This window comes from Thermostichus sp. MS-CIW-26 (assembly GCF_054059115.1).
In genome coordinates this window covers 57,080-113,421 of record NZ_JBSSBV010000004.1, presented here as the reverse complement: position 1 = coordinate 113,421, position 56,342 = coordinate 57,080, and the positions used below count along the sequence as shown (strand labels likewise).

Genomic DNA, 56,342 nt, shown 5'->3' with positions numbered 1-56,342 from the left:
GGCCCAAAGATGCTTCAGACGGGGATCCCGACCGGGCGAGATATCGGAGAAGGTTCGGCCCTCAGGAGTGGCCGTCCGCGTGCCGACAGCAGTGCCATCCAGAGGGACTGTAGAAACCGGGTCGCCAGCACATCCCCCCAAAAAACCAACCGACAAAATCAGCAGCAGCGCCCAGCCGTAAGTGCTCCGCACCGCTACCGCGACCCAGGGGTCGAGTTTGCAGTTGGATGGCTGGATCATGATCTCACCTCAATACACCACTCCTGCCCGGCTACCGAAGGGAGTCGATGCCGCTCTCGTCTTGTGGACGGTGCGGTTCCCGACGGGGCACCAACGCAAACGGCCAGCAAGATCCCTTTCCCTCCGGTTGCTAGAGGGATCCTCACCCAGAGGCACACCCTTTGAGATTGATCCCGATCACACCCGTTGCTGAACGGGAAAGGTCTCCGTCCTGCCCAGGCGAACTATCCCTGCGGCACGGTTGCGACTTCTGGGTAAATGGTCAGGATCCCCTCGTAGAGGATTTGGCCGGGCTGCAACTCCAAGCGGTCGATGCGCACGCCGGGATCCAACTGAATGGGGAAATCGGCCAGGCCGGGGATGGGGATCTCTTGGCCTTCGCTCACCCAAAGGGGATTGACCAGCCGCAACCGGTTGGGGCCTTGGGCTTCTAGGCCGGTCAGCACCGTCACCGGCGCTTCCACCCCTTCCGGAGTGGTCAGGTTAGCCTGGATGCGCAGCCGACCCTGTTCCAGCGTGACCTGAGGCTGGCGGATGAGAAAGGGCACCACTTGGCCCCCAACGGGCAACTGCACCTGGGCCTGGGCCAGTTGGGCTTGGATGAGGGGAGCCTGAAGGGTGCGGTTCAGGTCTTCCTCGGTGAGGCGTAAACTCACCTGCACCGGCACAGGGGCCAATAGCCGCAGCGGGCTCCGTCCTTGGATGGCTTCGCCCACATTGAGGCGAATATCCTGGCCCTGCAGCCGCAGATGACTGATCTGAAAGCCTTGATAGCTGAGGTTGTCTCCCGACACCTGGGCCTGAGGGATCTGCCCGTTCAAAATCTGGGCGTCGGAGCCGACAATTTGCACTTGCAGGTTATCGACCCTCTGCACCTCAGAACGGATCCAAGCCGCCACCAAAGGGCTGAGAAGGGATCCGGCAATTTGGGCAAATCCGGGGGGCCAAGGCCAAAACATGGTGGGTAGGCTGAGCAGCAGAGCAAACCCCAGCCGCTGCCCTGCTTGCGAGAGCCGTTGGCGGCGACAGGCTGCCGATTGGGTTTGGAGAGGAGACGGATCTGGACTGGGCCGATGGCAAGACGTGAGCAGCACTGGATACCTCGGGAGCAACAACAAGCGATGGTTTCCACCCAACTACGACCAGACTAGGGCAGGACTTCTCTGCCGAACAGAGGGATCCCCCGCACACTTGGAGAGGCTATCCATCCGTCAACTGCCACCAAAGATACCCCAGCCGCAGGTAGTGAAGCCGTAGCCAGGGCAAAGGGAAAGAGCGGGGCGGCTGGCGAAACAGAGCGCTCATCTGAGAAGGGATCCCGGCGATCTCCTGGGCCAGCATTTTGCCCGCCCACACCGCCGTGGCTACACCGCTGCCGTGATAGGCCAAGCCGTACCACAGGCTGGGATCCGCCGGCGAAGGGCCAATATGGGGGTGAAACTGTCGAGAAAGGCAGACCAGTCCATTCCAGGCATACTCGATCTCCACCCCTTCCCAGGCGGGGAAAAGACGATAGAGCTGTCGGGTCATCCAAGCGCGCAACTGCCGTCGCTCCGTCGGGGTATCGCGGGTGCCGCCCCGCCCCCCAAACAGCAAACGCCCATCCGGCAGTAGGCGGTAATAAAACAGCAGCCGCCGCATGTCGTAGAGTGGCGTCGGATTCCACCACCCTTGCGCTTTCTGCTCCTGAGGCGTCAGAGGTCGGGTGACCAGGATGTTGGACAGTGCCGGCAGCAGGGATCCCGCCAGTTGGGGATACAGGGCCTCTGGGGTGTAGCCATTGGTGGCAATGACCAAGTGCCGAGCGCGCACCGTTCCTCCCGGCGTGTGACAGATGTGTTGGGATCCCACCTTTTCCCAGGCCGTGACCGGACTGCCGCTGTACAGCTTCGCCCCCCACCGGTGGGCCGCTTGGGCCAGTCCTTGGGTGAGCTTGAGGGGGTTGAGGCCAAACCCCACCCCGATGTGCAAAGCGCCGTGGTTCTCTTGGCTGTTGAAGCCGCGTTCCCGCAGCTCTTTGGGGTTGAGGAGCTGGGCCGGGTAGCCCGCCACCTGAGTATAGATCAGGTACTCGGCCTCTAACTCCGACCATGCCTGTGGACGATGGGCCACTGCATAGCAGCCCTGTCCCTGAGCCTCTAGGGAGAAGCCCTCGCTGGCCGCCAGCTCCCGAACGGTTTCCACCGCCTGCCATTGATCCCGGTAGTAGCGCTCCGTCTCTGCCAGGCCCACCCGCCGCACCATCTGGGTGTGGGTAAGGTGGCTCGCCCCCACCCCGCAAAAGCCGCCATTGCGTCCCGAGGCCCCCCAACCCAGGGATCCCGCCTCCAGCAGACAAGCATGGATGCCGTGGTCGCGGGCCAGGTGCAAGGCCGTCGATAGCCCCGTCAATCCTCCCCCCACAATGACCACCTCCGCGCCCACCTGCGCTTGCAAAGGTGCCGGATGCCGCCAACCGGGATCTGCTATCGTGCTCTCCCAGTAGCTGCCGACCGGGCAGGCAGGATCGTAGGTGCTGGCAGGATAAAGGCCCTTTCTCATACGAGCAATGGGAAGAACATCTTGCTGGGCAACGCCGAAGTGCTCGGTACCGCTGAGGCGACCGGTCGCAGGACAAGTGCTGAAGGGGATCCCCTCACTCCTGGGCAACGCTGTCGCAACCGGCAGCAGCGGCCTCCATATCGGCAGGGGTATTGCAGTCCAGGAAGATCTCAGGAGTGTAGAGCTCCACCTCCTGTACCCGCCTGCCCAGATCCTGCAACAACCGGCGCAGGCCCAGGGTTTCTTCTCGGAGATCCAACAGCTTTTCCCGCAAGCGCCTGTCGATCAGGGTAGGGTGCCCCCGTCGCCCTCGATGCACCGGCACAGTAACCCAAGCGCGATGGCGCAGATGGTACTCCAGCAAGCTGTGGTAGATCCACGCCGGACGGGGCTGATCCACCGCCGAAATGGCCAGCACCTGAAAATCGACAGGGATCCCTTCCACCCCCACCCGAATGGAATGGGTCTTGCCCAGCTCAGGAGCCGGATTGACCAGCACCTCTGCCCCTGCCAAGTGGGGTTGGGCTGCCGCCAGATGCTGGGATCCCAGCACCACCCAGGGTTGAAACCCCGCCTGTCGCCACTGAAAAATCTGGTAAGAGAGCAGGGTTTGCCCGTCTTTCCAGGGCAGAAAGGCTTTCGGCTCTCCCATCCGCGTGGAAAACCCAGCCGCCAAGATCAGCGCATGCAGCTTCGGCTCATTTGCCAAGGAGCTTCACCAGCAGAATGCCAAACAAATATAGAAACGTCACAGCCCCGGCCAACAGGCTCTGGGTAAGGGGATCCGTCGAAGGGGTGAGAATGGCCCCCGCCACCACCGCGCCCAGAACCACGTAGCGCCAGCCCTTGAACATCTGCTCGGCAGTCACCAGCCCCAGCGCCCCCAGCAGCGCCTGCAAAATCGGCACCTGAAAGGCCAGGCCGGTGCTGAACAGCAGCAGCAGCACAAACTCAAAGTAGCGGTCGATGGACCAAGCCTGATCCACCACCCCTTCGCCGTAGCGGATGAAAAAGTTAAGCGCCGCCGGAATGAGGAGATAGTAGGCAAAGACCAAGCCGGCCACAAAGAGAAGGCTGGATCCCAGCACCACCGGCCCCAGCAGCTTGCGCTCCTTCACGCTCAGCCCCGGCAAGACGAAGCGGGCAATTTGGTAGAGCAAAAAGGGTGTGGCCAGCAATAGCCCCGAGTAGGCCGCCACCTTCACAGAAACGAAAAAATACTCCCCCGGCGCCAGTTGCAAAAAGGTAACCCCCCGAGCGGGCACCTCCAGCAGGGCGACAATGCGGTTCACCACGGCAAAGCAAGCGATGATGCAGATCACCACCGCGATCACGCTGGCCAACAGGCGGCTGCGCAGCTCTTCCAAGTGCTCCATCAAGGTCATCTCGACCTCGTAGGGAAACTCCGGATCCCGCACCCGACCAGGCTCAGGGGCCGCCGCGGCTTGCTCCGGGGACTCGGTCTCAGAGGCAAGGGTCATGGGCCAAGGTGTAACGAAACGTTCCCCGCTATCTTAGCGCTGCCCCCTCTCCAGGGAAAAGCACTTGTCGAGCCGCTATAGGGGGATGTAGCCCTGGCCTGTTAAGGGGATCCCGGGGCCTGAGCAGATGAAACTGGGAAGGGGAGCGGTTGCAGTTTTTAGCGCTTGCCCAAGCCCAGCGCCTTTTCCACCTGCTGGGCGGCATAGGCCATGGCAAAACAGCAGATGAAGTAGATCAGGCCGATAAAAAACAGCACTTCCCGCTGGGTGCCTAGCCAGTTGGGGTTGGTGAACACCACCCGCCCCGCCTGCAGCAGGTCGATGAGGCCGACAATGAACACCAGCGACGTGTCTTTGAAGAGAGTGAGGAACTCGTTCACCAGCGCCGGAACAGCTGCCCGCAACGCCTGGGGCAAAATCACCAAAGCGGTCACTTGAAAGGGGTTCAAGCCCAGCGCCCGTGCCGCCTCCAGCTGGCCCAGCGGGATTGACTGCAGGCCGCCCCGCACGTCCTCGGCCACGTACACGGCTGTAAACAAGATGAAGGCCACCTCCGCCCTGATGATCAGGTTGACGCTGATCCCCCCCAGAAAGAAGGGCACCAACAGCCAGGCGGCAAACAGAATGGTGGTCAGGGGCACCCCCCGCACCAGCTCGATCACCAGCGTGCAGAAGATCCGGATTACCGGCAACGCCCGATTGGCTCGGCCCAATGCCAGCAACACCCCGATGGGAAAGCCGATGATCATGGCGGCTGCCGCCAAGATCAAGGTAAGCAGCAGTCCAGACAGTTGCTCGGTTCGCACTGCCGGCCAATTGGGGCCCAGGTTGCCCAGCAGCAGCTCCAGACAGAGGGGCAAGATCAAGGCCCAAACCCAGATGGAAGCCAGCCGCCAGGATTCCCGTCCGCGACTGAGGGCAATAGCGGCAAAAGTGACGCCAGAGCAAACCGCCAGCCACCCCTGCGACTGGGTTCCCAAAGGCAGGAACGCGGCTAAGCCCATAGCAGCTCCCAAGAGAATGAGGTAGTGCAGCAGCACACCGCCCCAAGCCCCCCCCGCTACCCCCAAGGTGGCCAGCACAATTCCCAACACCGCCCACACCCGCCACAGTTGGCTGCTGGGGTAGGTGCCGCTGGCAAAGATTTTCAGGTTGGCCGGGATCACTTCCCAGCGGGCTTGGGTGAACGCCCAGTTCCAGAACAGGGAAATTGCCCAAGCCAATACCAAGGCGGAGACCAAGGTGAGCAAGGTGCTCAACCAGGAGTCAAACAGGTTGCGACGCACCCAAGCCAGCGGACTTTGTTTCTCCGTGGGGGGGAGTACCTTTTCTTCTTCTATAAGCGGAGAGGAGAGACTGCTGGGCATGGGTTAGCGCTCCACCAATTTGACGCGGGCATTGAGCCAGTTCATGCCGTAGGAAACCACCAGGTTAAAGGTCAGGTAGGTGGCCATGAGGATGGCGAACATCTCCACCGAACGTCCCGACTGGTTGATGATGGTGCTGCTGATGTTGAACAGATCGGAGAAGCCAACGGCAATGGCCAAGCTGGAGTTTTTAATCAAGGTGAGATACTGAGTGTTCAAGGAGGGGATCATGATCCGCAGGGCCTGGGGCACAATCACCAAGCGAAAGGTTTGCAGCTCCGACAGGCCGACGGCCCGGGCCGCCTCCCACTGCCCCCGCGGCACCGCCAAAAAGGATCCCCGCACCACTTCGGCAATGTAGCAGCCGGTGTAGGTCACCAAGCCCAGCATCATGGCGGTAAACTCCGCCGAAAGCTGGATCCCACCCCGGAAGTTAAAGCGCTCCAGTACCGGGACATCCAGCCGCACCGGCGGCTCTGGGAAGAGCACCCAGCAGGCCACCGCCAGCAGCGCCACCCCCGCAGCCACCCACAGGTTCCGCTGCCGGGATCCCAGCTCGGGTCGGCAGACTAGGAGCAGCTTGCGGATCCCCCACCCAGCCCCAATCACAATGGCCAGTGTAGGGATAAACCATCCGCTCAAATCCAACCCGGGCAGCTTCACTCCCCGCTGGTTGATAAAGACAAGCCCGCCGATGGAGAGACTGTTGCGCACCCCCGGCAGGGTGAGGATCACCCCCTGGTACCAGAAGATCACGATCAGCAGCACCGGGACATTGCGAAAGATCTCGGTGATGACGGTAGCCAATTGGCGGGCCAGCCAGTTGCTGGAGAGGCGAGCCATCCCCAGGACAAAGCCCATCGCCGTCGCCAACACAATGCTGACTGCCGACAGCCAGAGGGTGTTCACCGCTCCCACCGCCAGAGCCTTCAGGTAGCTCTCGGAAGGGTCGTAGGGGATCAGCCCCTCGGTGATCCCAAAGTTGGCAGAGTTGCCCAGAAAGCGAAAGCCCAAACTGATGCCCAGGCGGCGCAGGCTGGCGAGGAGATTTTGGGCGAGGATCCCGAACACCAGCAGCACGGCCACGACAAAGGCCACCTGCAGCAAGAGCTTCAGGATACGCTCATCCCGCCACCAGGGGGGGCGAAGGTGGGACTGGTCGGACAGAGAAGTCATGCGGGGCAAGCAAAAATTCAGAGCACAGCAGAGAATAGGGGATCCCTGGCCGGTACTGACCAACCGGGATCCCTAGGCCCGGATTCCGAATCAGCCGATCAGCGGAAAGGCGGCGCGTACTGGATCCCACCTTTGGTGTAGGGCTGGTTCAAGCCCCGCGGCACGCCCAAGGGGGTCAGGTGGCGGTTGAAGATCTCGCCGTAGTTGCCCACCGCCTTGATGACATTGACCACCCAATCCGGCTTCAGGCCCAGCAGCTCTCCCAGGTTGCCTTCCTGGCCCAAGAAGCGGCGAATGTCGGGATCCTCGGACTTGAGGAACTCGTCCACATTGGCGCTGGTGATCCCCTTTTCTTCTGCATAGAAGAGGGCGTAGACCGTCCAGTTCATAATGTCGGAGAAACTCTCATCTCCGTGGGGAACCAGCGGCCCCAAGGGCTCTTTGGAAATGATCTCCGGCAAGATCACGTGGTCATCAGGAGAAGCCAAGCTGGCCCGGCGGGAGATGAGGGCGCTTTGGTCGCTGGTGATGGCATCGCAACGGCCCTCTTCGTAGGCGTTGAAAGAGGAATCATCGCCGTCGAAAGTTACTGGCGTAAAGGCAATGCCACGGGCGCGGAAGGTATCCGCCAAGTTCAGCTCGGTGGTGGTGCCGGCAATCACACAGATGGTGGCCCCGTTCAGGTCTTCCAGCTTTTCCACCCCCAGCGACTTCCGCACCATAAATCCTTGGCCGTCGTAGTAGGTGGTGGGGCCGAAGGTCACCGCCCACTCGCGATCCCGAGTGAGGGTCCAGGTGGTGTTGCGGCTAATCATATCGACCTCGCCCGACTGAATCGCAGACTGGCGATTGGCCGCCGTCAGGTAGACGTATCGAACCTTGTCCGGATCTCCAAAGAGAGCGGCAGCTACTGCCCGGCAGATGTCGATATCAAAACCCACATACTTGCCTTGGTCATCCAGGTTGCCGAATCCGGGCAGTTGGTTGTTTACCCCACAGATCAACTCGCCCCGAGCCTTGATGCGGTCGGTGAGCGGCCCCAGCTGCGCCCAAGCGGGAAGGGACTGCAGGCCCATAGACAACGCCAGTGCCCCGGCCAAGGGAGCCAATCCGTTCAAATGCTTTATCCAGTTCATAAAATTACCCCATGTCAATCCTCAAGATCTTCGTCGTCAACAGTCGTTCATACACGGCACTTCAACCGAGATACCGTGCCATTGGGTTACACTCCTGCCACACCCCACACCCCATAGAATGGTTTGCCATAGGCGCCTACGATTTTCTCAAAGCCTTACATGTCAGGGCGTATGGAAATGTTGCAGAGGCTACGGTTGTGGCTCGGCCAGTTCTGCCATGGTACCCATGCCTGCTTTGGTGAAACTTAGGGAGTCACCCACCCATGCAAGGATCCCCGCACATAAGGTCTTCACTCTCTCCGCAAAGTGCAGCCAGCGCTGACATTATCCAATGCGAAGATGTTCACAAATGGTACGGCGATTTCCACGTCCTCAAGGGCATTACCACCCGCATCCGCCGCGGAGAGGTGGTGGTGGTCTGTGGGCCTTCAGGTTCGGGCAAGTCAACGTTTATTCGCACGTTGAACCGCTTAGAAGAACACCAGAGAGGGCGCATTGTGGTAGATGGCATTGAGCTAACCAGCGACCTGCGCAACATCGATGCCATTCGCCGCGAGGTGGGCATGGTTTTTCAACAGTTCAACCTGTTTCCCCATCTCACGGTTTTGCAAAATGTAACCCTTGGCCCAATCCACGTGAAAAAGATGAAAAAAAGTGAGGCGATAGAGCGGGCTATGGAACTGCTAAGCCGCGTGGGGATCGCCGAGCAAGCAGAAAAATACCCGGGGCAACTTTCGGGGGGGCAGCAGCAGCGGGTGGCGATTGCCCGCGCCTTGGCCATGAATCCGGCGGTGATGCTCTTCGATGAGCCCACCTCGGCCTTGGATCCAGAGATGATCAAGGAGGTGCTGGACGTGATGCGGGAGTTGGCCCGCTCGGGGATGACCATGGTGTGTGTAACCCACGAGATGGGCTTTGCCCGCGAGGTGGCGGATCGGATTATCTTCTTCGACCGCGGCAAGATCGTGGAGGAAAACACCCCCCAAGAGTTTTTCAGCAATCCGAAAGAAGAGCGCTCCCGCCTGTTTTTATCCCAGATCCTTTCCCACTAGCGAGTCCTTCAGAAGGGGGTGAGGCGTGCCAGAAAAGCCCCCTCCGGCTCTTGATAGACAATCTGCCCCTGCCAGCCGTTGGCGTGGGCACACTGCAGCAGGGTTTCCGGATCTACAAATAGCCAGGGAAAGGGATCCCCCCGCTGGCCGTTGTACTCGGCTACAAAGTTCACTACCTTGGCTTTTGCCTCGCTCCCTTCCTGCCAATCTTCTGAGCCACCTGCTTCGAGGTGGGCAGGAGCGGCCAGCTTGCCAGAGGGATCTTCCAAGTTTTCTAAACGCCCTCCCTCTTCTGCCGGCAGATTCCGCAGATCTGCGAGGTCGCTGGCATCGCTCAAATCGGTGGAATCCAGGAGCAACTGGCCAGTGGGCTGAACCCAGTGGCGAGCCAGGCGCAAAAAACGCTCCAAGCCCGACAGGGATCCCGCCAAGCCGACGCCGTTCATCAGCAGGAGTAGGGTATCGAAGGGCTCTCCTGGCCCCGCCCAGTGGAAAAGATCGGCGGCAATGCGGCAGCGCACCCCCCGCTCTGCCATAATCTGCAAAGCCACAGGGGAGCGATCCAAAGCGGCCACGGCCAATCCTTCTTCCTGCAGCAGCAGGCTGTGGCGGCCCGTACCGGCGCCGATGTCTAGCACCCGACCGCGGCAGAGTTCCAAGGCCAAGGCTTCCACCTCCGGCAGCTCCTGGGTGAAGAACACCTCTGGGGAGACCACCTGGGGCTCTTCCGCCAACGGGATCCCCTCCAGGCTGTAGGCATGTAAGAGAAGGGATCCCTTGGCCTGTCCCCGATGCCAGTCCCACAGCGCTTGCTCTAAGGGATCCTGAAGTGGGTAATTCTCGACAGCCTTTATCATGGAAGGGGAAAGCTAAACCATTGACCCGATGGCCATCGTCGCCTTTCTTTACGGTGCCGCTATCGTCCTTTTGCTGATTGCAGCAGTGGTTTGGGCAACATCTCGGCAGTTCAATGTGGAGACCGAGACGCAGATCGGCACCTCGCCAGAAGAGCCCTCCGAGACCTCATCCGTTCCCATTTCCATTGTGGAGCAGCTAGAGCGCCAATACCGCAACAGCCCTTCCTACCGTCCCCACCCTTAAGTTATTCTTCGAGAAGCCTCTGAAAATCCTTGAAAAGACGGGTTTTTGAGGATCCCTGAGGGCGCGAGCAGTGTCTTTGCTGGCCGAAGGTCGGCGTTTTCTTCCCTGAATCATGGTTGTCAAGTCTCCGCCACCCATTGTCTACATCGTCCTGGGTCTATTGCTCCTCTGGGGCGGTCATCGTGCTTGGCGGGCGGGCTATGTTCGCTGGCCGGAAGGCATTTCTCTACCGCCAGTATCGCTGCCAGGGTTGGGGGGTGGAGCACAAGATCTGCTCCTGACCAGCGGCGAGCGCACCTTGTTTGCCGATAGCAGTCCCGCTGCCGTTGCCGCTGCAGAGCTGTTGCGCCAAGGTAACCTCAGCGCAGCCATCCCGGTGTTGGAGATGGGGCTGCAAAGCAACCGCAACGACCCGGAAGCTCGCATTTTCTTGAACAATGCCCGTGCCCAGCAGCAGGGCAGTCCCTTGAGCCTGGCGGTGGTGGTGCCCATCTCCAGCAACCCCAACCGCGCCAAAGAGACCCTGCGCGGGGTGGCGCAAGCTCAGGAGGAGCTTTTCCAACAGGGGGGAATCGGAGGACGGCTGCTGCGGGTAGTGATTGCCGACGATGGCGACAACCCTGAGCGAGCAACGGCGGTGGCCAAGGCTCTGGTGAGCCAGCCCGAGATCTTGGGCGTGATCGGCCATAACACCAGCGACGCCACCCTGGCTGCAGCCGAGGTTTATCAGCCTGCCGGCTTGGCCATGATCTCCTCCACCTCCACCAGCACTCGCATCAGCATGCTGGGGGATGCCATTTTTCGCACCGTGCCCTCGGATCAAGTGGCCGGCACACAACTGGCCCGTTATGCTCTCAACACGTTGCGGCTGCAAAGGGTGGCCATCTTCTACAACCCCAACAGCGCCTACAGCTCCAGCTTGCGCGATGCCTTTGCCTCCACCCTGACCAGCGAAGGGGGCATCGTGCTGGCGGAGTTCGACTTATCGGCGTCGGACTTCAACCCCCAGGCCAGCCTGCAAAGGGCCGTCAGCCAAGGAGCCCAGGTAGCTTTTTTAGCTCCCACGGCTTCCGTAGCCGAAAAAGCGCTGGCCGTAGCCCGCGAGAACGCTGTAGCTGGTAAGCCCCTTGCTCTTCTGGGCGGCGATGTGCTCTTCAGCCTCACCACATTGCAAGAAGGGGGAGCAGCGGTAGAGGGCTTGGTGGTGGCGGTACCCTGGCATCCCCAGGTGCCGCGCAACCGCGAGTTTGCCCAGAAGGCAGCCCAGCTCTGGGGAGGGCAGGTGAGCTGGCGCACCGCTCTGGCTTATGATGCCACCCGGGTTTTCTTGCAAGCTTTCAGCCAAGGAGCCACCAGCCGCAGCGCTGTTCTCGCCGCCCTGGGCGACCCGAACTTCCGCTTGCCGGACGGCGCTTCCGGAGAAGTGCGCTTCTTGCCCTCCGGCGACCGCAATGCTCCCCATGTGCTGGTGCGGGTTGAGCCCGGCAACCGCTCCGGTACCGGCTACGATTTTGTGCCTCTCCCCTAGGGATCCCGGCAGACGCTACAGTGGGGGATGCTCTCAATCTCCTCAGAATCGAATCGAATGGATCCCATGCCCAGCCGGATCACAGCCTGTTTCCAGGCGCTGCGCAGCCGCGGTGAAGCAGCCCTCATCCCCTACCTCACCGCCGGGGATCCCAACTTGGAAACCACCTTTGAGGCTTTGCAGGTTCTGGATCAGAGCGGCGCCGATCTTATCGAGCTGGGGGTACCCTACTCGGATCCCTTGGCGGATGGGCCGGTGATCCAAGCAGCAGCCACCCGCGCCCTCAGTCGGGGAGTCACTTTGGGCGCCATTCTACAAGGCTTGCGCTGTCTCTCGCTGCAGGCCCCCCTGATCCTGTTCACCTACTACAACCCCATCCACCAGCTCGGCATCCCCAACTTTCTGCATCAACTGCGGCAGGCCGGCTGTGCCGGCTTGGTCGTCCCCGATCTGCCTCTGGAAGAGGCGGGATCCCTGCGACAAGCAGCCCAGGCCGAAGAGATCGACCTCATCCTGCTGGTGGCCCCCACCAGCCCCCCGGAGCGCATGCGCCGCATTGCCCAGCAGTCCAGTGGCTTTGTCTACTTGGTGAGCACCACCGGCGTTACCGGCGAACGGGCCACCCTGGAAAAGCGGATCCCGGCTTTGCTGCAGCAACTGCGCCAACAAACCCCCCTGCCGATTGGGGTGGGCTTCGGCATCTCCACTCCAGACCAGGCCCGCCAGATCGCCCTCTGGGGGGCAGATGCAGCGATTGTGGGCAGCGCATTTGTGCAACGGCTGGCGAAAGCCCCCACGCCTGAAGAAGGACTGCAACAAATAGCTCACTTTTGTCGAGCCCTCAAAGCGGCCCTGCAAGAGGTGACCACTCCAGAGTGTTAACTTCTGTTCAGGAAGGTGCCCACTCAGACTGCTTCCATCTCAAAACAAATGTTTACATTTTGTGAGCCAGCCCGCAGACCCATTTCCCCCCTGCTGCGCCCCATAGTCCAGGGATCCCAGGCTAAGCAGACATTTTGGTATCGATGGGTTTGTAAATCTTCACAAAACACTCATCCATCCCGCGATATAAAATTAGGCTGGATGCTCGGCTGTCTGAAAGTCGCAGAGGTTCTTGACCTATCTAAAAATTTAGGGGTTCGGTGGGGGGTCTGCTGCCACGGAATCCTTGATTTTTGGGGGTCAAAGAGGATCCCGCAAAAAAGCTTGGGATTCGGCTTTTGGGAGGTTCAGCCAGTCGCTCACCACTTTTTGGAAAGACCAGAAGGAGATCCATCATGCAAGATGCTTTTACCCGGGTGATCGCTCAGGCAGATGCACGCGGTGCCTTTTTAAGTGACCAAGACTTTGACCGTCTGGCGGCTTTGGTGGCAGAGGGCAACAAGCGCCTAGATGCTGTCAACCGCATGACCAGCAATGCCGCCCAAATCGTAACCAATGCAGCTCGCTCTTTGTTTGCTCAAGAGCCAGATCTGATCGCTCCCGGCGGCAATGCCTACACCAACCGCCGCATGGCTGCCTGCCTACGGGACATGGAGATCATCCTGCGCTACATCACCTATGCCACCTTGGCCGGGGATAGCTCTGTGCTGGAAGATCGCTGCCTAAACGGCCTGCGGGAAACCTACATTGCTCTGGGGGTGCCCACCACTTCTGTGGCCAATGCCATTGCTGCTATGAAGAAGGAAGCGCTGGCCAAGATCATGGATCCGAAGGGCATCACTCCTGGGGACTGCTCGGCGCTGCAAAGCGAAGTGGCCAGCTACTTCGATAAGGCGGCTGCCGCCATCGTTTGAGCTTTGGGTCGAAGCCAGCTTGGTCGTTCCTTTCAGAATCGAGATCCGTTAGATCCCTCATTTCTGATAGGCAGGTGGAAATCCAGTCCGCCTTTCCTACAGAACGTCCATTAACAACACAATCGATGAATTTAGGAGCTGCAAGGTGAAAACTGTCATCACTGAAGCGATTGCTTCCGCTGACAATCAAGGGCGTTTTCTGAATGCCAGCGAACTGCAGGCCGTGAATGGTCGTTACCAGCGTGCTGCTGCTTCTCTGGAAGCGGCCCGTGTCCTAACCAACAACCAGCAAACTCTGGTGCGGGAAGCGGTGCAGGAAGTGTTCAAGAGGTTCCCTTACCTGACTCAGCCGGGTGAAATGGGCCACGGCGATGTGTTTCAAGCCAAGTGTGCCCGCGACATCGGCTACTACCTCCGCTTCATTACCTATTCTCTGGTTGCAGGTGGCACCGGCCCCCTCGATGAATACCTGGTGGCCGGACTGCGGGAAGTGAACCGCTCCTTTAACCTCTCTCCCAGCTGGTACATCGTGGCTCTGCAGTACATGAAGAGCCGCGCTCTGGGCATGCTGAGCGGTCAAGCGGCCAACGAAGCTGCCATCTACTTCGATTACGCCATCAACGCCCTCAGCTAGGGGATCCCAGGGCAGAGATCCCCGCTTGGTGGGAGGGGACGATCTCTTTCTTCGTCTTCCAAGTGTGTATCTCTCCAGAGCAGGCGGCGGCTCCAGAGAGGTCTATTCCACCTGTTTCTAGGTTGGCTTAGCGCCTCGGCTCCCTTTGAGCCAGTTGGGTTAGTCGCCTGCTCTCTAGTCTGGGGGAGTTAACCTCTGGGTTCTAGACATTGCCTGGTGGCAACGCGGCTGGCCCGCGAAAGTAGCCGGTACAGCTTGTCCGGCGCTTGGTTGCCCCTGACAGTCCTCTAAACGAAATCTGATAATAATTGGGGAAAGCGATGTTCGGTCAAAGCACCACCAGCCCTGAAGCCCTGACAGAAGCCGGCAGCCGGGTTTACCGAGTTGAGTACACCGGTCTGCTCAACCCGCCCGATGCTCTGGCCACCTCTGCCAAAGTTCGCCGCAGCACCCTGAGCACCACCGTTCCCTACAGTCGGTTGTCTGCCGAGATACAGCGCATTCTGCGGATGGGTGGCAAAATCGTGCAGGTCACTGCCTTGTCGGGAGCCAATGCCTCTCCCGCTCAGGGCAACGGCGCTGCTGAGTGAGGGAGGCCCGACGGCCGACTGAAGTTACCGGCAAGGTTGCCCAGGTGTCATGAACAGCTCTGCAACGGTTCGTATGGCATCCAACACGGCGGTGCTGCCGCAGCAGCTCACTTGGGAGCAGGCGATAGCCCGGCTGCAGGGGGATGACTTGCAAGATCGGTACTATGCTGCCTGGTACCTGGGCACAGTTCGGGATCCAAGGGGGGTAGAGCCGCTGCTTTTGGCGTTGCAGGATGAGCGGGATCGCACCGCCTTGGGGGGCTATCCTCTGCGCCGCAATGCTGCCAAGGCCCTGGGGCAAATCGGGGATGCGCGGGCCGTGCCCGGTTTGATCGAGGCGCTCACTTGTACCGACTTTCATGTGCGGGAAGAGGCTGCCTATGCCTTGGCTCAATTGGGGGACAAGCGAGCGGTGGATCCCTTGCTGGCACTGTTGCAGTCCCGCGAGCAGGAGCAGCCCTGGGAAGCCCTTATCGAGGCCTTGGGTCAGCTTCAGGCCACCGAGGCTGAGGCAGCGATCCGGCCCTTTTTGAACCATCCCTCTGAGCGGGTGCGTTCGGCAGCGGCTTGGGTGCTCTATCGCTTTACGCAAGCCGAGGAGCTGACCCAAATCCTGGTGGCGCTACTGGCCCACTCCAACTCCAGCCTACGACAGGCCGCTTTGTTCGACCTGGCCGAATCGGGATGGGTGGCGGGGGCGCCGCTGCTGGCCACAGCCGACGTGGCTCTCAACCTGCGCATCAATGCTCTGAAGCGGCTGTTCGATGTGGCGCTTCAGTTGGGGTGGGTGCCGCTGGCTCAGGTGACGGCGGTGATCCTGCCGCAACTGGAGAAGCTCTTCTAGGATCCTGGGGCGCTCAGTGCCTTTGATCAGCGGTTTCAAGTGTACCTTTGACTATTCGTTGCCTATGTCCTCCGCCTCGGCTGCTCAAGCGTTTCCCATTGCTGTGGCTCAACTGGCAGCAGAATTGGAGCAGGCCACGTCGCCTGAGGAATTGTTGCGGGTGGTGAGGGCGCTGGGCGCTTTGGGCCAAGTGGAAGGGATCCCCATCTTAATTCGCGCCTTTGGGTTTAATCGCCCTGCAGTTGGGGAGGCTGCTCTGGAGGAGGTGCTGCGCTTTGGGGAAGCCGCGGTGCAGCCCTTGCTGAGCCATATTGACGGTTTTGACTATGGGGCGCGGGCCTATTCGGTGCGGGCTTTGGCTCGCATTGGCCATGGGGATGCCTACCCCTTTTTGGCAGAAGCCATTGTGGCGGACTTTGCCCCCAGTGTACGGCGGGCGGCGACCCGCGGGCTGGGACGGGTGGCTGCCAAGCGGCCCTTGCCCGATCAAGAGCGAGCCTTGCACCTATTGCGGCAATGTCTTGCCGATGCCGATTGGGGAGTCCGCTATGCCGCCGTCGGATCCCTGACGGACTTGGCTCGCCAGGGTGAACAATCTCTGCGCCCCTCAGTCGAGGCTGCGCTCCAGATGGCCTTGGAAGATGCGGATCCTCTGATCCCTCTCCGCGCCCAGATGAGCTGGCAGGAGTTGGCTGCCGAGCCTTAGCTTCTCTGCCCCACTGTGTTTTTCTTAAGTTTTTCTCGTTTTTTTAGGAGCACCATCTATGTCCCTTCCGTTGCTTGCCGATCGCCCCACCACCCAAAATGAACGGGTGCCTCGCTACTTTGTGCCCAGCGACGAAACCCCGCCGGTCTACCGTCCTGACGACCCGACAGGAATTGACAACATCATTCGCGCCGCCTATCGCCAGATCTTCAGCGAGCATCTGATGCTGGAGAGTTATCGGCAAAAAGCTCTGGAGTCCCAATTGCGCAACGGGGCAATCTCGGTCAAAGAGTTTGTGCGCGGCCTGGGCAAGTCGGAGGTGTACCGGGATCTGGTCATGGTTCCCAACGACAACTACCGCTTCATCGAGGTCACCTTCCAGCGCTTTTTGGGTCGGCCCACCTACAGCCAACAGGAGCGCATCAAGTACTCCATCATCGTTGCCACCAAGGGGCTAGATGGCTTCATCGACGCTGTGGTGGATAGCGAAGAGTACAATGCCGCCTTTGGGGACGATGTGGTGCCTTACCAACGCCGTCGCCTGTCGGAAAAGCCCGCCAACCTGGTAACCCCCCGCTATGGAGCTCGTTGGCGCGATGTCTCCGGCGTGAAGCGCTCGACGCGGGAAGTGGTGCGCACCTATCGTCTCACCCGTCCTCCCAAACCCGGGGATCCAGAAAACTTCCTCAACATGGCCCGCATGCTCAATCCCAAGCCGGCTGCACGGCAAAACATCAGCGTCTTCGATCTGAAGATCCCTGACATGACCACCAACCGCCGCTAGGACTGGACGAACTCCCCAATCCGCCGGGCCGATCGATCCGCTGCTGTTCGGGTGGGTCGGCTCGCCGCTGTGTTTGAGCAGGATTCGTTATAATCTGGGTGATGCTTCTTAACACTTGGGTCGCATGAAGAATCCGGTTGTGCGGGCTTTTTTTGTCGGCAAGGCTGTGGCGGATGTCCTACGGGAGCGTTTGGAAAGCGCCCTCACCGATATTGCCGGGGAAGTGGGCAAGGTGTGGGCTGAGCTGCAGGAGGGCTGGCAAACCTTTGCCCAGGATGTCATGACCCGGGCTGAGGCAGAAGCATCCATGGCCGCCCAGGAAAGGGTGCCGCTGCCTTTCCAGACAGAAGATTTGCAGGCAACTCTGGACGACTTGCGGGCGGAAGTGGCGCAGCTGCGCTCCGAGTTGCAGAAGTACCGGAGTCGAAACGCTTGAACGCGAGCCTTTTGGGATCCCGGACTTCTTTGGGATCACAACCCGTCAAGCCCTATACCGCCTACCGCTGGGCCCGGGAGAACTATACTCGCCAGGGCCGCATGCTGGACATTTGGCGATTTGTGCTCACCTGGCTGTTTTACCTTTGGCTGGATCAGCAGGCTTGGAGCTATGGGGGACAACCCACGCCCGAGCGAAAGGCCAAGCGCCGCCGGGCCAGAGCCATTTGGATCCGCGAAACGCTGCTTAACTTAGGCCCTACTTTTATTAAAGTGGGGCAGTTTTTCTCCACCCGCGCCGATCTCTTCCCCTCGGAATATGTCGAGGAGCTCTCCAAGCTGCAGGATCGGGTGCCTGCTTTCAGCTACGAACAGGTGGCGGCAATTGTGCAGCAGGAGCTGGGCAGGCCGATCACCCAAATCTACAGCTACTTTGATCCCACCCCTTTGGCCGCTGCCAGCTTGGGGCAGGTGCATCGCGCCAAGCTCAAAACCGGGGAAGAGGTGGTGGTGAAGGTGCAGCGTCCGGGGCTGACCCGGCTGTTCACCATCGATTTGGAGATCTGCCGTGGGATTGCCGAGTTCTTTCAGTATCGCACCTCTTGGGGCGGGCCGGGCCGCGACTGGATCGGCATCTACGAAGAGTGTCGGCGCACCCTCTGGGAAGAGGTGGATTACCTCAATGAGGGCCGCAATGCCGATACCTTCCGTCGCAACTTTCGGGATATGCCGCAAATTGCTGTTCCCAAAGTGTATTGGCGTTACACCTCTCCTCGCCTGTTGACGTTGGAATACCTGCCGGGGATCAAAATCAGCGATTACGAAGCCCTGAGCGCGGCGGGGTTGGATCGCAAGGTTTTGGCTCGTCTGGGGGCAGAGGCTTATCTGCGGCAACTGCTCAAGGATGGTTTTTTTCACGCCGATCCCCACCCCGGCAACATTGCCGTGAAGCCCGATGGCACGCTGATCTTCTACGACTTCGGCATGATGGGCCGCCTGCCCTCCGATGTGAAAGAAAAGCTGATGGGCACGCTGGCAGGTGTGGTCTCCAAAAATGCCGATCAGGTGGTGGCCTCGCTGGTGGAACTGGGGGTGCTGGTGCCCACCGCCGATCTGGCTCCCGTGCGCCGCTCGGTGCAGTACATGCTGGATCACTTTATGGACAAACCCTTTTCCGGCAACTCAGGAGAAATCTCGGTGGCGGCCATCAGCGAAGACCTCTACGAGCTGGCCTACGATCAGCCGTTTCGTTTTCCGGCTACCTTCACCTTTGTGATGCGGGCCCTGACCACGCTGGAGGGATTGGGGAAGGGGCTGGATCCGGAGTTCGACTTTATGGAGGTGGCCAAACCCTTTGCGGAAGAGCTGATGAGTTTAAACGGAAGCAAGACTGAGACCCTCTTGGCCCAGGTTGGCCGTCAAGCGGCTGAGTTCACCAGCAGCAGCCTCAGCTTGCCGCGCCGGATCGAATTGACCTTGAGCAAGTTGGAACAAGGGGAGCTACGCCTGCGGGTGCGATCCAGCGAGGCAGAGCGCTTGTTGCGCAAGCTGAACAACACCGGGCTGGGAGTCATTTACGGGGTGTTGTTTGCGGCCTTTTTTTTGAGCGCAACTCAGCTCTTTTTGGCCGGACATGCTACCTTAACGATTATCACTTTGGTTTTGGCTGCCCTCGCTGCTCTTGCTTTAATCAGAGTACTCTTAAGGTTGAATCGGTCAGAGCGATTGATGTGATGCGACGATATGCCTGCGCTACGGATCCCGGCAAGATCCGCAGCAGCAATCAGGATGCCTACTACTGCGATCCGGAGGGGCGCTATTTTATTGTTGCCGATGGTATGGGAGGACATGCTGCCGGGGCTACAGCCAGCCTGTTGGCTGTCGAGACCATCCGAGAATATCTGGATCGAGGCTGGAAAAACGTGCCGGCACCCCGGTTGCTCAGCGAAGCCGTAGAAGCAGCCAACAGTGCCATCCTCAAGGATCAGCGGGAAAATCCAGAGCGGGCAGACATGGGCACTACGGTGGTGGTGGCCATGGTGGATCCCAAGGGCAACTGCTGGAGCGCTCACATCGGTGATTCTCGCCTCTATCGCCTACGGGGATCCGAGATGCAGCAAATGACCGAGGATCACACCTTAGTGGCTCGCTCCATTCGACTGGGGGAGCTGACCTATGAGCAGGCCCGGATTCACCCTTGGCGACATATTCTCGAGCGCTGCCTGGGCCGACCCGATGCGGGTCCACCTTCTGTGCAGCCGATTACAGTTTACCCAGGGGATCGCCTGTTGTTGTGTAGCGACGGCCTGACGGAGGAGTTAGACGACGAAGTGATCATCGAGTACTGCCTGCAGGTGGAAGATTTGGAGCAGCTTCCTCTAAAACTCATCGAAGCGGCCAAAGAGCGGGGCGGGCGAGACAACATCACAGTAGTGATTGCCGAATACGCCTAGTTTGCCCCCGGCTAAAGACGGTATTGGCGGTACACTTCGCTGGCAGCCCGGTGCAGCAGGGAGTGGCGATACACAAGGCGGTTGAGGTCTTTGCCGTAGCCGCCGCCGATGACGCAGGCGACAGGATAGCCCTGCTTTAGACAAGTGTTCAGCACCTGCATGTCTCGCCGAAACAGCCCCTGGTCGCTGAGGGCCAGCTTGCCCAGGAGATCTTCCTCGTGGGGATCCACACCGGCATCGTAGAGCACCAGGTCAGGGCGCACCTGAGCCAACAGATCGGGCAAGTGGTCGGCCAAGGTCTGGAGATAGGCTTCATCTTCCATGCCTACTGGCAGGGGCACGTCCAGGTCGCTCTGCTGCTTGGTGGCGGGGAAGTTGGCCTCGCAGTGCATGGAAAAGGTGAACACCCGCGGCTCGGAGCGAAAGATCCAAGCAGTGCCATCTCCTTGATGGACATCCAGATCCACGATCAAGAGCCTTTGCACTAGCCCTTGCTGCAGCAAGACTTGGGCGGCAATGGCCAGGTCGTTGAAGATACAAAAGCCGGAGCCGTAGGCGGGGAAGGCATGGTGGGTGCCGCCGGCGGTGTTGCAGGCCAGGCCGTGGCGCAGGGCCAATTGGGCGGTCAAGACGGTACCCCCCACCGCTCGACAGGTGCGCTGCACCAGCTCCGGGCTCCAGGGCAGGCCGATGCGCCGCTGCAATTTGGCTTCCAGGGATCCCTCACAGTAGGCCCTGACGTACTCAGGGGTATGTACCGACTCAATCCAGGCGAGAGGGGGCAGCTCGGGGTGGTGCACTTGCTGGGGGCGGATCACCCCTTCCCGCAGCAGCAGCTCTTGCAAGAGGCGAAATTTCGGCATGGGAAAGCGATGGCCCGGCGGCAGGGGGGCACTGTAGTCGGGGTGGTAAACAATTGGCAAAGACATCAAGGGCAACTGGATTGACGGCGGCGAGCATGGCCTATGACGGCTCCAGTGCTTATGGTAGAGGTAGCCCGCTCCTGCCGGATCCCTTCGCGAGGCTTGCAAACCTGTTCTCTGTACCGCCGCGATTCCCTATGTTTACTGCGTCGGATCCCTTTTTGGGTCGCCTCTTGGCTCAGCGTTATCGACTCGTACATCTGCTGGGACAGGGAGGCATGGGGCGAGTCTATTTGGCTCAAGATTTGCTCTTTGGTGGGGTGGAAGTGGCCGTCAAGCTGCTCTCCCAGCCGGCAATGGATCAGCGCACCCGCCTGCGCTTTGAACGGGAAGCGAAAGCCTGCGCGGCTTTGGGCCAAAAAAGCCTGCACATTGTCAAAGTCAATGACTATGGCCTTACCCCCGATGAGGTGCCTTTCTATGTGATGGAATACCTGAACGGCCAAACCCTCAAGGATATTCTGGCCGCAGGGGCTTTGCCTTTGGAGCGCTTCTTCCGGCTGGCCCGTCAAATTGGCTTGGGGTTGAAAGCAGCCCACGAGGGGATCCTCATGGAAGGGCAACGGGTGCAGGTGATCCACCGCGATTTGAAGCCGGCCAACGTGATTGTAGTGCCTGATAGCAGTTTTGGGGAACTGGCGAAGCTGGTGGATTTCGGCATTGCCAAGCTGCTCAACAGCCATGAATCTTTGAGCTTTACCCATGCCTACCTGGGAACGCTGGCCTATTCTTCCCCGGAACAGCTGGAAGGGTTGCCGCTGGACGCCCGTTCCGATATCTACAGCTTCGGGATCATGCTGTACCAGATGGTGTCTGGCCAGATGCCCCTCAAGCCCACCACCGAATCTTTCCCGGGCTGGTACCAGGCCCACCACAAGCACCGGCCCATCCCTCTAGAAGACTGGGGACTGAAGTTTCCGCTGCCCGCCGGTTTGTCTGACTTGATCCTCGGTTGCCTGGCCAAAGATCCTGCCGCCCGCCCGCAGTCGGTGGCCAATGTGTTGGCGGAGCTGGAGCACATTCAAGCCAGAGCACAGGGATCTATTGCCCCTCAGGTCCCAGTCGCCTCGTCGGAAGAGGCTGCCTCTGGCCCACTTTCTGGAGGTCTCCCTGCCGCTGCGCCGTCCTTGGTTACAGCCGGTACTCTGCGGCTCAGGCCCTTGACGGCGGCCACGGAGGTCGAGAACGGGGGATCCCTGCTTTGGGTGCGCTTGATTCCCTTTCTGATGGGCGGGCTGCTGGGCTGGGTTTTGGTGAGTTGGCAATGGGGACAGTTGCTGCAGCGCCCCTCGGCCCCCCGTGTTTCCGGGCCAGGATCTCGTCCGGCAGTGGAAGATCCCATTGCCCCAGAGAATGCCCATCCCCTGTCTGAGGAGAGTGGTTCGAGCGAGGAGCCGCCGCTGGAGGGGATCCCTGAGTTCCTTGTTTTGGCTTCAGAGCAGAGCAAACGGCGGGACCCGGCACCGGAGCTGGAACCCTACACCCGGAGCGGGCCAGTGTTTCGCGCCTTTCCCCTGGAGACTTCCCGCGAGACGGTACGAGCCAGCCTGGGATCCCCCAACCAGCAGGGGCAGGGCGCTTGGCCCAATACTGTGTACGACCTGTACCGCTTTGGCGGGGTGGACTTGGGCCTCACCTACGACGAATCCAGTCTGGCCCTGCGGCAAACCGAAGCCACCGTCACCGATGGCGTACCCACCCCGCAAGTGGAAGGCCTCTTGGAGGATATGCTGCAAGCCCCCTTGCCTGCTCAACTGCAGCGAGAACTGCAGGCTGTGCGCGAGGGACGTTCCGGGCGAGTGCAATTCCGCGTTGGCCCCTGGGCCGGCAGGATCGAACGCAACGCCCAAGGCCATCTTTACATGGCCCTCTGGGATCCCACGCTGCCCAGCGGTGCTCCACCACCTTCCCCCTCCTTTCCTACCCTACCCCCGGCTGCCCCTGTTGCCCGGCCTCCCAAGGCCCGTAACCTCAATTCAGCAGCAGGCGGCCCTCGTCCCGGCCAGACCATGCAGGAGCTGCTGCGCCGTGCGCGCGAATTGCGGGGGGACTGAGCCATGTCTGCTTCTGAAGACAAAAAGCCGCTGTTGGGCACCGTCGCTCGCTTCTTCAAAACCCTGGCCAGGCCCTTCCCTATCGGGCCTACAGCTCTCCTCAAACCCCCCGAACCTCCTCCCCCCAAGCGCCCGGTGCGCCTGCGGATTACCTGCCCGGGAGAGCCCCCCCAGGTGGTTGCCCTGAAGGGATCCGACATTCTCGGTCGCAGCCAGACGGTGGCCACCATTCGCATCCCTGCCCCCGCGGTGAGCCATCTCCACGCCCACATCCGTCCCCGCCCGGATTGGCGCCTGCCCGGTCTGGGTTGGCGGATCCCGTTGCCCCCTATTCTCTACTGGCTGGGGTGGAATGCCGGTCGCTACCAGCTAGAAGATCAAGACTCGACCAACGGCGTTTTCCGCCTCAAACCCTTCGGTGGTGTCGAGCGGGTGCGCCGGGTGATCTTGCGGCATGGCCAGCAACTGAGCCTTGGCCCGCCTCGGGATCCGGAGAGCGTGGCCATAGAGGTGCTGGATCCACCCCCACCACAGGTGTATGGGGTGCGTGGCTGCCTCATCCTGATGGTGGTCTTGGGGCTGGGGGCAAGGATTTGGATCGGCCATGAGTGGAGCAAGTTCTCAGTGGAGCCACCCCTCTCCGCAGATCGCAACCCCCTGATCGTCCTGGCCGGGGATCAGCAGACGGAGCTGCGCCGCCATCAGGGGGACACCTACCGGGAGCTGCCCAACCTAGAAGCTTTTGGCCCAATTCTGCCCAAGGTGGTGGTCGCCGCTGAAGATCACCGCTTTTACTCCCACTTTGGGGTGGATCTGCTGGGCATTGCCCGCGCCTTTTGGGTGAACCTGCGCTCGGGGGAAGTGCAGCAGGGGGGCAGCTCCATCAGCCAACAACTGGCCCGCACCGTGCTGCGGGACTACACCGGCTCCGGCAACACCTTCGGGCGCAAGCTGCGGGAGGCCGTCGCCGCCCTGAAGCTGGAACAGCGCTACAGCAAAGACGAAATCCTCGCTCTCTACCTCAACAATGTTTACCTGGGCAACGGCATCTACGGCTTTGAAACTGCTGCCCAGTTCTATTTCGGGATCCCAAGCCGCCAGCTCAGCCTTTCCGAAGCTGCGACCTTGGCGGCCATTTTGCCCGCGCCCAACGCCTTTAACCCCGTCGCCAACTATGATGCCGCCGTTCGAGGCCGGGATCGGGTTTTGGATCGCCTGAGCGAGCTGAAAGTCTTCCCCGAAGAGGAGATTCGGCGGGCCCGGCGCAGTCGCCTCACCCTCAACCCCAATTTGCGCTCCCAAACCTCGACAGTTGCTCCCTACTTTTACAGTGCCGTCTTCCAGGAGCTGCGGCAGCTTTTGGGCCAAGACCTCTCGGCAGAGGGCAACTTCATCATCGAAACCACGGTGCATCTGCCCTACCAGCGTTTGGCAGAGCAAGTCCTGGCCCAAACGGTGCGCGAGTCGGGATCCCGCTTGGGCTTCAGCCAAGGCGCTTTGGTCAGTCTCGACAGCCGCAACGGCGAAGTGCTGGCTTTGGTGGGAGGGATCGACTACAACGCCAGCCCCTTCAACCGGGCTACCCAAGCTCAAAGGCAGCCGGGCTCCACCTTCAAAGTGTTCACGTATGCGGCTGCCCTCACCCAGGGGATCCCTCTCTCCCAAGTGTTGTCTTGCGAGCCCCTCACCTGGGGCAACCTCACCTTTCGGGGCTGTCGCTCGGGATCGGCCCCTATGGATTTGGCCCGCGGCCTGATCCTCTCCGAAAACGTGATTGCCCTGCGGTTGGCCCAACAGGTAGGTCTAGAGCAAGTGGTGGCGACGGCCCGGCAAATGGGCATCCAATCGCCGTTGCAACCCTATCCTTCTATGGTGATTGGCACAATGGAGGTGAACTTGCTGGAGTTGACAGCAGCCTTCACTCCTTTTGCCAATCGTGGCCTTTGGTCAAGGCCCCACACCATCCGCCGCATCTTGGATAGCAGCGATTGCGCCAACCCCAACGACTTTCGCACCTGCCGTGAGATTTACCCTGGTCGGGAGGATCCCCGTTCTCAGCGACTTGTCTTACCAGAAACCGTCGCCCAACAGATGACAACCGTACTGCAAGGGGTGATCAGCTCCGGCACCGGCACTGCTGCCCGGCTCGGCATTGGAGAAGCCGGTAAAACCGGCACCACCACCGCCAACAAGGATCTGCTCTTTATCGGCTACACGCCCAACCCTCCTCTGGTGACCGGCGTTTGGTTGGGCAATGATGACTCCAGCCCAACACGAGGAAGCAGCAGCATAGCTGCTCAAACTTGGGGAAATTACACGAGGCAAGTCATTACCAATAGTTTGACGATGGTTCAATAGAGCAACTCGGAGAGCAGCCTTGGCAATTGGCAACCCCAAATCCTGACAACCCGACAGAAAACTCTCCTGCATCCCAAGTGAGAAATGCCTAATAACCAGTTTGGCCGTACCCCTCAATAAACCCACAATCTAGGTTCACCCACTTTCTCAGCGCAGATCTCGGCCAAAGGGCAACAACGACAAAATAATTAACTTCATGTGTTGTTTAGCAAAGGGGATCCCAACAATGGTGATTGCCAGAATCACAGCCCAGAAGAGATGGTTAAGCACCAACGGCCAGCCAAACAGCAATAGCCAGATGACGTTAAAGATCAGCAGCAGCGGGCTGTTGGCATCGGGATACTCCACCACTTCCTTTCCGAAGGGGGCAAGCACTGCAAACCCCAGTTTGATGCTCTGCCAGCCAAAGGGAATGCGGATGATTGTCAGCTAGAAATCGCAGGAGCCCCGCACTGTACCCGTAGGGTCAGTGCCGGGAGGAATGCGAGGTTACAATAGAACCATGACCCAAGTCTTGACCGTCTCCTGCAAGCTCAAGGTGTCCCCGTCGCAAGCCGCCAAATTGGACGCGACTTTGGAGGCTTTTGGCCAAGCCTTGAATTGGGTCAACCAGAACACGCCGGAGAAGATCGTCAACGCGGTCAAGCTGCAATCCCTTTGCTACTACGAGATTCGAGCCCGGTTTGGCTTGTCCAGTAACTTGGCTCAACAGGTGTGCAGACGGGTAGCGGGCGCTCGCAAAGTGGCTAAGCAGAAAAAGCGTCCCGTCAAGGAGTTTAAGAGCGGCTTTGTTACCTACGACGCTCGCATCTTTTCGTTCCGTCAAAAAGACTGGACGGTGTCGCTGGCCACGGTGGAAGGGAGAGAACGCTTTGAACTGGTCATTGGCAACTACCAGCGTGGGATGCTGGCTGGTTCCAACCCAAAAGCTGCCACGCTGGTCAAGCACAAAGACGGCTCCTACTACATCCAGATTTGCGTAGAGGAAAAACCACCCAAGCAACAAGATACCGACAAGGTGATCGGGGTGGACTTGGGGAGGACAGATATTGCCCATACGTCAGAGGGGGACAACTGGAATGGACAGCAGTTGAGCAGAGTCCGAGACCACTACTCCAAGCTGAGGGCGGCACTCCAACGCAAAGCCAGTAAGGGCACACGCAGTTCGCGGCGCAGATGCAGAGAACTGTTGCAACGGCTGTCTGGCAAGGAGAGGCGCTTTCAGGCGTGGGTCAATCATCGCATCTCCAAAGCTATTGTCTCCAGGGCAAAAGCTACCAACAGCGCTCTTGCTCTGGAAGACCTGACAGGGATCCGGGAAAGGGTCAATCAACAGCCACGCAGCAAAGCCGAGCGGCGTAGGACCAACAGTTGGGCGTTCTACCAACTACGTCAGTTTCTGGAGTACAAGGCGAGGGTTGCAGGGGTTTCTCTGATTCTTGTGCCGCCTGCCTACACGTCGCAGACCTGCCACCGGTGCTTACACATCCATCCCGAGCAGGGTAAGTCCTACCGCAGTGGCAAGTCGTTCAAGTGTGGGCACTGTGGATGGGAAGGGGATGCGGATTTGAATGGTGCGAATGTGATTGCGCTCTTGGGGGCTGTCGTAAACCAGCCTAGAGGTCCGGGCTTGTTTTGTTCTCTGGTAGAGCAGAGCAGGCTCAGGGCTACTGAAAGCCCGCTCCGTACCGCTTTAGCGGTCGGAGTCGGGTAGTTTACCAAACCCCCGAAGATTAGCCAGATGATGTTGCCAATCAAGCTCATGATTCAGATCCTCCACCGTTGAGACCAAATTGCAGGGTACAAGAGCAGAACTAGCCTTCCTGTTCGACATCCATACTCTAACCAGCTGTTGGCCAAGACTGGGATCCCAAAATCTGCTTCTTTCCTGTGCTCTAGCGTTCTGCGTCACCGAGGGGAGCGGGCTCCATCACCGGAGGCACTGCGGCCCTATTCACCTTGCAGGGCAGAATGCGGTTCAGAAAGCGGAGGATCCCCCAAACCCAACTGACGGTGATCACCCAAAAGATCCACAACCCGCTTGCCCACGGTTGCGGCAAGTCCAAGGCCATCCCCCCAATCATTGGGCCAAGAGCAAACCCCGCCGCCCAGCAGAGGGAGTTGACCGACAGATACACCCCCCGCAAGTGATCCGGCGCCAAATCCGCCACCAAAGCAGAGGCAGAGGGGTTGTAGCTCACCAGCGCCAAAGAGAGCACCGCCAGCGCCAAGACTGCCACCGCCGGGGCCGGAGCCCCCAATTCCGCCGCCAGACCGCTAAGCCAAACCAAAAGAAATCCCACCCCCCACATCAGGGCGGATCCCTGCAACCCTTGGATGCGCGTCCGGCGATTCAACCAACGGGCCACCGGCATCTGCAGCAGAGCGATCAAGGCCCCATGCAAGGCAAACAAAATGCCGATTTGCACCTCTGGGATCCCTACCCCATTGCGGAAGTAAAGGGGCATGCTGCTGCTGAGCTGGGCCACATAGGTGGTGAACAGGATATTCGACAGGCCAAACACCAAAAGGGAGCGATCTCTAAGGGCGGTTTTCCAACCTGCCAACACAGGCTCTGCTGCCGGACAAGTCGCCCGAGTTTCCCGGATAAAAAACCAAAGTACTGCCAGAAAGATTAGAAAAGTGACACCGTCGATTACAAACAAGAGCCGATAGGCCCCCGTCAGAGCCACCAGCGTGCTGGCCATAGCCACCCCAAGGCTGAGGCCCAGGTTATCCCCCAGACGGTTGAGAGCGTAGGCTTCGTTGCGCTGCTCACGAGTGGTTAGATCTGCTACAATCGCTTCCGCAGGCGGCCAGTACAACCCCTGCCCCAAGCCTGCAGCCATATTGGCCAGGGCAAAACTCCAGAAGTCATAGGAGAGCGCAAACCCAAACGACCCCAAGGTGGAAATAGCCAGAGAGAGGATCAAAGTGGAACGGCGCCCCCAAGCTCCATCGGCCATCGAGCCGCCCAGGATGCGGCCAAACACCCCGGCAAAAGCCATAATGCCTAGCCCCAGGCCCACTTGGGTGGCGGTCAGCCCCACCTGATTCACAAAAAAGAGACTGGCATAAAACAAGGTAAAGCCGGTTCCAGTTTGGGAAAGCAGCCGACCGATAAAGATCAGCCAAACCTGAAAACTGAGCTTCGGCCACCAAGAAGGGATCCACATGTTGAGTGCAGCAGGATGTTGAGTGCAGCAGGGGAGGGCCTACCTAGCCTACGGGATCCCGATCCTTGAGGCCAGGGCAAGGAGCCTGCTCTGACAAGTAAACTGAAAATTTGTGCAGCCAGGCTTGATGTTCGTTGCCAGAAGGCTCTTCACCCAGCGAGCCAGCAGACAGGGCAACCCATTTCCCCAACTCCAATCGCGTCAGCGGGACGGAGTCCAATATATTCGCTCAACAGCCGCGCCAACTTATAAACTCGATAATCGAGCTGCACTAAGCTACTTTTCATCTGCCCCAAAACACCCAGTCCTCTTCTGAGCCAACTTACAACCTTCAACCTTTCCCAAAACCTGCTGATCGCGTCAGCGGGACGAAGTCCTTGCAGGAAGCCAACCCCCATCTTGCTTGCTGCAGCCGAGGCGCAAGTTCCCTTTGCCCACAACAGAGCACCTGTAGCTCAGCCGCAAACCTGGACAAAGCTAGAAGAAGCTGTGCCTTACAGTTCTAGTACCAACAATTTTAACTAACGGGGGTGCGGGGGCAATAGGTCCCATGCTCTAGCCGCAGGGTGAGCACTGGGATACATGGATCCCCGCCATACCCCTGAGCGAAATCTGTAGTAAAGCCTACTTATGCTGGCGGTAACCTACAAGTACTGGGCTTATCCAGATGCCTCCCAACAAACCAGCTCACGGGCGGACGACGGGGATTGACCTGGTTTTGGAGCAATTCCTGACGACTTCAGAGGGCGCTTTTGGGAACGGCCCAAGGGCTTCAAAGCCCTGCAAGGCCAGCTGAGAAGGCTGCAACCCAGGGGGGCGAGAAAACAGCAGGGGTCTTGCCACTGGAAGAGAGCACCACTGCAGGTTGCCAGGATGCAGCAGGGCATTGCCAATGGTTGCCAAGAGTTTCATTTCCAGAGGGCCCATTGGCGTTGAGACCGAGGGCAGACCCTCTCTATCTTTTCTTTGTGGAAGATCTTTGTGGAAGACCTCAAGGCCAAGGGCTGGGCAAGGGGGATGTTGCCCAAGGATTGCGTCGAGGCTGCCTGGGGATAGATTCTCTGCCTTCTGGAGTGGGTTTGCTGGAAGGGTGGGGTGGACTTTGCCAAGGTTGACCCCAAAGGAAGCGGCCAAATCGGTTGCAAGTGCTGGGGGATGGTTAGCAACAGCTGGGCCGTCGGGGGGCCTCAGTGCCCTGAATGCCGGTACCGGGTGCATCGGGACTCAGCCTCAGCCTTGGGAACTGTGCTGGGTGGATTAGAGGTTGTTTTGCGAGCTGGCAGTGCCTAGGGGGGAGGCTGGGGAAGGGGAACCGCCTGTCCAGTTGTTCTGTCGGGGGTTGTAGACCCAGACAAGTGGCGTGGGGCAGGAATGCCCGACCGCGAGGTAAGGACTCCGTCCTGCTGACGGGAAGGGTGGCCCGCGCTCTGTCCATAGGATGAGCGCCGGGAGGATGTCACTCTTGCCGACTTTGGTGTTCGCGCCAAAACTGTTCTGCAAAAGCCACCGTCGGGTGGAGAGGGGCACGGGGTTTGCTGCGCAGGGGCATGTTGGCTTCTTCAGGGGTGCGGTTGCCCTTGCGTTGATTGCAGCGTTCGCAAGCCGTCACCACATTGTCCCAACTGTGGGATCCCCCTTTGGAGAGGGGCACGACATGATCCAAGGTCAGATTGTGGGTGCTGCCACAATACTGGCAGGTGTGGTGATCCCGCCGCAAAACCTCCCGCCGATTCACAGGGGGCACGCGCCAAGCGCGCTCTTTGCCCTTGATGGTCAGGCGAATATGTTCGGGCACCTCGATGACCTGGTTGGGGGAGCGCACCTTCCACACCGGCACATTCATCATCGAGAGCGGCTCTGCTTTGCCTGTTAGCAGCAGCACGATTGCCCGCTTGATATTGACCCGGCTGATGGGCAAATAGTTTTGGGAAAAGACAACGATCGACTGTTCCAGAAGGTGGGTAGCGGCAGTCATGGCTTAGCTCTTCCATTTGCCGCCATTCTCCTGAGGAATCTTGCGAATGGCAAGCTTTTCCCCACCGCCATCGACACCGGCAGAGCTCAGACATTCAAGAGTTTCTTACGATCGCCAGCCAGACAGATGGGCTAGTATCCGGGTGATGGTTGGATCCCGTACCGCCCATGACTTACCCGCTCCACGTCGCCCTGGTTTGGCACCAACACCAACCCCTCTACAAAAGTCCGGTGGCGGGTAAATATCGCATGCCTTGGGTGCGCCTACACGGGATCAAAGATTACCTGGACTTGGTCTTGCTGCTGGAGCGCTATCCCCGCTTGCACCAAACGATTAACCTGGTGCCCTCCCTGATTCTACAGATCGAAGAGTATGTGGCCGGCTCGGCTTTTGATCCTTACCTGGAACTGACCCTATCCCCTGTCGAAAAGCTCGGCCCCGATCAACTGCGCTTTGTGGTCGAGCGTTTTTTCGACAGCCACTACCCCACCATGATCGAGCCCTATCCCCGCTATCGGCAGCTCTACAACCAACGGGAATCTCAGGGGGTGAACTGGTGTCTGCAGTACTGGACTCCGCAGGACTTCAGCGATCTGCTGGCCTGGCACAACCTGTCTTGGTTTGATCCTCTCTTTCAGGAGGATCCTGAGATCGAGGGCTGGATCAAAATGGGATCCGGTTTTACCCTGGCGGATCGGCAGCGGATCTACGCCAAGCAACAACAGATCCTCGGCGCCATCTTGCCCCAACACGCCAAACTGCAGAGCAGCGGCCAACTGGAACTGACCACCAGCCCCTATACCCACCCCATCTTGCCCCTGTTGGTGAGCGAGCGCTCGGCGCGGGTGGCTCGGCCAGGGTTGCCTTTGCCTCGCTACCCCTTTCACTGGGAGCAGGATGTCCACACCCAACTGGAGCGGGCTAAGCAGATCTATCGGGAGCGCTTTGGCCGCGAGCCGCGGGGCCTGTGGCCTTCCGAGCAATCCGTAAGCCCTGCCATTGTGCCGATTGTGCAAAAACAGGGCTTTGAGTGGATCATCTCCGACGAAGGGGTTTTGGGGTGGAGCCTGGGTCAACCGTTTCACCGCGATGGGCAGGGCCACATTCTGGAGCCGGAGAAGCTCTACCGCCCCTACCGCCTGGAAACCGAGCGGGGGGATTTGGCGATTGTCTTTCGGGATCACCGCCTTTCGGATTTGATTGGCTTCAGCTACAGCGCCATGCCCGCCGATGCTGCCGCCAAAGATCTCATTGGCCATCTGGAGAGCATCCGCAACCGCCTGCCCCAGGAGCAGCCCTGGCTGGTTACCATCGCTCTGGATGGGGAAAACTGCTGGGAGTACTACCCCCAAGATGGCCGGCCCTTCTTGGAAAACCTCTATACCCGCCTCAGCCAGCACCCGGCGCTGCGCTTGGTGACGGTCTCCGAGTTTCTGGATCAGTTTCCTCCCACTGAGTTTTTGCCGGCAGAGCAGCTGCACAGTGGCTCCTGGATCGAGGCGGACTTCACCACCTGGATTGGGGATCCCGTCAAAAACCGCGCTTGGGAGCTTCTGGCCCAAGCCCGTCAGGTGATTCAGGATCATCCCCGCGCCAATCCCCAAGCCTGGGAGGCCCTCTGGGCCGCCGAGGGATCCGATTGGTTCTGGTGGTTTGGGGCAGGCCACTCTTCCGCCCATGATGCCGTTTTCGACCAGTTGTTTCGGGAGCACCTGCAGGCGCTCTACACTGCTTTGGGAGAGGCGGTGCCGACCGTGCTGCAATTTCCCCTGGAGGATCATGACGGCCTAGGGGATCGCCTGCCGCAGGGGTTTATCCACCCGGCCATCAACGGTCGTCCGGCAGAACGGGAGTGGAGCCAAGCCGGGCGGGTGGAGATTGGAGCGGCCCGAGGCACCATGCACCGCAACAGCATTGTTCGTCGCCTCTGGTACGGGTTCGATCACTTCAACCTCTATCTGCGGCTGGATTTTAACTCGGTGGTGCAGCGGCCCAGGCAATTGCTGGTGCTGTGGTTCTATCCCAACCGCGTCACCGTCAACAGCCCCATTCCCCTGCAGGGATTGCCGGCAGAAGCCCCTCTCAACTACCACTACCGCCACCTGTTGCGGTTGTCACTGCCGCCTCCCGGCACCGGCCAGCATCCGGCAGAGGTGCAAGCCCAGCTCTTGCAGGCAGGGGAGTACCACACCTGGCACGCCATCGGCCATCAAGTGAAGGCGGTGGTGGATGCCTGTTTGGAGGTGGCCATCCCCTGGAGCAATTTGGGCGCCCAGCCGGGTCAGGAGCTGCAATTTGTCATCCTGGCCGCGGATGGCGAGACCTTTCAGGAAGGGATCCCGCCCAAGGCCACCATTGCCCTGCGCAGACCCTGAGAGTGATGACCAGCAGAGCTTCAAGTTATGTCGCGCGATCTCTATCCCCCCATCGAGCCCTACGATCAAGGTTTTCTGGCGGTTTCCTCCCTCCACACCCTGTACTACGAGCAGTGCGGCAACCCGGCAGGCAAGCCGGTGGTGTTTTTGCACGGGGGGCCTGGAGGCGGGATCGATCCCATCTACCGGCAGTATTTCGATCCCAGCCGCTGGCGGGTGGTGCTGTTCGATCAGCGGGGCTGCGGGAAAAGTCGCCCCTATGCCGAGCTGCGGGAGAACACCACCTGGGATCTGGTGGCGGATATCGAGAAGTTGCGCCAGCATCTGGGCATTGATCGCTGGTTTGTGTTCGGGGGCAGCTGGGGCAGTGCCCTTGCCCTGGCCTATGGGCAAACCCACCCCCAATCCTGCCTGGGGTTTATCTTGCGGGGCATTTTTCTCTTGCGCCCTTTTGAGCTCCGCTGGTTTTACCAGTCGGGGGCCGGCTACTTTTTCCCCGACGCTTGGGAACATTACCTGGAGCCGATCCCTCCCGAAGAGCGGGATGACCTGCTGGCAGCCTACCACCGCCGCCTAAACGACCCAGATCCCCAGGTACGGCTGAGGGCAGCTCGCGCCTGGTCCGTCTGGGAGGCCAGCACCAGCAAGTTGATCCCCAGCCCAGAGCTCATCGAGCGCTTTGGTCGGGGAGAGTTTGCCGAGGCCTTTGCCCGCATTGAGTGCCATTACTTTGTCCACGGCGGTTTTTTGGATCCGGAGGATCAGCTCCTCAGGGGGGTGGGACGGCTGCGGCATCTGCCGGCGGTGATCGTCCAGGGGCGCTACGACGTGGTGTGCCCGCCCATCTCTGCTTGGGAGCTGCATCAGGCTTGGCCAGAAGCAGAGTTTCGGATGATCCCCGATGCTGGCCATTCCATCACCGAGCCCGGAATCCGCACCGCCCTCCTGGAAGCCACCGATCGCTTTGCCGGTTTGTGAGCCCCGCCGAGCCAACCCAGTGCTGCCAGGGATCCCAAGACCTTGAAGAATTGCTACAGGAAGGCCGGCAAAACCTTGGGATCCAGCCCAGAAGCACGGCCAAGCCTATCGACAGTTGGCGATTTTGGGTTTATCACTGAGGGAGGGGCGGTGCAAGCTGCCCACACCTGGCTGGTGCATCCACCCAAGTGCTTCGCGGATTCAAGCTCATTTCTACTTCACCGTTTCCAGGGTCGAACCATGCAGAAACCAACCCATCTGTTCAAGCTTGCCCTAGCCCTGCCCATCTCCTTCTTGCTGGCAGATGCAGTTGTGGCCTACCCCTGCGACTCGGTTGGGGGTGAAGCTTACAACCACCACGGCTCCACGGTTCAGGTCAGCAGCGACGCCAACAGCTTCGGGGTCCAGTGGTCGCCTGCCTCCTATGCTGTCGGCAACGGCTTCATTGGAGTTGCCATTGAAACGGTGAACGGCGAGCAAGCCCAGAGCGCCATCAGCCGTCGTCTGTTCGGCCCCGCACTTCGAGTTCAGGGGGTGCAGGTGGTCGGCTTGCTCCAGGATGGTCCTGCTCAACGAGCCGGTCTGGCCCAGGGCGATATCCTGATTGGCGTGGATGGGCAGCGGGTCACCTCCGTGCAGCATGTGCAACAAATCATTCAAAACACCCCGGTGGGCCAATCGGTGCCGATTACCTTCCGTCGCAGCGGGCAGGTGCTGTCAACGGTGGTTGTGGTGGGGGATGGCCGTGTGTTGCGCCCCTTGATGCTGCAGCAGCAGTGAGCCTTGTCGGGATCCCTACCCGGAGACCTCCGTAAATGCCGATGGGAGTTTCAGGATGGCCGTCTGGGCAGTTTGTGCTCTTAACGGGCTGCTGTTTCTGGCTCTGATCGCCCTTATCCCCATCATTTTGAGCCTGCGCTCGGCTCTTGGGGTTACGGAGCGGGCCATGGCCGATTGGCGAGAAGCAGCTCAACAGGCCTTGGCTCCCACTCCCGCTGAGTTGCTGCGTCTGCGGGATCGTCTGCGCGAGAATCGCCGTACCCTTGCCCGCTGGCAGCGTCGTTTGCAGTTCTGGCAAGGGATCCGCAGGGTGGCCGTTTGGCTGGGGCGTAGGCTTTGAGGGATATGGATAGCAACCGTCCTGTCTCCAATCCCATCCGGTTGCAGGTCATGGCCAACGCTCTGGCGGGGATTGCCGAAGAGATGGGAGCCCACCTCATCCGCGGTTCTTATTCGGCCAACATCAAGGAGCGGCGGGATTGCTCCACAGCTCTGTTTGACTCGCAAGGGGCTTGCATTGCCCAGGCAGCTCACATCCCGGTGCATTTGGGCGCCCTTTCGCAGGCGGTGCGGGCGGTGGTGGCAGCCGACCCCTGCCCCGGAGATGTGTTTGTCCTTAACGATCCCTACCAGGGGGGATCCCATCTGCCGGACGTTACGGTGGTCGCGGCCATTCCCGGCTGGAGGGATCCCGACCGGATTTGCGCCTATGCTGTGAACCGTGCTCATCACGCTGATATTGGAGGGATGCGCCCTGGCTCCATGCCCGCCGACTCCACAGAACTTTGGCAAGAGGGGCTGGTGATCCCGCCGGTACGGCTGGCTGGGCTCTCTCTAGAAGGAGAGTTGTACTGGCAAGAAGATCTGCTGCGCCTAATTCTGGCCAATGTGCGCAATGCCGAGCAGCGGCGGGGGGATCTGCAGGCCCAGGTGGGGGCCAGCGCAGTGGGGATGAGCCGGTTTCGGGAGTTGCTGGCCCGCTTTGGAGAAGAGGAAGCTTGGCAGTTGATCGCAGGGGTCATCGAGTACAGCCGCCGGCGGATGCGGGCGCAAATTCAGGCTCTGCCCGATGGGATCTACACGGCTGAGGATTGGTTGGAGGGCTACGGGGATCCGCCCGCGCCCCTTGAGATTCGGGTGCAGGTGGAAGTAGAGGGCGAGAAGCTGCGGGTGGACTTCACCGGCACTGCTCCGGCCATGGCGGGAAACCTGAACGCGCCCCTGGCCGTCACCCGCTCGGCGGTGTTGTTTGCCCTGCGCTGTCTGTTGGATCCCACGGCCCCCAGCAATGTCGGCTTGGAGGATCCCATCGAGATCGTGGCGCCGCCCGGCTGCTTGGTGAATGCCCAGTTTCCGGCAGCAGTGGTGGCGGGCAATGTGGAAACCTCGCAGCGCATTGCCGATGTGGTGTTCAAAGCTCTGGCTCCCGTGGCCGGATTGCGGAGCATCGCTCAGGGGCAGGGCACCATGAACAACTGTGTGCTGGGCAACCGCCACTTCACCTACTACGAAACCTTGGGAGGTGGTCAGGGGGCCAGCCGACAGCGACCGGGCCTGGATGGCGTCCACGTGGGCATGAGCAATACCCTCAACACCCCCATCGAAGCCCTGGAGTTGGAGTATCCCCTGCGGGTGCTGCGCTACGAGCTCCGCCAGGATTCCGGCGGCCATGGCCAACAGCGGGGCGGGTGGGGACTGATCCGATCCATCCAGACTTTACAAGATTGCACCCTCTCCCTGCTCACCGAGCGGCGCCACTATGCCCCCCAAGGAGAACAGGGAGGCGGGCCAGGCCAAGTGGGGATCAACCTCATCAATGGGGATCCCTTGCCTGGCAAAATCAGCCGCTCCCTAAAAGCCGGCGACGTGATCACCCTCTACACGCCGGGCGGCGGGGCTTGGGGCTCAAACGAGGATGAGCAGGCTCCCGAACCCAGGTAGCGCAGGTGGTCAAGAAACAACTGCTCGCAGCGGCGAAGCACCTCATCGCGGCTGGCGAAGTGCTCCAGCCTTTGCACTTCTTGACCTTTCTCAAACAAAATTAGGGTTGGCAAAGAGCGCACCCGATAGCGGCGCGGCAGCCAAAAATTGTCGTCTACATTCACCCGCAGTACTTTGACCGCCCCTCCCCACTCGGCTACGAGACGGTCGGTAATCGGCTGAATGAAGCGACACAGGCCACACCAAGGGGCGCCGAAATCCACCAAAACCAACCCATCACTTGTCAAAAGTTCTTGATTAAAAGCATCTAAAGCAACTTGCAAGGCCATCACTCCCAAACTAAAGAAGTTCTTTGGGATCATGCTACCAGGCAACTTGGCTGGCTGCAGAAACCATTTGGGGATGGAAAGCATAAAGAATCAATACAAAGCTGAATACCCCCAAATAGGCCCAGCGCAGAAACTCTCGCGGGCGCAGTTGCTGTCGCTTCTGCAGAATGGCCAAGCCGGGGATCACGGAGGTGCGCGCCTTGAGATCGCGGAAGGCCTGCCCGTATTTCCGCTCCAGGCGGTGATCCCCATGCCAAACGGCAAACAGGTGGTAGGCAATGAGCCCAAGCGAGGTCACCACCATAAAGCTGGAGCCAATCCACAGGGAATGGGCCACACACCAGATCACCTGGCCCACCATTTGGGGATGACGGGTGATGCGGATGATCCCGGTTTCAAACAGGTGGATCTCCGGCTTGCGAATGGCGGCGATCTCCAGCAAGTTGAAGGTGGCCGGATACAAAAAGAAAAAAGAGAGGGCAGACAAAAGAGCAACGGTGGTGCGAATGCCCGGGACGGCTTGGAGATCCCAGAGAATCACCCCGTCGTAGCGGTGGTTGAAAAAATAGATGAGCAACAGCGGTGCCAAACTGAGGCTCACCAGAGCAAAGAAGATGCGGTACAGACGGGATCCCAGCCGGCTTTCCCCCCAGGGTCGCAAGTAGGCCAGTCCGCTGTGAGCACAGGCAAATCCCAAGATTAGGGCCAGCATTGTCCAATGGGATCCGTACTGGCCCAGCTTCTGCAGAAAGTCGCTGAAGGGGGTGAACAGCATCTTTTGGGTGACTCCTCTGGTGTTGCTGTGGCTTATGCTTAAAAGTAAGTTACATTAGGTTCCCCATGCTCAAAACTTTTTTTCTGCGTCTTGTCAGCCTGCTCCTGTCTGTAGCCCTTTTGCTGGGCTCAGCGAGCTCAGTTGCTCAGGCTGCCCGTCTCACCGGCAAGTATTACGAAGACAGCATGACCCTGATCCAAACCCTACGCACCGTCCTTTCAGAAGGGGATCCCCTGATGAACCCGGAAGAGGCGCGAGCGGAAGCCATGCAAGCCATCCAGGAGTTTTCTGGGCGCTACCACGGCCATCGCTACGATAAGCTGCAGTCTTTTACCACTTTGCGCACGGTGTTTAACACGCTGGCCTCCCAGTACCGCACTTCCAGTCGACCTCTCAACCCCGAAAAGGTGGAGCGGGTGCTAATGCAACTGGATCGGGCCGAATTGGCCCTGCGCCGAGAAGGTTGAGCTTTTTTAGATCTCCGAGATCCAAATCACAGGCAAATCTCCTCGCTGTGGCCAAACTGTTCCCAGTCCCCGGAAGCCAGCATCTCCTCAGATGTCTTTTGTCAGATGTCTTTTGGAACCTGAAGGGGAAGAGTAAGGCTTTCTTGCTCATTTCGATTTTCGATTGAGGACTTGGGAGGTTGTGATGGTCAAAAATCGTTGGGCTTTGATCCCGCTGCTGCTGATGGTTGGGGCTGTTGCTTCTCACCCAGCTTGGCTCCTGTCTCTCCCAGCCCAAGGACAGGTCGTTGGGGCTGTCGAGGAGGGATCCCCGGGCCCCTTTTTTGCAACGGATGGCCTGGCCCTGCGGGGCTATGACCCGGTGGCCTATTTCATCGACGGCAAGCCGGTCAAGGGATCCCCAGAGTATGAATGGGAGTGGGGAGGGGTGACCTGGAGGTTTGCCAGCGCCGAGAATCGGGAGCGGTTTCGCAACGACCCAGAGCGCTTTGCCCCCCAGTACGGCGGGTTTTGTGCCTGGGCCGTGGCCCACAACTACCTTTACCCGGTGGATCCCTTTGCCTGGAAAATTGTTGATGACAAGCTGTACCTGAACGCCAACCAGCGGGTACAGCGTAACTGGGAGCGCGACATCCCCGGCTTGATCAAGAGGGCAGATGCCAACTGGCCAGCTTTGAGAAGCCGATAGGCCCAAGTCCCTCTGGCCTGGGGTTCAATGGGCGAGGCGCAGGGTCACCTTGATGCCAACTCGGTAGGGGCCGCTTTCGCAGAGTTCCAGCTGGCCTCCCATTTCTCTCAGGAGCCGCTCGCTTACCCGCCAGACGGCACAGCCCTCTGTCTGAATGGGCACATGGCATCGCCCCTCAAGGTTCCACCCCAGGCACAGTCGCCCCTCTTCTTCTGCGGTGGGATAGGGGTGCAGAGCCATCGAACCATAGCGTAGGGTGCGGATGCCCCAGCGACACACTCCCAGAAGCGCCTGCACCAAGCCGTGGGGATCCGCCCAAACGGTGAGGCTGTCCGGGAGAAGGGGCACCTCAAAGGCCGAGGTGGGTTGTAGGGCCGGCCATTCGTAGCGAATGCCCTGATCCTGGGCCTGTAGGCGAGTTAGGCTGTACACATCCTGCAGGAGGGGGCGTAGTCGGGTCGGTTCCGGTCGCAGAGGTTGGATGGGCAGGTCATGGCGAGCCAGGCGGGTGTATTCCTCAAGCAGCTTGATCAGGCGCTCTACCGCCTCTTTGGCACTTTGAAGGTATTCCCGCTCCTCTTCGGGAGAGTCACATAGATCCGACAACACCAACTGCAGGGATCCCATCTGGCTGCTGAGGGGGTTGCGCAGCTCATGGCCGATGCTGACGAGCAACTCTTGTTGAAAGGCTCGCATCACCTCAGAGCGTTCAAAAGCAAATTGCCAATCCACAGCCTCTTGCTTGTCGGCAGAGGCAGCCTGCTGGGGGAGTGGATCGGGTTTGGCTGCAGGCAAGGTTTTCCTCAAGAGGTGCTCCGAAGGAAAGACGGGGGATCCCGTCGAGGTTCAGATCCTTGGGTTTGGATCTTTGAGTTTTGGACAGTGAGGACTACGTCCCGCTGAGGCAATCGGGCTGCGGCAATACCCTGTCTTATGGGATCCTACCCTTTTCTATCCGACGAAGTGGGCGCTGACCACCCGTTCAATCCCGGCCAGATCTCGGTGAACTTGGATCTGCCGATAACAGCCCCTATCTCGCAACTGCTCCGCCACCCAAGGGGCTTGGCCTCGCATCACTTCCACCGCCCAAAAGGAGTTCGGGGCCAGGTAATCCGGTGCTGCTTGAATCAACAGTCGCAAGTGGGCTAGGCCGTCTTCTCCCCCATCCAGAGCTTGTCGCGGCTCGTGCAGTCGCACCTCTGGCATGAGAGAGGCCAGCTCGGCAGAGGGAATGTAGGGAGGGTTGGAAACCAGGCCGCGCAGCTGCCCCCGCCAGGGATCCAAAGGTACAAACCAGGATCCCAGCAGCAACTTCACCCGCTCCTGCAGATGGTGGGCTGCCACATTGTCTGCTGCAATAGCCAAGGCCTCTGGGCTAGAATCCACGGCCAGAAGCCGCAACTGGGGGTGCTGATGGGCCAACGCAATGGCAATCGCCCCGCTGCCTGTACCCAGGTCGGCAAAACAGGATCCCGGCGGCAGAGGATTGGCCTGTAGCCAAAGGGAAGCCTGCTCCACCAGCAGCTCGGTCTCCGGGCGTGGGATCAGCACCGCCGGCGTCACCCGCAAGCTCAAGCCCGCCCACTCAACTTTGCCCAACAGATACTGTAGGGGGATGCGCTCTTCCACCCTTTGCCGCCAAAGGGCCTGCACCTCCTCCAGGGGATCCCCCTCCCCAGCCGGAGCGCGACCCATCAGCCGCTCCAACGGCCCCCACCCCAGCCGTTCCCTGAGCAAAATCTCCACTTCCTCGGCAGGGATCCCAGCCGCTTTTGCCGCCCTCAGGGCTTGGGCACGCCACTCTGTTAACCGCTTCACCAGAGCAGACGGGGATCCCATCAGGGGCTTAGGTTAACGCTGAGGCTGGGGACTTGCAGAAGGATTGGCAGGCCGGGCCAGGGATTGGATGTACTCCAGCGCCGAGCGAGAGGGGATAAAGGCAATTTTCTGCACATCGGCCTGCGCGTCGGGGGCAAGCATACGCTCTACCACAATGGCCAGCGAGGTCACTTCAATCTGGGTCTTTCCAACTACATCCGGGTTCTGCGCCGCCGCCCGATCCAAGGCCCTCCGCAAATCGTTGCGGTCGAAGAAGAAGGGTACCACCTCATGGCCATCCTGCTCGATGGTCAGCAGCCCCTCGCCGGAGCGGCCATAGAACAGAGGCACGCCGATTGCCTCCGGGGGCACATCTTGTCCGGTTTCCTTCAGCACCTGCTTGGCTGCTTCCACATCAGAAGCCCGAGGCACCACCTCAAAATACAGATCGCTGTTCTTGGCGCGCTCCTCTTCCGATTTTTCGTAGGCATACCCCAGCGAGAGAGGCACTACCCGGGCTTGACTGGCTATCTCGGGGTTGCTGGCTTTCACCTGCTCCAACACTTGCTGGGCCTGGGCTTGATCCAGCCAGAAGGAAACCACTTGGATGGTGCGGCCATCCCGCTCCACATTGGCGACAACAGGGGTGCCGTTCTGAGACACGATGGCAAAAACAGGCACCAGATTTAGCCGCTCCGCCACCTCTTGCCGGCTCATGGGGCCTGCGGCTGCCTGAGCCAGTAGGGCATTCTCCTGAGCCCAAACAGGAGTCACAGCCAAACCCCCCCAAGCTGTTCCGATCAGGATCCCGGCTACGCCGCCCACCTGAGCTGCACAGCGGCAGAGGGAGCGCACAGGCGATACTACATTACAACGCGTCATTCTCATCTCAACTCCCGGCATCGCGCCTTGTTCTGGTTGCTATGGGGTCAGATCCCTTAAGTACTAACCAACAGCCTGGGGCAGAGCAGAAGCTGCCCAGATTAAACCTGCTCAACAGGGCTTAGGCTAGCGATGCGGCACACTCTCAGCCTTAGGATCCCGGTTGGCCATCGCTGACAACACCCCGGCACACCTATCTTGAAGAGCGCTCTTGGGCCACCCTAGAAGCCAAGGTTAGAACATGTGCTCGACCTCTGTCGAGGGGCAAAGCCCCTATTTTGGGTGGGGATCCCGCATCACCCAATACTATATACGGAGTCGCATACAACTGATCCACGCTAGATGCAGATCCCTCCGAGGGTTGTGTACCCAGCTCTCCCATAAAACGCTGCCTATTCCAGCCTTGTTCGGCGGTGTCCTGATGTAGCCGCGCAAACGTGGCAGCTGCTGTTAACTTTTGTTAAGGTAGGGGTGCGAACCCACAGCTGTAGGGAGCATTGAGTCATGGCTAAGATCTTCACCGCTGAATTCAACCAATTTGAGACCATCAACGCTACTCAGGCCTGGTCTTTGTTTTTCACCATCAGCGCTTCCGATCGGCTGCTGGGTGACAACCCGGCTGTTGGCCGCTACCTAACGTTGGCTTTGTTCAGCGCCGTCCTCACCGGGATCCTGAATGTGCTGGTGGCTTCTTAGCTTATGGGGGTGTGGGGGTAGCTAAGCCCCGTACTGTACGTAGGGTCAGTGCCGGGATACAGATACCCCCACATGGTGTATGATGGGAGCAGTTGCACAAAACGGCTTTTGCCGGAATCTGGTGCGACTACGCGGTGGGACATCCCGTGTCTGCTCGCTGAGGGTTCTTGCGAAAGCTCCCCGATGAAGCGAGAAGCCCACCCTGTACCCGTAGGGTCAGCGATGGGAGTATGTCACCTAGACCCTTTGCGGACGGAACGAGTTTTTTGTTAAGAGGCCGCCAGCAGAGGCAGCTTGACCTGAGACAAGGGGATCCTGCTCTCAGGTTTTTTGATTTTGAATGGGAAAGGATCCCTTGTTCTCTTTGTGGGGCTGTCTTCCGATGAAAGCTGCTGGGATAGATTTCGCGGAAACGGATCACTTTGAGGCGCCGCCTCTGACCACCAAGTTGCCCCTGCTGCTGGCCCCGGCGGGGGATTGGGAGTGTGCCAAGGCGGCAGTGGAAAACGGAGCCGATGCCATTTACTTTGGGCTGGAGCGCTTCAACGCCCGGATGCGCGCCCGCAACTTTACGGAAGCGGATTTGCCGGAACTGATGGCCTGGCTGCACCGGCGGGGGGTACGGGGCTATGTTACTTTGAATACTCTGGTTTTTCCAAGGGAGCTGACGGAAGCCGAGGGATACATCCGCTCGATGATTGCGGCGGGGGTGGATGCGGTGATTGTGCAGGATATTGGCATCGCCCGCCTGATCCGGCATCTTTCCCCCGATTTCCCCATCCATGCTTCCACGCAAATGACCATCACCAGTGGAGTGGGAGCGGAGTTTGCCGCTGAGCTGGGCTGTGAGGTGGTGGTGCTGGCGCGGGAATGTTCCCTCCAGGAAATCGCCCAGATCCAGGCCTATCTGCAAGAGAAGGGATCCTCCCTATCTCTGGAGGTCTTTGTGCATGGGGCGTTGTGCGTGGCCTACTCGGGGCAATGTCTGACCAGCGAGGCGCTGGGGGGGCGTTCGGCCAATCGGGGGGAATGTGCCCAAGCCTGCCGCATGCCCTATGAGCTGGTGGTAGACGGGATCCGCCGCGACTTGGGGGAGAAGCGGTATCTGCTCAGCCCTCAAGATTTGGCCGGGCTGGAGGTGCTGCCGGAGCTGGTGAAGCTGGGGATCCGCTGTCTGAAAATTGAGGGCCGGCTGAAATCCCCAGAATATGTAGCCAATGTAACGCGGGTGTATCGGCAGGCCTTGGATGCGCTGGGGGTGGGACAGCCGTGGCAGCCCTCGCAACAGGAACGCTACGAGCTGGAGATGAGCTTTTCTCGCGGGCTCTACACAGGCTGGCTGCGGGGCATCAACAACCAGGAGCTGGTGCACGCGCGGTTTGGCAAGAAACGGGGGGTTTACCTGGGGCAAGTGGTGGGGATCCAACAGGATCAGGTGGGGATCCGGCTGGAGGCACCCCTCAAAGCTGGGGACGGCGTGGTGTTTGACCAGGGGCAGCCGGAGTTGCCGGAGCAGGGGGGGCGAGTTTACCGGGTGCAAGAGAAGCAGGGGCTGGCCTGGATCAGCTTTGGAGAGGGGGTCATTGATCTCAAACGTCTGCGGGTGGGGGATCGCCTCTGGAAGACCAGCGACCCGGAACTGGAAAAGCGCCTGCGCCAAAGCTACGCCGGGGATCACCCCCGCTTTCAGCGGCCTGTCCACATGGAGGTTCACGGCCAAGTGGGATCCCCGCTGACGCTGATCCTGCGGGATGAGCAAGGCCATACGGTGCAGGTGGATTCGCCGCTGCCCCTGGAAGCTGCCCACCGCCAACCCCTCACCACCGAAAAACTGCGACAGCAACTGGGCCGTTTGGGCTCCACTCCCTTCAAGTTGGGATCCCTGCACAATGCCTTGCAGGGGGAGGTAATGCTGCCGGTGAGCCTGCTCAACCAGATGCGCCGACAAGCGGTGGAACGCCTACAAGCTCTGCGAGCTCAGCCCCCGCGCTGGCAACTCAATCCCGAAGCTCGCTGGCAAGATCTGGTGCCTTCTCAGGAGGAGCCCGAAAGGGGATCCCCGCAGTTGGTGGTGTTGGTGCGGGATCCCGCGCAACTGCCGGCGGCGATAGCCAGCGGTATTAGGCAGATCTATCTGGAGTTTGAGGATCCCCGCCGCTATCGGGAGGTGATCCGCACAACCAAAGCCGCCCATCCCGAGGTGGAACTGTGGGTCGCTCCGCCCCGCATCACCAAGCCAGGAGAAACCTGGATCCTAAAGCAAGTGTTGGCCGCTGGGGCCGATGGCTACTTGGTGAGAAATTACGACCATCTCCGTTTCTTTGCCGGTCAGCGCTGCATTGGGGATTTTTCGTTAAATGTGGCCAATCCCATCACGGCCCACTATCTCAAAACCCGTTACAACCTGGAGCGCCTGACGGCTTCCTATGACCTCAACCACGAGCAACTGGGATCCCTGCTGCAAGCCGGCCCCGCCCATAGGTATGAGGTTACCCTTCATCAACATATGCCCCTGTTCCACATGGAGCACTGCGTCTTTTGCGCCTTTTTATCCAGCGGAACGGATTACACCAATTGTGGTCGCCCATGCGAAAAACACGAGGTGAAGCTGAGGGACAGGGCCAATGTCGAGCACATTTTGAAGGCCGATGCCGGCTGTCGGAATACCCTCTACAACGGCAAGGCCCAAACGGGGGCAGAATATGTGCCGAAATTATTGGCCTTGGGCCTGCGCTATCTGCGCATCGAATTTTTGCATGAATCCCCCGCCGAGATCCAACAAACCCTGCACCGCTATCAGCAACTCCTACAAGGTCAACTCAGCGGATCCCAACTGTGGCAGGAGCTGAAGCTATACAGCCAATTGGGGGTTACGCGCGGGTCTTTGGAGAGTTAACGGCTGCGCTGTCTTTCTCTAGGGCGCCGGCTCTGCAGCTGTGCTCCGACCGGAGCAATGCGAAAAACATTCCGGCAAAGTTGGCGTAAAATTTCCTCAGGGTATTGTTATTCCCAGGTGCTTCCCCAACCTCTTCTCAGCTTTTTCTCTATCCTCTGGTTGCCGTGAAACACACCCTCAGCGCCCTCGTGCAGGATCAGCCTGGCGTTTTAACCCGCATTGCGGGGATGTTTGCCCGTCGCGGCTTTAACATCGACAGCCTCACCGTTGGCCCCACCGAACGACCGGGGATCTCTCGCATCACCATGGTGGTACAGGGAGATGAACACGATGTGGAGCAGATGACGAAGCAGCTCTACAAGCTCATCGACGTGCTGAAAGTTACCGATATCACCCATGTTCCCTGCGTGGAACGGGAGCTGATGCTGGTCAAGGTCAATGCCAGCCCCGATACCCGCTCCGCCATTATGGATGTGGCCCAAATGTTTCGCGCCCGGATTGTGGATGTGGCGGAGGAGTCTTTGACTCTCGAGGTAACCGGGGATCCCGGCAAAATGGTGGCCATCATCAAGATGTTGACCAGCTTTGGCATCCGTGAGATCGCCCGTACCGGCCTGGTGGCTCTCACCCGCGAGTCCGGCGTGAATACGGAATACTTGAAGCAACACCCCACCTTAGTTACCGTCTGATGGCCCCAGGAGAAGCGATGCCGAAGTCGGGGTGGAGGGGCCAGGGATCGGTTGTGCGCGGCGCACTCAGCCTTGTGGCTATTGTGCTGGTGGGGCTGCTGGCCGGCTGCGGCCCTAGACCGCCAAAGCCGATTGTGCAGCAGGCCCTTGCCTATCAGATCGCTCATGTGTCCGGGCCGGTGGGATCCTTGGTGGGCAGTGACCAGCTAGCAGCCCGCCTGCAATTGCAGGATGTGAAAATCCGCCAAGATCGCCGTGAACCTTTGCTGTTAGTCTCAGGAGAAACCCTGGAAGGCCATCACCTCAGCGGTACCTACACCCTAATCGTGCATCCGCCGGGATCCCGCCGCCCCTATCGCCGCAAAGGGGATCCCTTCCAGCTCACCCTGGCCCACCAAAAGGCACAAACTGTTGCTACACAACGCTCGCCCGACCGCGTCAAAACCGTGCCCGAACGGTGGCTGCTGGCCTACAGCTCACCGGATTCCAAGACTTGGGAGGTCATCGACTTTCTGCCTCAGCCCGCACCGGCACCGGAGTTGCCTCCTGCCGGGCCAGAACCTACACTGCCGGCAACTGCACCTGCTGCCGCCGACGTCGGCAGGACGGAGTCCGATGGAGCTCCCAGCCCTACCAATACTTCTACTCTCACCTGAAGTAGAGCATGACTCTAGTCAATAATAAGCTCAACTATACTGAAAATAATGTATAATATGTTCAGTACGGATTACTACCAGTTGATCTTTCTGTTTACTTTCGAGTCTGCCAACATGGTAGCCAAAGCAAAGCAGAAAATTGGTAGTAAGACGACACGGAAACTGCGCTTTGGGTATTCTACTCAAAGCTTTGCGGGATACCGCCATTCTGGTTGGACTCCGTCCCGCTAACGCGAATGGAAACAAACAGAATGCTATCGCTGCATAGTTGAACAGTGATGTTCAGCAGTGTTCAGCGTAAATGTATCAGTTATGGGGATGTCCCAGCTCACCGCAGCAGAGCTGCCCCCCAGCCAAATAGCCCATCCACCAACAGGGTATTCAGCACTGCTCCCGCAAATGCCCAATGGTGCAAGCGGCGGGATCCCTGGACTCTCCACAATCCAACACCCAGCAACAGAAGGCCCAAGCCGATGCCCCAACCCAGGCCCCAGGGGGTAGCCATTTTGTCGAGGGCCGCCCTAAAAGGGACAACCGCCTGCTCCAACCGGTCAAACTGCATCGCCTGCCGCCACTCAGGCAGCAGCCCCACCGAGTGAATGTAGAGATCTGTAACCGCCGTACCCCACAGGGAGCCGAGATAAAACCAGGTACCGATGCGGGCAAACCGTCGCCGTGTCCCCCACCAGACAATCGGGATCCCCAAGGCTTCCATGGGCATGTGCCAAAGAGGCTCAAAGCGCAGCCAGCCCCAATACAGGGATCCTGCCAGCCAAGTCAGGGTAAAGCCGTACAGCAAATCTCCCCACAGGCGGGTACGGGGCTGGGAGTAGAGATGCAAGCTAAGGCCCAGCCAGCCCAAAGACATCACCAAGCTGACCCAAGGGGCATACCGCACCAGGGGCGCTTGCACAAAAACGGGCAGACTCACGAGCAGAGCTGCCACTCCCCCAATGGCATGGTGGGATCGAAAACGCCTTTGAGCCGAGAGAGGGCGGGGATCCAGCCCGGCCAAACGCTCAGAGGACAGCAGAGGCTCATCTTGGAGAGGGGGTAAAAAAGGTGTAGAAGACAAAATGCAATATTAAAAACCTTTACATCAGTTAACATAGCACCTTCTTTGCCCTTCCCTCTTCTCCCCAGCAGGAGCGGGGAAGCCTTGGGGGCCTGGCATTCTCTCTCCAGAGATGTCAGGGTGGGAAGGAGGTGCTGGCCGGAGGAAACCGTATGGACTTGTTGTTGGCAGGAGACATCGGGGGCACCAAAACCAGCCTCAGCCTTGTCAATGCCGAGGATCCCGAGCACAGCCTTTACCACTGCCGCTATGCCAGCCAAGATTACGCCAACCTCGCCCCAATGGTGGGAGAGTTTCTGGCCCAGGCTCGGCGGGAGCTGGGGCGAGATCCACAGCCTGCTGCCGCCTGTTTTGCAGTGGCCGGCCCCGTCATGGAAACAAGGGGCTCAGGGTCTGAGGGACAGACTGCCAAAGTGACCAACTTGCCCTGGGATCTGCAGTCGAGCCAATTGGCCGCAGAGCTGGGGATCCCGCGCGTAGCCTTGATCAACGACTTCAGCGCTGTGGGGTATGGCGTGCTTGCCCTCGGCGACCAGGATCTGGACACCTTGCAAGTGGGTGAGCGTCAACCGCGGGCTCCGATTGGCGTGATGGGAGCAGGCACGGGTTTGGGGCAGGCTTACCTTACCTGGGGAGAAGGGGGTTACCAAGTTCATGCCAGCGAGGGCGGTCACGTGGACTTTTCCCCGCGCACCCCTCTGGAGTGGGAGCTATTGAGGTATTTGCAAAAACGGCACGGACGTGTCTCCACCGAGCGGGTGGTCTCGGGGCAGGGGATCGTTGCCATTTATCAATTTTTGCGGGATAGCCAGTGGGGCTCAGGAGAAGAACAGCTGCTGGCCCAAATTGAGGCTTGGGAAAAGGGAGCTAAGCATATTGACCCGGCAGCCCAAATTGCCAATGCTGCCATGGAAGCACGGGATCCCCTGGCGGTGGAGTGTCTGCGGCTTTTCATCAGCCTGTACGGGGCTGCAGTCGGGAACTTTGCCCTACACCTGTTGCCGCGCGGGGGCCTGTTCATCGCCGGGGGGATCGCGCCCAAGCTCTTGCGCCTACTGCATCAAGGGGAGTTTTTGTCCTCGTTTTTGGACAAAGGGCGGATGCGTCCTCTCCTGGAGCAACTGTCGGTGCAGGTGGTGGTGAACGCGCAGGTGGGGCTGAGGGGAGCTGCTCGCTACGCCGCCAACCTTTGGTAGGGAGCAGCCGCTGCTACTGAGGTTGCCGCCCCGGCCCAGCAGGCGATCGCAGCAATCCCAATGGGTGCTGGAAAATCTCGCCCAGCTGCCCTTTGCCGGGATCCTAGACTTCTTCCTTGAGCCAGCAGATGGGGCAAGATGGGATTGCGCCTTTGCTGGGCTGGCCCCATACCGGAAAGCACTCCGCCTGGGGCTGCGCTATCCAACCGACAATGATTGCCACCACGCAGAGGGACTTCATAGAAACTTCATGGTTGATCCGATGAATCCAATCTTTTGGGCTTTGGGCATAGCTGTGCTGCTGGCCGTAGGCTTGGCAGCCTATCTGTTGACTGCTCGCAAATACGAGTCTCCCGCTTCCGTGGCCAAGTCTTACGACGAGTGGACTCGGGATGGGATCCTAGAGTTTTACTGGGGCGAACACATTCACCTAGGCCACTACGGCTCTCCTCCCCAACGAAAAAATTTTCTGCAGGCCAAGCACGACTTTGTCCACGAGATGGTGCGCTGGGGCGGGTTGGATCGACTGCCTGCAGGGACAACCGTGTTGGATGTGGGCTGCGGCATTGGTGGGAGCTGCCGCATCTTGGCCCGCGACTACGGCTTTGTTGTAACCGGTATCACCATCAGTCCTCAGCAGGTGAAGCGGGCACAGGAGCTGACCCCCCCCGATCTCAAAGTTGAATTTCGGGTGGCCGACGCCCTTGATCTGCCCTTCCCCGATGCCAGCTTCGATGTGGTGTGGTCCATTGAGGCAGGGCCCCACATGCCGGACAAGGCCCGCTATGCCCAAGAGATGCTGCGGGTGTTGAAGCCAGGGGGAATCCTGGTGGTGGCCGACTGGAACCAGCGGGACGACCGGCAAAAGCCCCTGAACTTTTGGGAGCGGCTGGTGATGCGGCAACTGTTGGATCAATGGTCACACCCTTCCTTCTCCAGCATCGAAGGCTTTGCCGAGCAGTTGGAGGCTACCGGGCTGGTGGCAGGACGAGTGGAAACCGCCGATTGGACTCAGGAGACCCTTCCCTCTTGGCTGGATTCCATCTGGCAGGGCATTGTCCGTCCCGAAGGGTTGCTGAAGTTTGGCTTGGTGGGCCTGATTAAGTCGCTACGGGAGGTGCCCACTTTCTTGCTCATGCGCCTGGCTTTCGGCACAGGGCTGTGTCGCTTTGGCATGTTCCGGGCCGTGCGAGCCGCCACGTCGGCAGACTCCACCCGCACAGAAGTGGTTGCCCACAGCAGCCAATAGGAGAATAAGAGAGATGACAACTCTTGCTCCCACTCCGGATACTTTGGCAGCCCTCTACGACGTGATTATCGTCGGCGGAGGCATCGCGGGCTTAACCCTAGCTTGTGCCCTGCGGGGATCCGGCCTGCGGTTGGCCCTCATTGAGGCCCAGTCGGCTGAGGCAGTCAAACAGCGCCCCCTGGCCTATGCCCTTTCGCCGCTGTCAATCCGCATCTTCCGGGCCGTCGGGGTGTGGGAGGCGCTGGCTCCCCACATTACGCCCTTTGCTCAGGTGATTTTAACCGACGCCAACGCTCCCCAGCGGGTGACGTTTAGACCGGAGGATGTGGGGGAAGCGGCAGTTTTCTACTGTGGCGAGCATGCCTGGCTGCAGCAGGCGCTCCAGGAGCAGGTGGCTGCCGATCCCAAAATTAGCTGCTACTACGAAGCCAAGGTGGAGAGTGTAACCTATGGGAAGGCTGCAGCCGAGGTAGAGCTGGAAACGGCCCAGGGGCGTCGCCAACTGCGGGCCTCCCTGGTGGTCGCCGCCGACGGCCTGCGCTCCCAGGTGCGGCAGTGGGCAGGGATCCCTAGCGACGGCTGGGACTATTGGCAGTCCTGCATCACCGCCTTGGTGGCCCCTTCCCAAGACCACCAAAACATTGCCTACGAGCGCTTCTGGCCTGCCGGCCCCTTCGCCATCTTGCCCCTGCCCGGCAACCGCTGTCAGGTGGTCTGGATCATGCCCCACGAGCAGGCCAAAGCCACCCTGGCCCTTCCTCAGGCCGACTTCTTGGCCGAGATGCAGCGCTACTACGGCGGTCAGAGCGGCCAGCTCACTTTGCTGAACCGGCCCCAGGTTTTCCCGGCTCGCCTACGGCAAAGCCGCCGCTACTATCAGCATCGTCTTGCCTTGGTGGGAGATGCCGCCCACCACTGCCATCCGGTGGCTGGCCAAGGGCTCAACCTCGGCATCCGCGACGCCGCTGCCCTGGCCCAGGTGCTCCTAGACGCCTGGAGACGGCATGAGGATCTGGGAGATGTCAAAGTCCTGCGCCGCTACGGTCGCCGTCGCCGCTGGGAAAACTGGGTGGTGCTGCTCTTCACGGATCTGCTCACCCGCACTTTCTCCAACTCCTACTGGCCCGTAGTGGTTATGCGGCGGTGGATCCTGAGAGGGATGATGGCCTTCCCCCCCCTGCGGTGCTTGCTGCTGTGCTTGATGACGGGACTTTGGGGGAGCTGATACATTTACGCTGAACACTGCTGAACATCACTGTTCAACTATGCAGCGATAGCATTCTGTTTGTTTCCAACCAGAATGGCGGTATCCCGCAAAGCTTTGAGTAGAATACCCAAAGCGCAGTTTCCGTGTCGTCTTACTACCAATTTTCTGCTTTGCTTTGGCTACCATGTTGGCAGACTCGAAAGTAAACAGAAAGATCAACTGGTAGTAATCCGTACTGAACATATTATACATTATTTTCAGTATAGTTGAGCTTATTATTGACTAGAGTCATGCTCTCCCTACAGTCCCAGCTCCTCCTTGGCCTTCTGAGCGGCCAGGAGCACCTCCGCATCCTCAGCCTGAGACCAGTCAGGATCGGCAATTTCGGCGTAGAACCGCTGGTCGTAGGGGCGGGTTTGCACCACCACCGGCATAGGCACGGCGTGGCCGAGAAGGAGGGCCTGTTGTTTGGAATCTAGCTTGGCCAACACCGTTTTCAGGTTCTGGCTACCCGCCACCCCTGTGAACACCGCCTCGATATCTTGGTCGTCGTTGAGGAGTGCCGTAATGCGAGTGCCCAACTGCGACATCACCTCGCTGTCGATGCGGGAAGGGCGCTGATCCACCACCAGCAGCGTGACAAAGTACTTGCGCATCTCGCGGGCAATGGTGCCGAAGATGGTCTGCTTGGCCGCCCGCGGATTTAGAAAGCGGTGGGCCTCCTCGATGGTGATGCACAGTTGACGGGGCCGGTCGAGGGGATTTTTGGATTGCAAGTACCGCTCCGTCTGGTGCACGTAGGCCTGGTGAATGCGGCGGGTGATGACGTTGGCCGCCAACATGTAGGAGAGCAGGTTGGACTGGGATCCAAACTCGATAACCACGTGAATGCCGCGGCTGAGGGCATCCAAAATCTGGCCGATGTAGTTGTGGGGCAGGGTGCTGCGGATGTACTTGAGGTTGTCAAGGCGGGTGAGCTTGCGCTGCAGGGCCATCATCGAGGCTTTGTTGCCCATTCTCTGTTCGCAAAACTCTTGAATCTCGGTGTTGGAAAGGCTCAAGAGGCGGCTGATCCAGTCGCGGCCAAACTCGTTGCGCAGGATAATGGCGTTTTCCAGGCTGGCTTCCGATAGGTTCAGCTCCTCTGCCAACAGGGCCAGATCCTCCACCTCGATCTGGTTGTAGGCGATGAAGAGCTCCTGCGCATCCCGCACCCCTCGCCGCCGGGTGGAATCGGGATCCAGGGTATAGATTTGTACCTGACCGGGAAAGAGCTGCCGCAAGCCTTTCACAGTAGTGGCGTGCTTGTCTTCGCTGGCCGCCTCCCAGCCGTACTCGGAGTGCATGTCAAAGATCAGGTTCACCGCCGCCCGTTTGCGGATGATACCGGCCAGGATCAGGCGGGCTAGAAAGGACTTGCCGGTGCCCGATTTGCCGAAAATGCCGTTGCTGCGCTCCACCCAGCGATCCAAGTCCAAACAGATGGGCACAGCCATGTCGAGGGGCTGGCCGATAGCAAAGTTGCGCCGCTCCGGGTCGTCTTCCCAGCCGAAGACGGTGCGAAAGTCCAGTTCCCGTGCCTCATACACCTGTGAAAAATGGGCGGGCACTGTTTTCACGGGCAGCAGCTCCATGGCGCCAGCGGAAGGGGGTTCTTGGCCGAGGGGAGCTGCCAACGCTTCTGGCCGTTCGGGATTGACCAGGGGATACAGCCTTTCCCCTTCCGTTTGCCGCGGCACCAACATCAGCATCGGGGTGAGGGCAATAATGCCATAGGTACCGGTACCGGCCAGCACCTCCTGCAGCAAGGTCTCTTCCGGGCGGGGGGGATTGACCAGAATTTGGGGGTTGCTGGTTTCTAGGGTAACGTCAGTAAGCAGGCCAAAGAAGCGGTTGCGCTGCCCCTGGATCACCACGAATTTGCCCACCCGCAAGTCTTCTACCGAGACACCGGGATTGAGGCGAGCTTCCAGCCCTCGACTCAGGGATCCCTGAATCACGGTGGCCAAAGGTTGAGGAGGGGTCATGGCAGTGGGGGTTGGGTTCCAGATGCCTTATTCAGTTGCCCATCTGTAAGCGGGCGCTGGTGCGGGGGGCGCCATCCTGCACAATCCAGGTGCGGACGATCTCCACTTCCTCCGGCGTCCAAAAGCCCAGACGGGACAGGGGCAGCCCGCGGGCCTGAATGTAAGCAATCTCAGGGGATCCGCCGCGAGCTTGGGGGCGGTTGGGGTTAGTGGCGTTGAGGATGTAGGCGTGGCGGCTCGTCCACCGGGGATTGATCAACTCGCTATTGGGATCCCCGGGCCTGACATAGGCCATCGTGGCCTCATAACTGTCCAGCAACTGGGTGCGCTGCCGTCCTGCCGGCTGATGGCAACCCACACAACTGGCTTCTAGCAGCGGTTTGACATCCCGTTCGTAGGTAAATTGCGGTTCGGTGCGAAAACTCAGCTGAATGGCCTGCTCGAGGGGCAGCCCCTCTTGGGGAGAAAGCGTGAGGGTGTAACGGGTGCTAAAGCGCAAGGGATCCCGAGGCTTAAGCAACAACTCGTCTCCCTGCACATCAAAAATAACCGCTGCCGGCGGATCCAACTGAACCGCCAGACGTTGTAGATTGGGATCCAGTGGCCGATTGAATTGCAGCCGAATGACTCCATCCACAAAAACATCCTGCTGTTCGGGGGTAGGCTGGGAAGACACCCACTCCAAAAATGCCTGACTTTGAGAAGCATTCGACTGAGGCCAAACTTGCCGATGAGACTCGATGACAAAGAACGCTGCTGCCAACAACAACAGCCCCGCCCAAGTTCGCCACCGCCGCCAATGGCGAAAGACATTTGGCACAGTCGGAGTGTTCATTGTTGCAGACTCAATTCAACTGTTGTCAGAATAGCGAACTTGCCCACACTTCAGCCATTGATGAGGTACAAACTGCCAGGGATCCCCAGCGGATCATGAGGATCCCTTGTTTGAAAAGTAGAGAAACAATAAACACCGGAGCGAAAGGAAGAAGTCGCTGCTCCCAAGCCCCTAGAGGCCGAAAGGAATACCAAAGGCTTTACCCAAGCTGAGATGAACTCACCAGCAGGGAAAAGCATCCAGGGAGGCAGCAAATCAGTTGACCCGCTCCAGCTTGATGTTGTGGTGGCCCAGCTTGATCTCGAACTCATCTCCGGGCTTGAGGCCCATCTTCTTGGTGTAGGCAGCTCCGATCAGGAGGTTGCCATTCTTATGAACCGAAACCCGGAAGGTAGGAGCGCGGCCACGGGATCCATTTTCGTCACTAGCGCCGAGATCCACGCCAACGGCCTTCAACAGGGCGTTGTTAAACTGCATTAGATTCACTCGCTCCTGACCATTCTTGGTGTAGGTGACATAACCACAGGCGCGAGCTTTTTCCTTGCGATCCGCATTTCCCATTGAAGTTACCTTGTCGAGGAGCTCTTGGCCAGTGAGTGGTTTTGGTTTACTGGTTGTAGCCATATCGAGATGGTTTTAGGGACAACTGTTAGTGTAGCCAGAAACAAACAGCGATTGCAATAGAGTTTGATCCAACTCTTCTTAATTAGAGGGAATGAGTGCGCGACTGCAATGGGATCTGAGGGCTGGTTGCGCAAAACAGCAGTGGGGAATTCCCTCTGAAGGCCAGAACCTATGGGGGAGACTTTGGCTGAAATGGGGAATGATAGGCTCTCAGGCCCTATTCTCGACAGGGTCATCCGTCCAAGTCAAAGTATCTTTGGGCGAGGGATCCCCGCTTTGCCGCCGGAATTGAGCAAAAGCAGGGAAACTGGAAACAAGGCTGTTTGCGTGTCACTCAATATGGATCCCTTTTGGTCGGGGCGGCGTCTCCTCATTGGGGTGAGCGGGGGGATTGCTGCTTACAAAACGGCAGCTTTGGTGTCTGCTCTGGTGCAGCAGGGAGCAGAGCTCAAGGTGGTTTTGACAAAAGCTGCGGAACATTTTATTTCTCCTTTGACTTTTGCCACCTTGTCCCGCCAGCCGGCTTTTACGGATGCCGCCTTTTGGCAGGCAACACGAGGACGACCGCTGCACATCGAGTTGGGGGAATGGGCGGAGGCTCTCCTCATTGCACCCTTGTCGGCCAACACCTTGGGCAAGTTGGCTCATGGGCTGGCGGATAATTTGCTCACCAATGTGATCCTGGCTTCCCAGTGTCCGGTGGCGGTGGCACCGGCTATGAATACGCAGATGTGGAAGGCGGAGAAGGTAGCCGAGAATTGGCAGCGGCTACACCAGGATCCCCGTTTTTGGGCCTTGCCGACGGCCAGTGGCCGCCTGGCCTGTGATGCGGTGGGGGAAGGGCGCATGTTGGAGCCGGAGGCGCTGCAGGAGTATGTGCGGGCTTTGCTCTGGACAGGGGGGAAAAAAGATTGGCAGGGCAAGCGGGTGTTGGTGACGGCGGGGGGTACACGGGAGCCCATTGACGCGGTGCGTTTTATCGGCAACCCGGCCAGTGGTCGGATGGGAGTGGCGCTGGCGGTGGCGGCAGCCTGCCGGGGGGCGACAGTGACGCTGGTCCATGGGCCGTTGGGGATCCCCTTTGATCCAGCGCCCTTCGCCATTCGGGCCATTCCGGTGGAGACGGCAGCCCAACTGGAGGCGGCTTTGCAGGCGGAATTTCCCCAGGCGGATCTCTTGTGGATGGCTGCTGCTGTGGGGGATGTGCGCCCCTCTCAGGTTTACGCGGGGAAGCTGCCCAAAGCCGATCTACCCCAGATGTTGCCGTTGGAGCCGATCCCTGACCTGCTGGCAGCTCTGGCCCGCCACAAACGCCCTGGCCAACGCCTCATCGGCTTTGCCGCCCAAAGTGGGGATCCCTTGCCGCCGGCCAGAGAAAAGCTCCGCCAGAAGGGCTTGGATGCCATTGTGGCCAACCCCATCGACCAACCGGATAGCGGCTTTGGCAGCAGCCACAACCAAGGCTATTGGATCCCCCAGCAGGGAAGTCCAGAGCGGATCCCATTGGCAACCAAGCCAACCCTGGCCCACCGGCTGCTGGATCTGGCCCGGCAATTGGAGTTGGGCTACTTTAGTTAAACTCCCTCTCCCTCTGCAAGAGGGGCCGGGGGTGGGGGCTGTGCGGTACAGAACGCTAAACTTCCCGGAATAGCTGTTCGCGAACTGCCTCAAGAACCTGTGTAAAGCCACAGGGGCAAGCCCGAGGTGCTCGCTTCAAACTGCAGACGGGCCAAGGCTTCTGCTGCCGGCAAAAACCGAGACCAACCTCTGCGCCGCGGGAGCAGGTCGTAGAACTTCGCATCCGTCGGC

The 56,342-nt window shown here is 59.6% G+C and carries 55 protein-coding genes and 1 pseudogene (2 of these 56 running past the window's edge); 32 read left to right on the top strand and 24 right to left on the bottom strand.

The window, feature by feature from the left end; translation table 11 throughout:
* The 8 genes from ACVWZU_RS02980 to ACVWZU_RS02945 form a co-directional block, all read right to left on the bottom strand.
* Positions 1-240, bottom strand: partial view of a hypothetical protein gene (locus tag ACVWZU_RS02980; RefSeq protein ID WP_457443290.1) — the beginning only. Its footprint begins 1,365 nt before the window's first position; 240 of the gene's 1,605 nt are visible here — the first part of the coding sequence; it begins with the start codon at positions 238-240; the stop codon falls past the left edge of the window.
* Between the two features lie 224 nt (positions 241-464).
* Positions 465-1,355: an LmeA family phospholipid-binding protein gene (locus ACVWZU_RS02975; RefSeq protein WP_457443288.1), complete on the bottom strand. Its 891-nt coding sequence runs from the start codon at positions 1,353-1,355 to the stop codon at positions 465-467.
* A gap of 85 nt (positions 1,356-1,440) precedes the next feature.
* Entirely contained in the window at positions 1,441-2,889 is a 1,449-nt protein-coding gene (locus ACVWZU_RS02970) for an NAD(P)/FAD-dependent oxidoreductase (protein WP_457443286.1), read from the bottom strand.
* Entirely contained in the window at positions 2,876-3,490 is a 615-nt protein-coding gene (locus tag ACVWZU_RS02965; protein ID WP_457443284.1) for a nucleotidyltransferase family protein, read from the bottom strand. Before ACVWZU_RS02965 ends, ACVWZU_RS02970 begins: the two co-directional genes overlap by 14 nt.
* Entirely contained in the window at positions 3,480-4,262 is a 783-nt protein-coding gene (gene tatC, locus ACVWZU_RS02960; protein WP_457443282.1) for a twin-arginine translocase subunit TatC, read from the bottom strand. The genes ACVWZU_RS02965 and tatC overlap by 11 nt, the downstream gene beginning before the upstream one ends.
* 158 nt (positions 4,263-4,420) lie before the next feature.
* The gene (locus tag ACVWZU_RS02955; RefSeq protein ID WP_457443280.1) at positions 4,421-5,629 is read right to left on the bottom strand and encodes an amino acid ABC transporter permease; all 1,209 of its coding nucleotides are present in this window, start codon (positions 5,627-5,629) and stop codon (positions 4,421-4,423) included.
* Between the two features lie 3 nt (positions 5,630-5,632).
* A complete protein-coding gene (locus tag ACVWZU_RS02950) occupies positions 5,633-6,805 on the bottom strand; it encodes an amino acid ABC transporter permease (RefSeq protein ID WP_457443278.1) in 1,173 nt (390 codons plus the stop codon).
* A 98-nt stretch (positions 6,806-6,903) separates the two neighbouring features.
* Entirely contained in the window at positions 6,904-7,941 is a 1,038-nt protein-coding gene (locus ACVWZU_RS02945) for an amino acid ABC transporter substrate-binding protein (RefSeq protein ID WP_414419060.1), read from the bottom strand.
* 263 nt (positions 7,942-8,204) lie between these two features.
* On the opposite strand from ACVWZU_RS02945, the gene ACVWZU_RS02940 reads away from it, so the two are divergent.
* Complete coding sequence (locus ACVWZU_RS02940) at positions 8,205-8,993, top strand: amino acid ABC transporter ATP-binding protein (RefSeq protein ID WP_011432567.1); 789 nt, start codon at positions 8,205-8,207, stop codon at positions 8,991-8,993.
* 8 nt (positions 8,994-9,001) lie between these two features.
* On the opposite strand, the gene ACVWZU_RS02935 is transcribed toward ACVWZU_RS02940, so the two are convergent.
* Positions 9,002-9,850, bottom strand: coding sequence for a class I SAM-dependent methyltransferase (locus ACVWZU_RS02935; RefSeq protein WP_457443275.1), 849 nt, complete (start codon positions 9,848-9,850; stop codon positions 9,002-9,004).
* A 28-nt stretch (positions 9,851-9,878) separates the two neighbouring features.
* Here ACVWZU_RS02935 and ACVWZU_RS02930 point away from each other — a divergent pair, with 28 nt between their 5' ends.
* The 12 genes from ACVWZU_RS02930 to ACVWZU_RS02875 all read left to right on the top strand — a co-directional run bounded on the left by ACVWZU_RS02930 (position 9,879) and on the right by ACVWZU_RS02875 (position 19,864).
* On the top strand, positions 9,879-10,094 hold the full coding sequence (locus ACVWZU_RS02930) for a hypothetical protein (RefSeq protein WP_414405379.1): 216 nt from the start codon (positions 9,879-9,881) through the stop codon (positions 10,092-10,094).
* A gap of 112 nt (positions 10,095-10,206) precedes the next feature.
* The gene (locus tag ACVWZU_RS02925) at positions 10,207-11,622 is read left to right on the top strand and encodes an ABC transporter substrate-binding protein (RefSeq protein ID WP_457443272.1); all 1,416 of its coding nucleotides are present in this window, start codon (positions 10,207-10,209) and stop codon (positions 11,620-11,622) included.
* A gap of 66 nt (positions 11,623-11,688) precedes the next feature.
* Positions 11,689-12,504: a tryptophan synthase subunit alpha gene (trpA, locus tag ACVWZU_RS02920; protein WP_457443270.1), complete on the top strand. Its 816-nt coding sequence runs from the start codon at positions 11,689-11,691 to the stop codon at positions 12,502-12,504.
* A gap of 395 nt (positions 12,505-12,899) precedes the next feature.
* The gene (locus ACVWZU_RS02915; protein WP_457385326.1) at positions 12,900-13,418 is read left to right on the top strand and encodes a phycocyanin subunit beta; all 519 of its coding nucleotides are present in this window, start codon (positions 12,900-12,902) and stop codon (positions 13,416-13,418) included.
* A 145-nt stretch (positions 13,419-13,563) separates the two neighbouring features.
* On the top strand, positions 13,564-14,052 hold the full coding sequence (locus tag ACVWZU_RS02910) for a phycocyanin subunit alpha (protein WP_414343139.1): 489 nt from the start codon (positions 13,564-13,566) through the stop codon (positions 14,050-14,052).
* Between the two features lie 320 nt (positions 14,053-14,372).
* Complete coding sequence (locus ACVWZU_RS02905; protein WP_457443268.1) at positions 14,373-14,642, top strand: phycobilisome linker polypeptide; 270 nt, start codon at positions 14,373-14,375, stop codon at positions 14,640-14,642.
* Positions 14,643-14,715: 73 nt separating this feature from the next.
* Positions 14,716-15,486, top strand: a complete 771-nt coding sequence (locus tag ACVWZU_RS02900; RefSeq protein WP_041436319.1) for a HEAT repeat domain-containing protein — start codon at positions 14,716-14,718, stop codon at positions 15,484-15,486.
* A gap of 64 nt (positions 15,487-15,550) precedes the next feature.
* Positions 15,551-16,192 carry a HEAT repeat domain-containing protein gene (locus ACVWZU_RS02895; RefSeq protein ID WP_414421924.1) on the top strand — a complete coding sequence of 214 codons (642 nt, stop codon included), beginning with the start codon at positions 15,551-15,553 and terminating at the stop codon, positions 16,190-16,192.
* Positions 16,193-16,250: 58 nt separating this feature from the next.
* Complete coding sequence (locus ACVWZU_RS02890; protein WP_414406383.1) at positions 16,251-16,976, top strand: phycobilisome rod-core linker polypeptide; 726 nt, start codon at positions 16,251-16,253, stop codon at positions 16,974-16,976.
* A gap of 124 nt (positions 16,977-17,100) precedes the next feature.
* The gene (locus ACVWZU_RS02885; protein WP_414406384.1) at positions 17,101-17,412 is read left to right on the top strand and encodes a DUF6825 family protein; all 312 of its coding nucleotides are present in this window, start codon (positions 17,101-17,103) and stop codon (positions 17,410-17,412) included.
* 29 nt (positions 17,413-17,441) lie between these two features.
* A complete protein-coding gene (locus ACVWZU_RS02880; RefSeq protein WP_457443265.1) occupies positions 17,442-19,145 on the top strand; it encodes an ABC1 kinase family protein in 1,704 nt (567 codons plus the stop codon).
* Positions 19,145-19,864 (top strand): PP2C family protein-serine/threonine phosphatase, encoded by a 720-nt coding sequence (locus ACVWZU_RS02875; protein ID WP_011432581.1) that lies wholly within the window; start codon positions 19,145-19,147, stop codon positions 19,862-19,864. The genes ACVWZU_RS02880 and ACVWZU_RS02875 overlap by 1 nt, the downstream gene beginning before the upstream one ends.
* An 11-nt stretch (positions 19,865-19,875) precedes the next feature.
* Here ACVWZU_RS02875 and ACVWZU_RS02870 read toward each other — a convergent pair whose 3' ends face one another.
* Positions 19,876-20,793, bottom strand: coding sequence for a histone deacetylase family protein (locus tag ACVWZU_RS02870; protein ID WP_011432582.1), 918 nt, complete (start codon positions 20,791-20,793; stop codon positions 19,876-19,878).
* A 131-nt stretch (positions 20,794-20,924) separates the two neighbouring features.
* On the opposite strand from ACVWZU_RS02870, the gene ACVWZU_RS02865 reads away from it, so the two are divergent.
* Together ACVWZU_RS02865 and ACVWZU_RS02860 are read left to right on the top strand one after the other, a co-directional pair.
* Positions 20,925-22,841, top strand: coding sequence for a serine/threonine-protein kinase (locus tag ACVWZU_RS02865; RefSeq protein ID WP_457443263.1), 1,917 nt, complete (start codon positions 20,925-20,927; stop codon positions 22,839-22,841).
* A 3-nt stretch (positions 22,842-22,844) separates the two neighbouring features.
* Positions 22,845-25,199, top strand: coding sequence for a transglycosylase domain-containing protein (locus ACVWZU_RS02860; RefSeq protein ID WP_457443261.1), 2,355 nt, complete (start codon positions 22,845-22,847; stop codon positions 25,197-25,199).
* A 147-nt stretch (positions 25,200-25,346) separates the two neighbouring features.
* On the opposite strand, the gene ACVWZU_RS02855 is transcribed toward ACVWZU_RS02860, so the two are convergent.
* Positions 25,347-25,574, bottom strand: a complete 228-nt coding sequence (locus ACVWZU_RS02855; protein ID WP_238376904.1) for a YccF domain-containing protein — start codon at positions 25,572-25,574, stop codon at positions 25,347-25,349.
* Between the two features lie 127 nt (positions 25,575-25,701).
* Between ACVWZU_RS02855 and ACVWZU_RS02850 the strand changes: the two genes are divergently transcribed.
* Positions 25,702-26,913: an RNA-guided endonuclease InsQ/TnpB family protein gene (locus tag ACVWZU_RS02850; RefSeq protein ID WP_457443258.1), complete on the top strand. Its 1,212-nt coding sequence runs from the start codon at positions 25,702-25,704 to the stop codon at positions 26,911-26,913.
* A gap of 181 nt (positions 26,914-27,094) precedes the next feature.
* On the opposite strand, the gene ACVWZU_RS02845 is transcribed toward ACVWZU_RS02850, so the two are convergent.
* Positions 27,095-28,375, bottom strand: a complete 1,281-nt coding sequence (locus ACVWZU_RS02845) for an MDR family MFS transporter (protein ID WP_011432585.1) — start codon at positions 28,373-28,375, stop codon at positions 27,095-27,097.
* 1,056 nt (positions 28,376-29,431) lie between these two features.
* Here ACVWZU_RS02845 and ACVWZU_RS02840 point away from each other — a divergent pair.
* Positions 29,432-29,665 (top strand): zinc ribbon domain-containing protein, encoded by a 234-nt coding sequence (locus tag ACVWZU_RS02840; protein WP_457405781.1) that lies wholly within the window; start codon positions 29,432-29,434, stop codon positions 29,663-29,665.
* A gap of 166 nt (positions 29,666-29,831) precedes the next feature.
* Here the strand turns inward: ACVWZU_RS02840 and ACVWZU_RS02835 are convergent, their stop codons facing one another.
* The gene (locus ACVWZU_RS02835) at positions 29,832-30,350 is read right to left on the bottom strand and encodes an HNH endonuclease (RefSeq protein WP_457443256.1); all 519 of its coding nucleotides are present in this window, start codon (positions 30,348-30,350) and stop codon (positions 29,832-29,834) included.
* Positions 30,351-30,517: 167 nt separating this feature from the next.
* Here ACVWZU_RS02835 and ACVWZU_RS02830 point away from each other — a divergent pair, with 167 nt between their 5' ends.
* The 5 genes from ACVWZU_RS02830 to ACVWZU_RS02810 all read left to right on the top strand — a co-directional run bounded on the left by ACVWZU_RS02830 (position 30,518) and on the right by ACVWZU_RS02810 (position 36,424).
* Positions 30,518-32,725: a glycoside hydrolase gene (locus ACVWZU_RS02830; RefSeq protein ID WP_457443254.1), complete on the top strand. Its 2,208-nt coding sequence runs from the start codon at positions 30,518-30,520 to the stop codon at positions 32,723-32,725.
* A gap of 27 nt (positions 32,726-32,752) precedes the next feature.
* The gene (gene pip, locus ACVWZU_RS02825; protein ID WP_457443252.1) at positions 32,753-33,703 is read left to right on the top strand and encodes a prolyl aminopeptidase; all 951 of its coding nucleotides are present in this window, start codon (positions 32,753-32,755) and stop codon (positions 33,701-33,703) included.
* Between the two features lie 240 nt (positions 33,704-33,943).
* Positions 33,944-34,483 carry a PDZ domain-containing protein gene (locus tag ACVWZU_RS02820; protein WP_457443250.1) on the top strand — a complete coding sequence of 180 codons (540 nt, stop codon included), beginning with the start codon at positions 33,944-33,946 and terminating at the stop codon, positions 34,481-34,483.
* 55 nt (positions 34,484-34,538) lie between these two features.
* Entirely contained in the window at positions 34,539-34,823 is a 285-nt protein-coding gene (locus tag ACVWZU_RS02815; protein ID WP_457443249.1) for a hypothetical protein, read from the top strand.
* A 5-nt stretch (positions 34,824-34,828) separates the two neighbouring features.
* Positions 34,829-36,424, top strand: coding sequence for a hydantoinase B/oxoprolinase family protein (locus tag ACVWZU_RS02810; protein WP_457443247.1), 1,596 nt, complete (start codon positions 34,829-34,831; stop codon positions 36,422-36,424).
* On the opposite strand, the gene ACVWZU_RS02805 is transcribed toward ACVWZU_RS02810, so the two are convergent.
* Complete coding sequence (locus ACVWZU_RS02805; protein ID WP_041437173.1) at positions 36,361-36,753, bottom strand: thioredoxin family protein; 393 nt, start codon at positions 36,751-36,753, stop codon at positions 36,361-36,363. The genes ACVWZU_RS02810 and ACVWZU_RS02805 overlap by 64 nt on opposite strands.
* Before the next feature lie 34 nt (positions 36,754-36,787).
* Positions 36,788-37,528 (bottom strand): NnrU family protein, encoded by a 741-nt coding sequence (locus tag ACVWZU_RS02800; protein ID WP_457443245.1) that lies wholly within the window; start codon positions 37,526-37,528, stop codon positions 36,788-36,790.
* Between the two features lie 65 nt (positions 37,529-37,593).
* Here ACVWZU_RS02800 and psb27 point away from each other — a divergent pair, with 65 nt between their 5' ends.
* On the top strand, positions 37,594-37,995 hold the full coding sequence (gene psb27 / locus ACVWZU_RS02795; protein WP_414350230.1) for a photosystem II protein Psb27: 402 nt from the start codon (positions 37,594-37,596) through the stop codon (positions 37,993-37,995).
* Between the two features lie 184 nt (positions 37,996-38,179).
* A complete protein-coding gene (locus ACVWZU_RS02790; protein ID WP_457443243.1) occupies positions 38,180-38,683 on the top strand; it encodes a YHS domain-containing (seleno)protein in 504 nt (167 codons plus the stop codon).
* Positions 38,684-38,707: 24 nt separating this feature from the next.
* On the opposite strand, the gene ACVWZU_RS02785 is transcribed toward ACVWZU_RS02790, so the two are convergent.
* From ACVWZU_RS02785 to ACVWZU_RS02775, 3 genes are all read right to left on the bottom strand, one after another.
* Positions 38,708-39,478 carry a sensor histidine kinase gene (locus ACVWZU_RS02785; protein ID WP_414419073.1) on the bottom strand — a complete coding sequence of 257 codons (771 nt, stop codon included), beginning with the start codon at positions 39,476-39,478 and terminating at the stop codon, positions 38,708-38,710.
* A 156-nt stretch (positions 39,479-39,634) separates the two neighbouring features.
* A complete protein-coding gene (gene prmC, locus ACVWZU_RS02780) occupies positions 39,635-40,522 on the bottom strand; it encodes a peptide chain release factor N(5)-glutamine methyltransferase (RefSeq protein ID WP_414357868.1) in 888 nt (295 codons plus the stop codon).
* A gap of 12 nt (positions 40,523-40,534) precedes the next feature.
* Positions 40,535-41,389, bottom strand: coding sequence for a Tic22 family protein (locus ACVWZU_RS02775; RefSeq protein ID WP_457443240.1), 855 nt, complete (start codon positions 41,387-41,389; stop codon positions 40,535-40,537).
* A 498-nt stretch (positions 41,390-41,887) separates the two neighbouring features.
* Between ACVWZU_RS02775 and ACVWZU_RS02770 the strand changes: the two genes are divergently transcribed.
* The 4 genes from ACVWZU_RS02770 to ACVWZU_RS02755 all read left to right on the top strand — a co-directional run bounded on the left by ACVWZU_RS02770 (position 41,888) and on the right by ACVWZU_RS02755 (position 46,320).
* The gene (locus tag ACVWZU_RS02770; RefSeq protein ID WP_011432601.1) at positions 41,888-42,079 is read left to right on the top strand and encodes a hypothetical protein; all 192 of its coding nucleotides are present in this window, start codon (positions 41,888-41,890) and stop codon (positions 42,077-42,079) included.
* A gap of 382 nt (positions 42,080-42,461) precedes the next feature.
* On the top strand, positions 42,462-44,975 hold the full coding sequence (locus ACVWZU_RS02765) for a DUF3656 domain-containing U32 family peptidase (protein WP_457443238.1): 2,514 nt from the start codon (positions 42,462-42,464) through the stop codon (positions 44,973-44,975).
* Between the two features lie 164 nt (positions 44,976-45,139).
* The gene (ilvN, locus tag ACVWZU_RS02760; protein WP_011432604.1) at positions 45,140-45,664 is read left to right on the top strand and encodes an acetolactate synthase small subunit; all 525 of its coding nucleotides are present in this window, start codon (positions 45,140-45,142) and stop codon (positions 45,662-45,664) included.
* 53 nt (positions 45,665-45,717) lie between these two features.
* On the top strand, positions 45,718-46,320 hold the full coding sequence (locus tag ACVWZU_RS02755; protein ID WP_457443236.1) for a hypothetical protein: 603 nt from the start codon (positions 45,718-45,720) through the stop codon (positions 46,318-46,320).
* Positions 46,321-46,648: 328 nt separating this feature from the next.
* Here ACVWZU_RS02755 and ACVWZU_RS02750 read toward each other — a convergent pair whose 3' ends face one another.
* Positions 46,649-47,395: a DUF3120 domain-containing protein gene (locus ACVWZU_RS02750; RefSeq protein WP_414329009.1), complete on the bottom strand. Its 747-nt coding sequence runs from the start codon at positions 47,393-47,395 to the stop codon at positions 46,649-46,651.
* A gap of 152 nt (positions 47,396-47,547) precedes the next feature.
* On the opposite strand from ACVWZU_RS02750, the gene ACVWZU_RS02745 reads away from it, so the two are divergent.
* The 3 genes from ACVWZU_RS02745 to ACVWZU_RS02735 all read left to right on the top strand — a co-directional run bounded on the left by ACVWZU_RS02745 (position 47,548) and on the right by ACVWZU_RS02735 (position 51,065).
* On the top strand, positions 47,548-48,591 hold the full coding sequence (locus tag ACVWZU_RS02745; RefSeq protein ID WP_414344654.1) for a glucokinase: 1,044 nt from the start codon (positions 47,548-47,550) through the stop codon (positions 48,589-48,591).
* Between the two features lie 262 nt (positions 48,592-48,853).
* Entirely contained in the window at positions 48,854-49,840 is a 987-nt protein-coding gene (locus tag ACVWZU_RS02740) for a methyltransferase domain-containing protein (RefSeq protein ID WP_457395811.1), read from the top strand.
* A 13-nt stretch (positions 49,841-49,853) separates the two neighbouring features.
* A complete protein-coding gene (locus ACVWZU_RS02735; protein WP_457385481.1) occupies positions 49,854-51,065 on the top strand; it encodes an FAD-dependent hydroxylase in 1,212 nt (403 codons plus the stop codon).
* Positions 51,066-51,103: 38 nt separating this feature from the next.
* On the opposite strand, the pseudogene ACVWZU_RS02730 reads toward ACVWZU_RS02735, so the two are convergent.
* From ACVWZU_RS02730 to ACVWZU_RS02715, 4 genes and pseudogenes are all read right to left on the bottom strand, one after another.
* Positions 51,104-51,287, bottom strand: a pseudogene (locus ACVWZU_RS02730) (hypothetical protein); the annotation flags it as partial.
* A 59-nt stretch (positions 51,288-51,346) separates the two neighbouring features.
* Entirely contained in the window at positions 51,347-53,074 is a 1,728-nt protein-coding gene (locus ACVWZU_RS02725) for a helicase HerA domain-containing protein (RefSeq protein ID WP_457443234.1), read from the bottom strand.
* Positions 53,075-53,105: 31 nt separating this feature from the next.
* Positions 53,106-53,909 (bottom strand): Ig-like domain-containing protein, encoded by an 804-nt coding sequence (locus ACVWZU_RS02720; RefSeq protein WP_457443232.1) that lies wholly within the window; start codon positions 53,907-53,909, stop codon positions 53,106-53,108.
* Between the two features lie 255 nt (positions 53,910-54,164).
* Entirely contained in the window at positions 54,165-54,533 is a 369-nt protein-coding gene (locus ACVWZU_RS02715; RefSeq protein WP_011432615.1) for an AbrB family transcriptional regulator, read from the bottom strand.
* Positions 54,534-54,872: 339 nt separating this feature from the next.
* Here ACVWZU_RS02715 and coaBC point away from each other — a divergent pair, with 339 nt between their 5' ends.
* Complete coding sequence (gene coaBC / locus ACVWZU_RS02710; protein ID WP_457443309.1) at positions 54,873-56,111, top strand: bifunctional phosphopantothenoylcysteine decarboxylase/phosphopantothenate--cysteine ligase CoaBC; 1,239 nt, start codon at positions 54,873-54,875, stop codon at positions 56,109-56,111.
* Between the two features lie 89 nt (positions 56,112-56,200).
* On the opposite strand, the gene sppA is transcribed toward coaBC, so the two are convergent.
* Positions 56,201-56,342, bottom strand: the 3' portion of a protein-coding gene (gene sppA / locus ACVWZU_RS02705) for a signal peptide peptidase SppA (protein WP_414424508.1). Its footprint extends 665 nt past the window's final position; the window shows 142 of its 807 coding nt (coding positions 666-807); its start codon lies beyond the right edge, outside the window — the gene reads right to left on this strand; the stop codon is at positions 56,201-56,203.

Coding starts and splice junctions, on each gene's coding strand:
- ACVWZU_RS02940 (WP_011432567.1), top strand. CDS start 8,205: ATGCAAGGATCCCCGCACATAAGGTCTTCACTCTCTCCGCAAAGTGCA.
- ACVWZU_RS02860 (WP_457443261.1), top strand. CDS start 22,845: ATGTCTGCTTCTGAAGACAAAAAGCCGCTGTTGGGCACCGTCGCTCGC.
- ACVWZU_RS02885 (WP_414406384.1), top strand. CDS start 17,101: ATGAAGAATCCGGTTGTGCGGGCTTTTTTTGTCGGCAAGGCTGTGGCG.
- psb27 (WP_414350230.1), top strand. CDS start 37,594: ATGCTCAAAACTTTTTTTCTGCGTCTTGTCAGCCTGCTCCTGTCTGTA.
- ACVWZU_RS02875 (WP_011432581.1), top strand. CDS start 19,145: ATGCGACGATATGCCTGCGCTACGGATCCCGGCAAGATCCGCAGCAGC.
- ACVWZU_RS02740 (WP_457395811.1), top strand. CDS start 48,854: ATGAATCCAATCTTTTGGGCTTTGGGCATAGCTGTGCTGCTGGCCGTA.
- ACVWZU_RS02790 (WP_457443243.1), top strand. CDS start 38,180: ATGGTCAAAAATCGTTGGGCTTTGATCCCGCTGCTGCTGATGGTTGGG.
- ACVWZU_RS02820 (WP_457443250.1), top strand. CDS start 33,944: ATGCAGAAACCAACCCATCTGTTCAAGCTTGCCCTAGCCCTGCCCATC.
- ACVWZU_RS02810 (WP_457443247.1), top strand. CDS start 34,829: ATGGATAGCAACCGTCCTGTCTCCAATCCCATCCGGTTGCAGGTCATG.
- ACVWZU_RS02930 (WP_414405379.1), top strand. CDS start 9,879: ATGGCCATCGTCGCCTTTCTTTACGGTGCCGCTATCGTCCTTTTGCTG.
- ACVWZU_RS02895 (WP_414421924.1), top strand. CDS start 15,551: ATGTCCTCCGCCTCGGCTGCTCAAGCGTTTCCCATTGCTGTGGCTCAA.
- ACVWZU_RS02865 (WP_457443263.1), top strand. CDS start 20,925: ATGTTTACTGCGTCGGATCCCTTTTTGGGTCGCCTCTTGGCTCAGCGT.
- ACVWZU_RS02890 (WP_414406383.1), top strand. CDS start 16,251: ATGTCCCTTCCGTTGCTTGCCGATCGCCCCACCACCCAAAATGAACGG.
- ACVWZU_RS02950 (WP_457443278.1), bottom strand. CDS start 6,805: ATGACTTCTCTGTCCGACCAGTCCCACCTTCGCCCCCCCTGGTGGCGG.
- ACVWZU_RS02900 (WP_041436319.1), top strand. CDS start 14,716: ATGGCATCCAACACGGCGGTGCTGCCGCAGCAGCTCACTTGGGAGCAG.
- coaBC (WP_457443309.1), top strand. CDS start 54,873: ATGGATCCCTTTTGGTCGGGGCGGCGTCTCCTCATTGGGGTGAGCGGG.
- ACVWZU_RS02905 (WP_457443268.1), top strand. CDS start 14,373: ATGTTCGGTCAAAGCACCACCAGCCCTGAAGCCCTGACAGAAGCCGGC.
- ACVWZU_RS02835 (WP_457443256.1), bottom strand. CDS start 30,350: ATGACTGCCGCTACCCACCTTCTGGAACAGTCGATCGTTGTCTTTTCC.
- ACVWZU_RS02720 (WP_457443232.1), bottom strand. CDS start 53,909: ATGAACACTCCGACTGTGCCAAATGTCTTTCGCCATTGGCGGCGGTGG.
- pip (WP_457443252.1), top strand. CDS start 32,753: ATGTCGCGCGATCTCTATCCCCCCATCGAGCCCTACGATCAAGGTTTT.
- ACVWZU_RS02775 (WP_457443240.1), bottom strand. CDS start 41,389: ATGAGAATGACGCGTTGTAATGTAGTATCGCCTGTGCGCTCCCTCTGC.
- ACVWZU_RS02850 (WP_457443258.1), top strand. CDS start 25,702: ATGACCCAAGTCTTGACCGTCTCCTGCAAGCTCAAGGTGTCCCCGTCG.
- prmC (WP_414357868.1), bottom strand. CDS start 40,522: ATGGGATCCCCGTCTGCTCTGGTGAAGCGGTTAACAGAGTGGCGTGCC.
- ACVWZU_RS02715 (WP_011432615.1), bottom strand. CDS start 54,533: ATGGCTACAACCAGTAAACCAAAACCACTCACTGGCCAAGAGCTCCTC.
- ACVWZU_RS02915 (WP_457385326.1), top strand. CDS start 12,900: ATGCAAGATGCTTTTACCCGGGTGATCGCTCAGGCAGATGCACGCGGT.
- ACVWZU_RS02830 (WP_457443254.1), top strand. CDS start 30,518: ATGACTTACCCGCTCCACGTCGCCCTGGTTTGGCACCAACACCAACCC.
- ACVWZU_RS02805 (WP_041437173.1), bottom strand. CDS start 36,753: ATGGCCTTGCAAGTTGCTTTAGATGCTTTTAATCAAGAACTTTTGACA.
- ACVWZU_RS02955 (WP_457443280.1), bottom strand. CDS start 5,629: ATGCCCAGCAGTCTCTCCTCTCCGCTTATAGAAGAAGAAAAGGTACTC.
- ACVWZU_RS02870 (WP_011432582.1), bottom strand. CDS start 20,793: ATGTCTTTGCCAATTGTTTACCACCCCGACTACAGTGCCCCCCTGCCG.
- ACVWZU_RS02845 (WP_011432585.1), bottom strand. CDS start 28,375: ATGTGGATCCCTTCTTGGTGGCCGAAGCTCAGTTTTCAGGTTTGGCTG.
- ACVWZU_RS02925 (WP_457443272.1), top strand. CDS start 10,207: ATGGTTGTCAAGTCTCCGCCACCCATTGTCTACATCGTCCTGGGTCTA.
- ACVWZU_RS02765 (WP_457443238.1), top strand. CDS start 42,462: ATGAAAGCTGCTGGGATAGATTTCGCGGAAACGGATCACTTTGAGGCG.
- ACVWZU_RS02735 (WP_457385481.1), top strand. CDS start 49,854: ATGACAACTCTTGCTCCCACTCCGGATACTTTGGCAGCCCTCTACGAC.
- ACVWZU_RS02945 (WP_414419060.1), bottom strand. CDS start 7,941: ATGAACTGGATAAAGCATTTGAACGGATTGGCTCCCTTGGCCGGGGCA.
- tatC (WP_457443282.1), bottom strand. CDS start 4,262: ATGACCCTTGCCTCTGAGACCGAGTCCCCGGAGCAAGCCGCGGCGGCC.
- ACVWZU_RS02935 (WP_457443275.1), bottom strand. CDS start 9,850: ATGATAAAGGCTGTCGAGAATTACCCACTTCAGGATCCCTTAGAGCAA.
- ACVWZU_RS02745 (WP_414344654.1), top strand. CDS start 47,548: ATGGACTTGTTGTTGGCAGGAGACATCGGGGGCACCAAAACCAGCCTC.
- ACVWZU_RS02815 (WP_457443249.1), top strand. CDS start 34,539: ATGGCCGTCTGGGCAGTTTGTGCTCTTAACGGGCTGCTGTTTCTGGCT.
- ACVWZU_RS02725 (WP_457443234.1), bottom strand. CDS start 53,074: ATGACCCCTCCTCAACCTTTGGCCACCGTGATTCAGGGATCCCTGAGT.
- ACVWZU_RS02800 (WP_457443245.1), bottom strand. CDS start 37,528: ATGCTGTTCACCCCCTTCAGCGACTTTCTGCAGAAGCTGGGCCAGTAC.
- ACVWZU_RS02770 (WP_011432601.1), top strand. CDS start 41,888: ATGGCTAAGATCTTCACCGCTGAATTCAACCAATTTGAGACCATCAAC.
- trpA (WP_457443270.1), top strand. CDS start 11,689: ATGCCCAGCCGGATCACAGCCTGTTTCCAGGCGCTGCGCAGCCGCGGT.